Genomic DNA, 57,671 nt, shown 5'->3' on the forward strand with positions numbered 1-57,671 from the left:
CACTATCAGCTGCATAAAACGTACAGCAATCTGGCGGGCAAAATTGCGATTCACCTTAACGACACGCACCCGGTGCTGTCGATCCCCGAGCTGATGCGCCTGCTTATCGACGAACACAAATTCACGTGGGATGAAGCGTTCGAAATGACCTGTCAGGTCTTCTCTTACACCAACCACACGCTGATGAGTGAAGCGCTGGAAACCTGGCCTGTGGATATGCTGGGCAAAATTCTGCCGCGCCATCTGCAGATCATCTTCGAAATTAACGACTACTTCCTGAAAACATTGCAGGAACAATATCCGAACGACACCGGCTTGCTGAGCCGCACTTCAATCATCGACGAATCCGATGGTCGCCGCGTGCGCATGGCGTGGCTGGCGGTGGTTATCAGCCACAAGGTCAATGGTGTGTCGGAGTTGCACTCCAACCTGATGGTGCAGTCGCTGTTTGCTGATTTCGCCAGCATTTTCCCGATGCGCTTTACCAACGTTACCAACGGCGTCACGCCGCGGCGCTGGCTGGCGCTGGCGAACCCGCCGCTATCCGAAGTGCTGGATGCAAACATTGGGCGAACCTGGCGCACCGATCTCAGTCAGCTCAGTGAGCTGGAACAGCATCTGGATTATCCGCTGGTGAATCAGGCTGTGCATCACGCCAAGCTTGAGAACAAAAAGCGGTTGGCGGAAGTTATCGCTCAGCAGCTGAACGTGGTGGTCAATCCTAAGGCATTGTTTGACGTACAGATTAAACGTATTCACGAGTACAAGCGCCAGCTGATGAACGTGATGCATGTGATAACCCGCTACAACCGTATCAAGGCCGATCCGAGCGCAGAGTGGGTGCCTCGCGTGAATATCTTCGCAGGGAAGGCCGCTTCGGCGTATTACATGGCGAAGCACATCATTCATCTCATCAACGATGTGGCGAAGGTGATTAACAACGATCCGCAGATTGGCGACAAACTGAAAATCGTGTTTATCCCGAACTACAGCGTTAGCCTGGCGCAGGTGATCATCCCGGCGGCCGATCTTTCTGAACAGATTTCACTGGCCGGAACCGAGGCTTCGGGCACCAGTAACATGAAGTTTGCTCTCAACGGCGCACTGACTATCGGCACGCTGGACGGGGCCAACGTCGAAATGCTGGAGCACGTGGGTGCAGAGAATATCTTCATCTTCGGCAATACCGCCGAAGAAGTCGAAGCGTTGCGCGCTAAAGGCTATAAGCCACGTGATTACTATGACAAAGACGAAGAGCTACATCAGGTGCTGACGCAAATCGCCACTGGATTGTTCAGCCCTGAAGAACCGGGGCGCTACCGTGACCTGGTGGATTCGCTTATTAACTTTGGTGATCACTATCAGGTGCTGGCGGATTACCGCAGCTACGTTGACTGTCAGGACAGCGTGGATGAGCTGTATCGCAAGCCGGAAGAGTGGACCAACAAAGCGATGCGTAACATCGCCAACATGGGCTACTTCTCCTCCGACAGAACGATTAAGGAGTATGCGGAACACATCTGGCACATCGATCCGGTGCGCTTGTAACGCTCACTCTCACCCTCACCCTCTCCCTTAGGGAAAGGGTGAGGGTGAGGGGAAATGTCAGAACGAAGGGAGTCGTTACCTACGACGCTAACGACAGTTCAGGCTTTCCCGCGTGTTGTACCAACCACTGTGCGACGCGAGATTGTTCTTCAGCATTGAGCCACATGCCCTGTTTGGTGCGGCGCCAGATGGCGTCGTCCAGACGGCGGACCCACTCGTGTTCCACCAGATAGCGCAGTTCAGCTTCGTAAAACTCATGCCCGAAATGCTCGCCTAAATCGGTAATCTCCTTTGCCTCGCCGAGGATCCACTCGCTGTTGCTGCCATAGGTGCGCGCGAAATGACGCGCCATCCCTTCACTGATAAACGGATAACGACGGCGAAGCTTCGCAGCGTAATCGTCCCGGTCATCGCCAATCTCACCCCCTGGCAGAGTGGTGCCTTTGGTCCACGCCGGGCCGATGCCTTTGTAGTACGGCGTCAGTTTTTCCAGCGCGTGCTCTGCCAGCTTACGATAGGTGGTCAGTTTTCCGCCGAACACGGACAGCAGCGGAGCCTGGCCATTCACATCATGAATATCGAGCGTGTAATCACGGGTGATTGCCTGCGGAGAATCTGACTCATCATCGCAAAGCGGGCGCACGCCGGAATAGGTCCAGGCGATATCGTCCCGGCTGAGCTGCTTCTTAAAGTGCGCGTTGTACGCTTTCAGTAGATAGCTGATTTCGCTCTCTTCGATTTCAACGTTTTTCGGATCGCCTTTGTACTCCACGTCGGTGGTGCCGATGATGGAAAACTCGTCCATCCACGGGATCACAAACACGATGCGCTTATCTTCGTTTTGCAGAATGTAGGCCTGCTTTTGGGTATGCACGCGCGGTACCACGATGTGGCTGCCTTTAATCAGGCGAATGCCGTACGGCGACGGGAGATGCATTCCGTCATCAAAGAACTGTTTCACCCACGGGCCGGTGGCGTTCACCAGGCCGCGCGCGCGCCAGCTGAACGTCTCGCCGGTATCGATATCTTCCGCTTCGACAATCCACAGACCGTTTTCACGGCGCGCAGACGTGGCGCGGGTGCGGGTCAGCACTTCGCCGCCTTTCTTCACCACCATCTGGGCGTTAGCGAGTACCAGCCGCGCATCGTCGACCCAGCAGTCGGAATATTCGAAACCGCGCACGATTTCTGGCTTTAACACCGATTCTGCGCCAAAACGCAATCCGGTGGAGCTCGGCAGACTAGTGCGTTTACCGAGATGATCGTACATGAACAGGCCGATACGGATCATCCACGCCGGACGCAGGTGCGGACGGTGCGGTAAACGAAAACGCATTGGGAAGGCGATGTGTGGGGCCATTTTCAGCAGCACTTCACGTTCGGCCAGCGCTTCGCTCACCAGGCGGAATTCGTAGTGTTCCAGGTAGCGTAGCCCGCCATGGATCAATTTGGAGCTGGCGCTCGAGGTGGCACAGGCTAAATCCTGCGCTTCCAGCATCAGCACGGACAAACCTCGCCCTGCGGCGTCTGCCGCGATACCGGCACCGTTGATGCCACCGCCTATCACAATCAGATCTTTGGTTTCCATGCTGCGCCCTCGTGCACTTTCGTTAAAGTTCATTAATGTTCGTTATCGCTCATAATAGCAAACAAACGCGCACTTGGTAACATCAAAAAAACATTTCAGAGTGATGCATGTAACAAATTAGCGTTTCCCTGCCGTCACAAAGTACACTTGACGGTAAACTTCTCCTCCCGGAATGAATGAAAGAGAGCACCATGGATCAATTTGAATGTATTAACGTAGAAGAAGCCCATCAGAAGCTGCATCAGGGACTGGCTGTGATGGTTGATATTCGCGATCCGCAGAGCTACGCGATGGGCCATACCCCGGGCGCGTTTCATCTGACCAACGACACGCTCGGCGCGTTTATGCAGAATAACGATTTCGAAACATCGGTGATGGTGATGTGCTATCACGGCAACAGCAGCAAAGGTGCGGCGCAATATCTGCTGCAACAGGGCTTTGATCAGGTCTACAGCGTAGATGGCGGCTTTGATGCCTGGCACCGCCATTTTCCAGCGGAAGTGGCACACGGTAACTGAGCAGGTATACTGTCCTCTTTTGTGTGGAATAAGCGACGCCCCGTATGTTGATGATCACCTCCTTTACTAACCCGCGCGTCGCCCAGGCGTTTGTGGACTACATGGCCACCCAGGGCGTTGTGCTGACGATTCAACAGCACACCCAAACCGACGTCTGGCTGGCTGACGAAAGCCAGGCGGCGCGGGTACAAAACGAACTGGCTCGTTTTCTGGAAAACCCAGCTGACCCTCGTTATCTGGCGGCAAGCTGGGAATCCGGGCATACCAACAGCGGGCTGCATTACAATCGCTTTCCTTTTATCGCTACCCTGAAAAGCAATGCCGGGCCGTTGACCTGGCTCATTATGTGCGCCTGCATTCTGGTGTTTATTGTGATGAATGTGGTGGGCGACCAGGCCGTCATGCTCTGGTTGGCGTGGCCGTACGATCCCTCACAGCAGTTCGAACTGTGGCGCTATTTTACCCACGCGTTTATGCACTTCTCGGTGATGCATATCCTCTTCAACCTGTTATGGTGGTGGTATCTCGGCGGGATGGTGGAAAAGCGCATCGGCAGTGGAAAACTGCTGGTGATAACGGTAATCAGCGCCCTGTTAAGCGGCTTTATTCAGCATAAATTCAGCGGCCCGTGGTTCGGCGGCTTATCCGGCGTGGTGTATGCGCTGATGGGTTATGCCTGGCTGCGCGGTGAGCGCGATCCAGAAAGCGGGATTTACCTTCAGCGCGGGCTTATTATCTTTTCGGTTCTGTGGCTGGTCGTGGGTTGGTTGGATCTTTTCGGTATGTCGATTGCCAATGGCGCGCACGTAACGGGCCTGGCAGTAGGGCTGGCAATGGCGTTTGCCGATACGCAGAATGTGCGAAAACGAACATAATAATTCCTGGGATCTAGCATGAAACAAACACAACGTCATGATGCGATTATCGAGCTGGTAAAGAAACAGGGTTATGTCAGCACGGAAGAATTGGTAGAGCAGTTTGCCGTCAGCCCGCAGACAATTCGTCGTGATCTCAACGATCTGGCGGAGCAGAAGATGATCCTGCGCCACCACGGAGGGGCGGCCTTGCCGTCCAGCGCGGTGAACACCTCATGGCAGGACCGACGCGCCACGCAGGCGACGGAAAAAGAGCGTATTGCCCGCAAAGTGGCGAGCCAAATCCCTAACGGCGCGGCGCTGTTTATTGATATCGGCACGACGCCAGAAGCGGTGGCCCATGCGCTGATGGAACATTCCGATCTGCGCATCGTGACTAACAACCTTAACGTCGCGAACACGTTGATGGTGAAAGAGGATTTCCGCGTGATCCTGGCCGGCGGTGAATTACGCAGCCGTGACGGCGGTATTATCGGCGAGGCGACCCTCGATTTCATCTCCCAGTTCCGCCTGGATTACGGCATTCTCGGCATCAGTGGGATCGACAGCGACGGTTCACTGCTGGAGTTTGATTATCATGAAGTGCGCACCAAGCGCGCGATTATTGAGAACTCTCGTCATGTCATGCTGGTGGTGGATCACTCGAAGTTCGGTCGTAATGCGATGGTGAATATGGGCAGCATCAGTCTGGTCGATGCGGTCTACACCGACGTAATGCCGCCAGCGGGTGTGATGCAAGTGATTGTTGAGAATAATATTCAGCTGGAGTTGTGCTGATTCTCCTCACCCTAACCCTCTCCTCAAAGAGGAGAGGGGATAAAAGATAAATCCCCGCGCCATTGGTGAGAGGGTCCGGGTGAGGGGGGAAGCGCATCACGCCGCAGAAATATAACCCATCATCTTCAATAACTTCTGCGCATGCTGCACCGCATCCTGGCGATGCGCTACGCCGAGTTTCTGATACAAATTACGAATATGCGTCTTAATCGTCGTCGCCGCCACGTCAAGCTCACCGGCTATCTGGTCATTACTGTAACCTGAATAAATCAGCCCTAACACCTGCCATTCGCGCTGGGTCAACGGGCTGGTTCGGATAAGCTCCGGGACTTCCGGGTGAGTCAGCAAACGTTCCACGAAGTTCTCATCAAAATGCGCAAACTTGTGGCGATGGTGCTGATTAATTTCACGCAAAATACGCTGAGCGCGATGCTGTTCAAGCTCTGGCAGCATATTGAGTTGCAGCAGCTGACGCAGCTGTTGCGCCATCGCTTCACCTTCAATCACGAAATGACTGATAAACCCGGTGCGGTTGGACAGCGTCAGTGCTTCCATCAACACGCGCTGAGCGTCATTCTTCTTATTCGACTGCCAGTAAAGCTGGTTGAGCAACAGCAGGTTGCGGTTGAGATCGCTCATCAGACGTAGGGTCCGCGCGTTCTCGTTGAGTTCTTCCAGTACCATTTCCGCCGAGTCGAATTCACCAAGCAGGATTTGCGCCCGGGCGATGTTGCGCCATTGGCTCTGCAAGAAATGGTTATTGGCAAAGGCTGGTTTCGGTGTATGGCGCAGCCAGTTGGCCGCCGATTTTGTATCGCCAATCATCTGCCAGTAAATCACCCGTACTTTATCGGCGTTCGATACCCAGTCGCTATGGTACTGCCCGTTGCCGAGCAGGTTTTCAAGGCGATTCAGGTGATTGCGGGCATTGTCCAAATCGCCGCGCGCCAGCGAACTTTGCACCAGCAGCGCGAGGCACTGTAATTGTTGTTGTGGCTGATAGGTCGCCAGCACTTCCATTCCGTGACGAGCGCTCTGCTCGGCTTCATCGAGACGCGCCCAGGCCCACAGCAGTTGCGCGCGAATGCGCAACAGGAATTCGTGCATCGGTAGCTGCTCCAGATGCTGTTCGCGGATCAGCTGGAATGCTTTTTCCTGAGTTTCCCAGGCAGCTTGTAAAAAGCCCTGCGCAAACAGAATCTCACTTTGCTGGATCAGGCTCCACAGCGCGTAATGCCAGACTTCGTGGCGACGCGCCATTTGTTCGGTTTGCTGCATCACTGCCAGCGATTTGCTGAGTTTGCCCTGACAGTGCAGCACTTCCCCGTGAACGGAGGTCGCCACGATACGGCTGTAGAAGCTCGCCAGCGGCAATTCGTCGAGCGCCACCATTGCCAGGCGTTCGGCTTCGTCCGGGTCACCGTCGTTGATCGCTACTTGCGCACGCAGCGCGTTGAAATCTGCGTGCAGCGTGGCGTCCATTTCGGCGCTCATCTCTTCTTCAGCCCGGGCGAGCAGGGTGTTCACTTCGCTGTAGCGATGCTGACTCTGCATCAGCCACGCCTGCAACAGCACCAGGCGCGGATTTTCCAACAGGCTGTCCCACGGCAGAGCGGCCAGGGATTCTTCCAGCAGCGCCAGTTCACTGTGATGGAACAGGCCCCACGCATGATTAAGCAGAATATCGCGCAGCATATTGGCATCACCCGCCGACAACGCGTGGTGAATGGCTTCGCTTGGGAAGCCTTGCGCCATCCAGCTCTCTGCTGCACTGCGGTGAATATCAGGCAATTCGGTCGCGAGCTCCCACTGGCAGCGCTGACGCAGGAAACTGCCGAACAGCGGGTGGAAGCTAAACCATTCGCCGGTATTGTCCATGCGTTGCAGGAACAAGCCCTGGCGCTCAATTTCTTCCAGCCGCATCTGGCCGTTTTCTTCGCCGGTCACGCGTACGATCAGCGCATCGTTCATTGAACGCAGCAGCGAGCTTTTCAGCAGAAAATGTCGGGTGGAGAGGTCGACGTTATCCAGCACTTCATCTACCAGATAATCGGATAAATGGCTGGCGTTAATTCCGGCCAGACGGCGCGCGGAATGGTGCGCGGCGCTGTTATTCTGTCGTGCAGAGAGGGCGATAAGCTGCAACGCCGTGGCCCAACCGGCAACGTCGTCGCACATACGGCTGCTTTCGGTGGCTTCAATCGGCGAGGTCAGGCGACAGTCGAAAAACTGCTTCGCTTCCTGATGATTGAACGCCAGTTGCTGGCTGCCAATCTCCAGCAGCTGATCGCGCACGCGCAGATTGGCAATGCCGAGCTGCGGTAAATTACGCGACAGCACCACCAGAGTCATGTTTTCCGGCTGATGGCGCAGGAAAAATCGCATCGCATCGTGGATAACCGGATTGCTTATCAGATGATAATCATCAATGACCAGCAGCAGCGGGCGTTGCCAGGCGTTGAGTTCTATAAACAGCTGGGCGAACAGCGAGGTCAGACTGGCATATTGCCGCTTCTGCACCATGGTTTCGCTGGCCGTGCAATGACCGCCTGTCGCCTGCTGAATGGCGGCAATCAGATAGCTTGCAAAACGTTCCTGCTGGTTATCTCCGTCATCCAGAGAAAACCATCCCAGATCGCTTTTCCCTGCTGCCCACTGTGAAATGAGGGTGGTTTTCCCGTAACCAGCTGGGCTTGTTACCAGCGCAAGACGGTAATTGTTCGCGCCGGAAAGTTTCGCCAGTAGCCGGTCGCGAACCACGGTGTGTTCAAGACGGACGGGACGACTTAATTTTGACGGAATCAACATAGGTATATCACTTCACTGTGAGAGTAAGAGTTTGTTTTTTTTCGCGCTTCGTAATTAATGTCTATTAAATTCGGACATATGCTTAATTATTGCAAGTTATGTCCGTTTTTAATGCTTGTGATTTTGCACTGTGTCACAAATCTTAATGAAGAATAATTATATCGACTGAAACCGGTGCCAGTGCGCGTGGCGACTGGGTTCCGCAGTTTGTTAAAAAGAGGCTAAAACATATTTGTGTGAATGCGTTTTTCCTCATCCAGATAAATTTAAAGTTACGTTCAATCGTTAAATTTGCATTTCGAATGAAGGAGCTTTGCGCAGTTATTATTACACGTAAGTAATCATTTCCACCCTTACATATAATTTGCAAAACGTCTTTTCACTTTCCTGGTCCCAACGGTGTAAAACTGAGCAGAACCGCCGTAAACGGCTACCGTTATAGTGGCGAAGATCACACTTTTCGCTCATCCCTGCTACTCCTCCCCGGCTAATGCCCGCCGGGATGAGGACGTTAAACAGGTAGCCAGGCACACTAGCGCCAACGTTTTAGCTAACAGGATTGGATCCTTATGTCACAGCCGACTTTCGATAAAGCACAGTTTCAGGCTGCACTGACACGTCAGTGGCAGCGATACGGTTTGCAGGCCGCAAACGAAATGACTCAGCATCAGTGGTGGCAAGCGGTGAGCGGCGCGCTGGCAGAACTGCTGGCGGCTCAGCCTGCGGCGAAACCAGAAAAAAAACAGCGTCACGTCAACTATATCTCGATGGAGTTTCTGATCGGTCGCCTGACCGGCAACAACCTCCTGAACCTCGGCTGGTATCAGGACGTGAGTGCCGTGCTCAAAGATCACGACATCACGCTGACGGATCTGCTGGAGGAAGAGACGGACCCGGCGCTGGGTAACGGTGGTCTGGGGCGTCTTGCGGCCTGTTTCCTCGATTCCATGGCGACCGTCGGTCAGTCGGCAACAGGTTACGGCCTGAACTATCAATACGGTCTGTTCCGTCAGTCGTTTGCCGACGGCCAGCAGATGGAAGCCCCGGATGACTGGCATCGCAACAGCTATCCGTGGTTCCGCCACAATACTGCGCTGGATGTGCAGGTTGGCATTGGCGGTAAAGTGGTGAAAGGCGACTGGCAGCCAGCCTTCACGCTGGTCGGCCAGGCGTGGGATCTGCCGGTGCTCGGTTACCGGAACGGCGTGGCACAACCGCTGCGTTTATGGCAGGCGACCCACGCGCACCCGTTCAACCTGACCAAATTCAACGACGGCGATTTCTTGCGTGCAGAGCAGCAGGGCATCGACGCTGAAAAACTGACTAAAGTGCTGTACCCGAACGACAACCATCTGGCAGGCAAAAAGCTGCGCCTGATGCAGCAGTATTTCCAGTGCGCCTGTTCGGTGGCGGATATTCTGCGTCGTCATCATCTGGCGGGCCGTAAAATTGCTGACCTGCCGAAGTTTGAGGTGATTCAGCTCAACGACACGCACCCGACAATTGCCATTCCTGAACTGCTGCGCGTGCTTCTCGACGAACATCAGATGAGCTGGGACGATGCCTGGGCTATCACCAGCAAAACCTTCGCCTACACCAACCACACGTTGATGCCAGAAGCGCTCGAGTGCTGGGATGAGAAACTGGTGAAAGCGCTGCTGCCGCGTCACATGCAAATCATCAATGAGATCAACACCCGTTTCAAAACGCTGGTCGACAGTACCTGGCCGGGTGACGCAGCGGTGTGGGCCAAACTCGCGGTGGTGCACGACAAGCAGGTGCGCATGGCCAACATGTGCGTGGTGAGCGGCTTTGCGGTCAACGGTGTCGCGGCGCTGCACTCTGATTTGGTGGTGAAGGACCTGTTCCCGGAATATCACCAGTTGTGGCCAAACAAATTCCACAACGTCACCAACGGCATTACGCCACGTCGCTGGATCAAGCAGTGCAACCCGGCGCTGGCGGCGCTGTTCGATAAGCATCTGAAGAAAGAGTGGGCCAACGATCTCGACCAGCTGATCAACTTGGAAAAATACGCCGACGACGCGAAGTTCCGCAAAACCTGGCGTGATATCAAGCTCGCCAACAAACAGCGTCTGGCGGAGTTTGTGAAGCACCGTACCGGGATTGACATCAATCCGGCGGCAATCTTCGATATTCAGATTAAGCGTCTGCATGAATACAAACGTCAGCACCTGAACCTGCTGCACATTTTAGCGCTGTACAAAGAAATCCGTGAAAATCCGCAGGCAGACCGCGTCCCGCGCGTGTTCCTGTTCGGGGCGAAAGCAGCACCGGGTTACTATCTGGCGAAGAACATCATTTTTGCTATCAACAAAGTGGCCGAAGTGGTGAACAACGACCCGAAAGTCGGCGATAAGCTGAAAGTGGTATTCCTGCCGGACTACTGCGTATCGGCAGCAGAAGTGATGATCCCGGCGGCGGACGTGTCTGAACAAATTTCTACCGCAGGCAAAGAGGCTTCCGGCACCGGTAACATGAAGCTGGCGCTGAACGGCGCGCTGACCGTCGGCACTCTCGATGGCGCGAACGTCGAAATTGCCGAGCAGGTTGGCGATGAAAACATCTTCATTTTCGGCCACACCGTCGAGCAAGTGAAAGCGCTAAAGGCCAAAGGTTATGACCCGCTGAAATGGCGTAAGAAAGACAAAGTGCTGGATGCGGTGCTGAAAGAGTTAGAAAGCGGTAAATATAGCGACGGCGACAAGCACGCGTTTGATCAGATGCTGCACAGCATGGGCAAACAGGGTGGCGACCCGTATCTGGTGATGGCTGATTTTGCGGCGTACGTTGACGCGCAGAAACAGGTGGATGTGCTGTACCGTGACCAGGAAGCCTGGACGCGCGCGGCTATTCTCAACTCTGCACGCTGCGGGATGTTCAGTTCCGACCGTTCAATCCGTGATTATCAGAGCCGCATCTGGCAGGCAAAACGTTAAGGGAACGCAATGGAGAGCAAACGTCTGGACAATGCCGCACAGGCGGCGGGCATCAGCCCAAGTTACATCAATGCCCACGGCAAACCGCAGTCAATTGGTGCAGAAACCAAGCGACGTTTGCTCGACGCAATGCATCACGGTGCCGCAGCCACGAAAGTGGCGGTGACACCGGTCCCCAACGTGTTGGTGTTTACCCACGGTAAGAAAATGTCGCTGCCGGTGGAAGGCAGCGGCGAGTACCACTGGATGCTGACCACCGAAGAGGGGGAGCAGCATCAGGGCAAAGCGACGGCGGCGAAAGCGCTGAACTTGCCGACGCGTTTGCCGGAGGGGTATCACACCCTGACGCTCACCCAGAGTGACCATCGCTGGCACTGCCGGGTGATTGTCGCCCCAGAGCGTTGCTATGAGCCGCAGGCGCTAAAGCAGGGCAAAAAGTTGTGGGGCAGCTGCGTGCAGCTCTATACCCTGCGTTCTGAGCGTAACTGGGGTATCGGTGATTTTGGCGATTTAAAAGTGATGCTGCCGGAAATCGCCCGTCGTGGCGGGTCGTTTATCGGCCTGAACCCGATTCACGCGCTTTACCCGGCGAACCCGGAAAGCGCCAGCCCGTATAGTCCTTCTTCGCGCCGCTGGCTGAACGTCATTTATATCGACGTGAATGCGGTCGACGATTTCAGTGAAAGCAAAGAGGCGCAGGCGTGGTGGACATTGCCGACCACGCAGCAGGCGCTGCAATCTGCACGGGATGCCGAATGGGTCGATTATTCTACCGTCACCGCGCTAAAAATTACCGCGTTGCGTATGGCGTGGAAACGCTTCTCAGTGCGTAGCGATGATCAAATGGCGGCGTTCCGCCAGTTTGCCCTGAACGAAGGCGAAAGCCTTTACTGGCAGGCGGCTTTCGACGCGCTGCATGCGTATCAGGTTAAAGAAGATGAACTGCGCTGGGGCTGGCCTGCCTGGCCTGCCGCGTATCAGGACATCGACAGCCCGGAAGTGAAGACGTTTTGTACCCAACACGCTGATGAAGTTGATTTCTTCCTCTGGCTGCAATGGCTGGCGTACTGCCAGTTCGCCGCCTGCTGGAATGAATGCCAGGTATATGACATGCCGATTGGCTTGTATCGCGACCTTGCTGTGGGCGTGGCGGAGGGTGGGTCGGAAACCTGGTGTGACCGCGAGCTATACTGCCTGAAAGCCTCTGTGGGCGCGCCGCCGGATATTCTCGGGCCGCTCGGGCAAAACTGGGGCCTGCCGCCGATGGACCCGCATATCATTGCCGCGCGGGCCTATGAACCGTTTATCGATTTGCTGCGTGCGAATATGCAAAACTGTGGCGCACTGCGCATCGACCACGTGATGTCGGTCCTGCGCTTGTGGTGGATCCCATACGGTGAAACGGCGGATCACGGCGCTTACGTGCATTACCCGGTGGACGATCTACTGTCGATTTTGGCGCTGGAAAGTAAACGACATCAGTGCATGGTCATTGGCGAAGATCTTGGCACTGTACCGGTGGAAATCGTCGGAAAACTGCGTAAAAGCGGCGTGTATTCCTACAAAGTGCTCTATTTCGAAAGCGACCACGAAAAGACCTACCGCTCGCCGAAAGCCTACCCGGAGCAGTCTATGGCGGTGGCGACCACTCATGATTTGCCGACGCTGCGTGGCTACTGGGAAAGCGGTGATTTGACGCTCGGAAAAACGCTGGGGTTATATCCGGATGAAGTCATTTTACGCGGGCTGTATCAGGATCGTGAACGGGCGAAGCAGGGTCTGCTAGACGCGTTACATAAGTACGGCTGTCTGCCGAAACGCGCTGGGCATAAGGCGTCGCTGATGAACATGACCACCACCCTGAATCGCGGAATGCAGCGTTATATCGCCGACAGTAATAGCGCGTTGCTGGGGCTTCAGCCGGAAGACTGGCTGGATATGGCGGGGCCGGTGAATATTCCGGGCACCAGCTACCAGTACAAAAACTGGCGTCGCAAGCTGTCCACCACCATTGAAGCGATGTTTGCTGATGAGACGGTGAATAAGCTGATTAAGGATTTGGATAAGCGCAGGAAAGCGGTGGGTAAGTAGTTGATTTGCGGGCCACGACGCTTTCGTAAGCCCGAGCAAGTGAAGCGTCGTCGGGCAAGCCTGCCTGATGGCGCTGCGCTTATCAGGCCTGCGAGGTTATGAGCCTGAACGGAAATCAGAACGCGTAAGCCCGGTAAGCGCAGCGCCACCGGGCATTAAACATCAATAGTAAGAATGCTCTCCGCGCTGGTGTTCGGTCAAATCACGAACGCCTTTCAGCTCTGGGAATTCGTTCAGCAGCTGCTTCTCGATCCCTTCTTTCAGGGTCACATCGACCATCGAACAACCGTTACAACCGCCGCCAAACTGCAGAATGGCGAAACCTTCGTCGGTGATTTCCATCAGCGACACGCGACCGCCGTGACCGGCGAGCTGCGGGTTAACCTGCGACTGAATCATGTACTCTACGCGCTCCATCAGCGGCGCATCGTCAGACACTTTACGCATTTTGGCATTCGGCGCTTTCAGCGTCAGCTGGGAACCTAACTGGTCGGTCACGAAGTCGATGTCCGCATCGTCCAGATATGGCGCGCTCAGCTCATCGACATACGCCGTCAGCAGGTCAAATTTGAGGGCAGTGTCACTGGCTTCCACCGCATCCGGCGGGCAATAAGAAACACCACATTCAGCATTCGGGGTGCCTGGGTTAATCACAAATACGCGGATTTGTGTCCCTTCTTCCTGATTTGCCAGCAGTTTGGCAAAGTGCGCTTGTGCAGTATCGGAAATACGGATCATAGCTTTGGCCTAATAGTTGACTACTTTAGTCGGTTATAATACGCCCATCACAAAGGGTCTACAAGGTGCGACACAGGCACCATACCTGAACTGACGCGGCGCCGTTTTGCAAAAGCAGGCGGGAAAGTTCGGCCACGGTGCTGCCGGTCGTGACGACATCGTCTACAAGGGCGATATGGAGTCCCTGCACCGGGAATTCAATACGAAACGCGTTTTTCAGGTTCTGTTTACGCAATCGCGCCGAAAGTTGATGCTGCGTGGCCGTTGGCATGACTCGACGAATCGCCTCGGGCTGATAGCTAATCCCCAGCCAGTGGGCGAGCGGACGACAGAGTAAATCCGCCTGATTGTATCCGCGTTGCCAATGACGGCGTTGCCAGAGCGGAACCGCGAGCAGCCGGTCCGGTTTTTGCCTCCCGGTGTACTGCCGTAGGCGGAGCAGAAGCAGTCGCCCCAGCGTGCGGGCCAGCTCCGGCCTGGCGCTGAACTTCCACGTTTTCACCAGCGTTGATAGCGGCGGCCCGTAGTCATTCACCGCGACCAGGCTTTGCCACGGCGGCGCTCTTTGCAAGCAGCGGCCGCAGTCGGTCTGCCCGCCAGCGGCAGGCAAGCCACAGCGTGGACAGACGGGCAGACGAGAGCTCACGGCGCGGGCGCAGCGCGAGCATACGCCCCAGTGGGCCAACGCCAGCGGCATTTGGCATAGCCAGCACAAGCCGTGGGCTGTTAGCATTATTCCCCTCCCAATACGAAGAATGAGAACAATAACTGATGAACGACATCTGGTGGCAAACCACAGGCGAAGGAAATTGTCATCTTGTGCTGCTGCACGGATGGGGACTGAACGCGGGAGTCTGGGATTGCATTACGCCGGAACTGAGTTCGCAATTCACTCTTCATTTGGTGGACCTACCGGGCTTCGGGCGCAGTGCGGGTTTTGGTGCACTTTCGCTGCCAGAAATGACCCGTCTGGTACTGATGAAAGCGCCGGAAAAAGCGATTTGGCTCGGCTGGAGTCTGGGCGGGCTGGTCGCAAGCCTGGCGGCGCTGACCGCTCCGGAACGTGTGCAGGCGCTGGTAACCGTCGCGTCTTCGCCGTGTTTTTCCGCCCAGGCCGACTGGCCGGGCATCAAACCTGAGGTATTGTCCGGTTTTCAGCAGCAGCTGAGCGATGATTTTCAGCGCACGGTAGAGCGTTTCCTCGCACTCCAGACGCTCGGCACAGAGAGCGCACGCCAGGATGCACGTCGACTGAAAAGCACGGTGCTGGCGTTGCCGATGCCGACGACCGACGTGCTTAACGGCGGGCTGGAAATTCTCAAAACTGCGGATTTGCGCGAGCCGCTTGCTTCGCTTGAGATGCCATTCTTGCGGCTTTATGGCCGCCTCGACGGGCTGGTACCGCGTAAGGTGGTCCCGCTTCTGGATGTGCAGTGGCCGAACAGCCAGTCACATGTTTTCAGCCAAGCGGCACATGCCCCATTTATCTCTCATCCGATGGAATTTTGTCAGCAGTTGGTGGCACTTAGGCAGTTGATAGTCTGATTTTTAAGACAAACTGGCGAAATTTATATCAGCGACAATACTTATAAGGTCGCTGCGTCAGCGCATTGCCTTTACGCGCGCAGTGCCCACATAAAATGGTCCTAAGGAGAGTACGGCTATGAAATATGTTACGGGTATGGTTACGGCACTGATACTGGGTTCTCTGTCTTTCGGCGCGTTTGCGGCCAAAGAAATTCAGAAAGAGGACGTGGCAAAAATGAACCTCACCAAGATTGGCACGGTGACCACCTCGCGCACTACATCGCCAATGGATGCTAAACACGATCTGTCGAAAAAAGCCGATGAAAAAGGCGCCACTTACTTCGTAGTGATTGCAGGCCAGAAGAACGAGAAAACCGTTCACGCCAACGCCGATATCTACAAATAAGTAAAAAGCGGGCCAGTGGCCCGCTTCTTCGTTTGATACATCAATGAGTCGTTACTGTAAAATCCACCATTCACGCAAACAGGCTTTCCCTTCCGGGCAGCTCTTACAGCTTCCACTCAGACAATCCGCCGGTTCCTCTGCAATGCGCTTCGCTTTACCCATCGCTTCCATTCGCATCAGCATCGCGTCAACCATCGGCTGTGGCGTATGCAGCGCGCGGCTCAACTGCTGAGCCTCCATTCGGCCCTGCAATGCCAGCATGTTCCGCAGTTCAATCATCGATGCCATGATTTCGTCCTTAGTGACAGTCGCCCGCCGGGCTGCTGCAACAGTTGTCGACGGTTTTGCTGGTCGCCAGCAGGTTCACGTTGACCCGGCTGCGAGCACGGCGTAACAGGCCCAGCACCACCACGTTAAACAGGACCACGGACAGAATGCAGGTCAGGCTGTAGCGCGGATGCTGGCTGTAGCTGGCAACCTGATAGAACAGCGTTGACAGCGAGTAGGCGATGTTCAGCCCCCACAGTACCGAGAAACCCATCCAGCCGCGGCTGGATTCGCGGGCGATGGCGCCCATCACCGAGATGCATGGAATGTAGAGCAGGACGAATATCAGGTAGCTGTATGCGGCGGCCGCGCTGCCGAATTTACTGCTCATTACGCCCATCGCGCCGGTTGCCATTTCACCGTCGCCTTTGCTGGCTTCGATAGGGTTGGCCAGCACGCTCAGGCTGAAGGTGTCTTGTAGGCTCTGCCAGGTTTCCCCGGCGGCCGCGCCCAGCTCATCCAGCAGATTGAACTCAGCCGGGTTGAACGCTTCCTGCTGAATATTTTCTGCGGTGTAGAGGGTGTTTAGCGTACCAACCACCACTTCTTTTGCCATCGCACCGGTGAACAGCCCAACGGTGGCCTGCCAGTTGTCTTCGTGCACGCCAATTGGTTTGAACAGCGGGGTGATTACGCGGCTGACGGAAGCCAGTGCCGAATCGTTGATATTGTCCGCCGCCTGACCGCTCAGTGTGAAGCTGTTCAGTGCGCTGAGGAAAATACTGACAATAACAATCACTTTACCGGCACGCAGGACGAAGCCTTTCAGGCGCTGCCAGGTCTGGATAATCAAACTTTTCAGGTGCGGCACATGATACACCGGCAGTTCCATCACGAACGGCGACGCTTCGCCACGCATGATAGTGTGTTTGAGCATCAGGCCGGTGAGGATAGCCATCACGATGCCGAGCACGTACAGCGAGAACACCGCCAGCGCGCCTTCCTGACCGAAGAATGCTGCGGCAAAGACCGCGAAAATCGCCAGTCGCGCACCGCAGGACATAAACGGTGCCATCATGATGGTCATCAGGCGTTCACGCGGGGCGTCCAGCGTACGCGCGCCCATTACCGACGGCACGTTGCAACCGAAGCCGACAATCAGCGGCACGAACGATTTGCCCGGCAGCCCGAGGGATTGCATCAGACGGTCCATCACAAATGCCGCGCGGGCCATGTAACCGGAGTCTTCGAGGAACGACAGGAACAGGTACATCATGCCAATCTGCGGTACTAATGGCAGCACGGTATTGATCCCACCGCCAATCCCTTGCGCGAGGAAAATAGTCAGCCATTCAGGGAAGTGCAGGGTGGCACCAACCCACTGAATGCCATGAATAAAGATAGCCACTGAACCCGCATCGAAAATCGGCTGCAGTGCGCCGCCGATGTTAATCGCCAGTAGGAACATCAAGTACATCACGAACAGGAATACCGGCAGGCCGAGGAAACGGTTGAGGATAATTCGGTCCACCGCGGCGGTGAAACGGCTCGGTTCGGCGGTCAGGGTGTTACTCACCACATCACACACGGCGGCAATGGACTGGTAACGCGCATCGGCGATGTGCAGGGCCGGGTCATCCATTTCAGTTTGCAGGCGTTGTAAGGTGGAATCGAGCTGTTGTTGGGCGCGTTCACCGGCAAAGCCGAGGCTGTAAATATCGCCTTCAAGCATTTGCAGGCCCAGCCAGCGACGCTGTTTGAGCGGCATCGCTTGCGGCATCACCTGTGCCAGCGAATCGGCTTCACGCAACAACGGCTGCGCGTAATGCACCAGCTCTAAATCGTCATTGGCCTGATGGCGGTCGATGGACATTTTCAGCGCTTCGATTCCGCGTCCACGCGTAGAGACCAGCGGGATGACCGGGCAGCCGAGGCGTTTTGCCAGCGCGTCGACTTCGATGCGAATTTGCTGCTTCTCCGCGATATCCAGCATGTTCAGCGCCACCACGCATGGAATGCCGAGCTCCAGTAATTGCAGCGTCAGATACAGGTTGCGCTCAAGGTTAGAGGCATCGACCACGTTGATCAGCAGGTCGGCATCGCCGCTCAGAATATAGTGGCAGGCGATCTGCTCATCAAGCGACGTTTGCGAGGAGATAGTGGTCAGCGAATAGGTGCCTGGCAGGTCAACCAGCGTCACCTGATTATCGGTGGTGGTGAACTGGCCTTCTTTTCGTTCAACCGTTACGCCGGACCAGTTGCCCACGCGCTGACGCGCTCCGGTCAACTGATTAAATAACGTCGTCTTCCCGGAATTAGGGTTGCCAATTAAGCCAATGGTTAATTTATTCATTTTACTGGACTCGCTGTGTCTGGCGGGAATTAACGGATAAGCGCTTCGATTTCAATTAACGCCAGGTCTTTTTTGCGTAATACCAGGCTGACGCGACGGGTTTCAATATGAACCGGATCGCCAAGTGGTGCGACGCGTACGACATGAAAAGAAGAGCCAGGCAACATGCCAAGCGAAAGTAATTTCTGCCGATAAGCCGGGCTAATTTCACGTGAGAACCCGGTTATCTTCCACGTACTGTCAGGAGTGAATTGCATAAGACCTGCTTGAGTCGCTAATTGAAAATCCCTTCATACGCGTGCAAGGGCGTACGAAACCAAAGATGGTGCCAACAGGAAAAGGATAAAATATCAACAGTGACGATGATAATGAGAATGGTTTCCGTCTTCAATCAATAAAATGTGAACGGATGTTCATTTACCAAATAATTGGCGCGAATTTGATGTGGCTCAATATTTATTGCGGGAAAGGATGTTTGCGAAAAAGCAGAGTTGTTATCAGGGTGAAAAAAATAATGAGAATAATTAACGAGAGGTAAAAAGGCGTGTCTGAATAATGACGTGAACTGTCAGCCCCGCGGGTAAATAAACGGGGCTGACGGAGAGTGACTTATTTTTTCTTCATTGCTGCGGCCAGTGCATCCATCATAGCGCTATTTCCGGCTGGCGTGGCTTCACGTCCACGCGGTTTTGCCGCTTTGGCTGCCGGTCGCGCATTCTGCTCACGACCGCCCCCGCGACGGCTGTTGGTGTCGCCAGGCTGCTCGTCCAGACGCATGGTCAGTGCGATACGCTTACGCTGCATATCCACTTCCAGCACTTTGACCTTCACGATGTCGCCTGCTTTTACCACTGTGTGTGGGTCTTCGACGAATTTATCGGCAAGGGACGAGATGTGAACCAGGCCATCCTGATGCACGCCGATATCCACGAATGCGCCGAAGTTGGTGACGTTGGTCACCGCGCCTTCCAGCACCATGCCTGGTAGCAGGTCATTCATGGTTTCCACGCCGTCGGCAAATTTCGCGGTTTTGAACTCAGGACGCGGGTCCCGGCCCGGTTTTTCAAGCTCTTTGATAATGTCAGTCACGGTCGGCAGACCAAAACGGTCGTCGGTAAAATCGACCGCTTTCACGTTACGCAGTTCACCGCTGTTGCCCATCAGCTCTTTCAGCGCCTGCTGGGTCACCGCCAGAATGCGTTCCACAACCGGGTACGCTTCCGGGTGTACGGTCGAGGCATCAAGCGGGTTGTCGCCGTGGTTGATTCGCAGGAAGCCCGCGCATTGTTCAAAGGCTTTCGGTCCCAGACGACTCACTTTAAGCAGCTGTTGGCGGTTCTGGAACTGACCGTTTTCATCACGCCAGGTCACGATGTTCTGCGCCATCATGCGCGTCAGGCCCGCGACGCGGGTCAGCAGCGGAACGGAGGCGGTATTGAGGTCAACGCCGACGGCGTTCACACAGTCTTCAACCACCGCGTCCAGTTTGCGCGCCAGCTGGCTCTGGCTAACATCGTGCTGGTATTGGCCGACACCGATAGATTTCGGGTCGATTTTCACCAGCTCCGCCAGCGGATCCTGCAAGCGACGGGCGATAGACACCGCGCCACGAATAGACACGTCGAGATCCGGGAATTCGAGTGCTGCGAGTTCGGAGGCGGAATACACCGACGCTCCGGCCTCGCTGACGATCACTTTTTCAGCCGTTACTTTCGGGAACTGCTGCTGCACGTCGAGGTAGAAACGCTCGGTTTCGCGCGAGGCGGTACCGTTGCCAATCGCCACCAGTTCGACGTTGTACTTTTCGCACAGCGCTGCCACAGCAACCGCCGATTTCGCAGCCTGGCCGGTATGAGGGTAAATGGTGTCAGTGGCGACCAGCTTGCCGGTGCCATCAACCACCGCCACTTTCACGCCAGTACGCAGACCGGGATCGAGACCCATGGTCGCACGCAGGCCTGCCGGAGCAGCCATCAGCAAATCGTGCAGGTTGCGGGCGAAGACGTTAATCGCTTCGTCTTCCGCACGTTCGCGCACGGTGCCCATCAGTTCAGTTTCGAGGTGCATCAGCACTTTGATGCGCCACGTCCAGCTCACGACGCCTTTACGCCAGCTGTCTGCCGGGGCGTTATTCAGACGCAGATTGAGATGGTCGATGATGATGTGTTCGCAGTGGCTCTCTTTTGGCGGCTCATCGAACTGCGGATCGGCGTTCAGAGAGAGCTGCAAAATACCTTCGTTGCGGCCACGGAACATCGCCAGCGCGCGGTGAGATGGCGCGGTAGCAATCGGCTCGTGGTGAGCGAAGTAATCACGGAATTTCGCGCCTTCTTCCTCTTTGCCGCTGACCACAACGGCGACGAGATGGGCATTTTTCCACAGATAGTTACGCACTTTCGCCAGCAGTTGGGCGTCTTCGGCGAAGCGTTCCATCAGGATATAGCGGGCGCCATCGAGGGCCGCTTTAGTGTCGGCCACGCCGTTATCAGCGTTGATGTATTTCGCGGCTTCGTCTTCCGGTACGTGCGACGGTTCGTTCCACAGCAAATCGGCCAGCGGCTCGAGGCCTGCTTCAATCGCGATTTGCCCGCGGGTACGGCGCTTTGGTTTATACGGAAGGTACAAATCTTCGAGCTCGGTTTTGCTCAGCGTGCCGTTGATGGCTTTTGCCAGTTCGTCGCTCAGTTTGCCCTGATCGTCGATAGTCTTGAGAATCGACTGACGACGGTCTTCCAGCTCGCGCAAATAGCCAAGACGGGTTTCCAGGTTACGCAGCTGGGTGTCGTCCAGACCGCCGGTGACTTCCTTACGATAACGTGCAATAAACGGCACGGTGTTCCCTTCATCAAGCAGACGAACGGCAGCAGTAACCTGTTCGTTTCTGGCCTGAAGTTCACCCGCAATAATGCGGCAGAGCGAATCATTCATCATGGCTTTATTTCATCTGTAGGATCAAAAATAGGGGATAGTTATACGGATTGGCCAGCCAAAATACCAGCCGGACCTATCCGTAATCAGAGTGTTCCAGGAGCGTTATTTCACATACTCGATTTCATTGACATACCAACTGGCATCGCCCGCTGGAGTCTGCACAACGGCGAGGTCGCCGACCTCTTTTTTCAGTAGCGCGCGGGCCATCGGTGAATCGATGGAGATGTAATCTTTGCGCCCGAAAATTTCGTCATAGCCGACAATACGAAAGCGTTTGGTGTCGCCATCGTCATTTTCGATTTCCACCCAGGCACCGAAGAAGACTTTGCCTTCCTGCTGCGGGGAGTAATCGACGATTTTTAAATTTTCCAGGCATTTGGTCAGATAGCGAACTCGGCGATCAATTTCACGCAGACGCTTTTTGTTGTACTGATAATCAGCGTTTTCGCTGCGATCACCGAGGCTTGCGGCCCAGGTGACTTTTTTCGTCACCTCTGGGCGGTCTTCGCGCCAAAGATAATCCAGCTCTTTCTTCAACTTCTCATACCCTTCACGGGTGATTAGCGGCGTTTTCATTGTGGTGCTACCTTGTGACTACTTGTGCTTGCGCACATTTTGCCTCACAGATTACGGCAATTGGTTAAAAAATAGTTTTCTGTGATGAATTGTACAGATAAGCTGCTGTAAAATATGCTTTGTAACAATTTCGGCTAGAATTTATACCAGATTTAGCTGGAGCCTAGCGTACGCTTTTTTGAGAATACGTACTCATAATTGTTATGAACCTTCTGGGAGTAAAAACAATGCAAGAGAATTATAAGATTCTTGTTGTGGATGACGACATGCGCCTGCGTGCGCTTCTTGAGCGTTATCTGACGGAGCAAGGCTTCCAGGTTCGAAGCGTCGCCAACGCCGAACAGATGGATCGCCTGCTGACCCGTGAATCCTTCCACCTGATGGTGCTGGATTTAATGCTGCCTGGCGAAGACGGTCTCTCCATTTGTCGTCGTCTGCGCAGCCAAAGTAACCCGATGCCAATCATCATGGTTACGGCGAAAGGCGAAGAAGTTGACCGTATCGTGGGCCTGGAAATTGGTGCTGACGACTACATTCCGAAACCGTTCAACCCGCGTGAGCTGCTGGCCCGTATCCGTGCCGTGCTGCGTCGTCAGGCGAACGAACTGCCAGGCGCACCGTCGCAGGAAGAAGCCGTTATCGCATTCGGTAAGTTCAAGCTGAATCTGGGTACGCGCGAAATGTTCCGCGAAGACGAGCCTATGCCACTGACCAGCGGTGAATTTGCGGTACTCAAAGCGCTGGTGAGCCATCCGCGTGAGCCTCTGTCCCGTGATAAACTGATGAACCTGGCGCGTGGCCGTGAATATTCTGCGATGGAACGCTCCATCGACGTGCAGATTTCCCGTCTGCGCCGCATGGTGGAAGAAGATCCGGCGCATCCGCGCTACATTCAGACCGTGTGGGGCCTGGGCTACGTCTTTGTGCCGGACGGTTCTAAAGCATGAGGCGAATGCGCTTCTCACCACGAAGTTCATTTGCCCGCACGCTGCTTCTCATCGTCACCTTGCTGTTCGTCAGCCTGGTGACGACCTATCTTGTGGTCCTGAACTTTGCGATTTTGCCGAGTCTTCAGCAGTTCAATAAGGTACTGGCTTACGAAGTCCGTATGCTAATGACCGATAAACTGCAGCTTGAGGATGGCACCCAACTGGTGGTGCCTCCGGCATTTCGACGTGAGATTTACCGCGAGCTTGGCATTTCGCTCTATTCCGATGAAGCAGCGGAAGATGCCGGACTACGCTGGGCGCAGCATTATGAATTCTTAAGTCAGCAGATGGCGCAGCAACTGGGTGGCCCGACGGAAGTTCGCGTTGAGGTCAACAAAAGCTCGCCGGTTGTGTGGCTGAAAACCTGGCTGTCGCCCAACATTTGGGTGCGCGTGCCGCTGACTGAAATCCATCAGGGCGACTTCTCGCCGCTGTTCCGCTATACCCTTGCAATAATGTTGCTGGCGATAGGCGGCGCATGGCTGTTTATTCGTATTCAGAACCGACCCTTGGTCGATCTTGAGCACGCGGCTTTGCAAGTCGGTAAAGGGATAATTCCGCCGCCGCTGCGTGAGTATGGCGCATCGGAAGTGCGATCGGTGACTCGAGCCTTCAACCATATGGCGGCAGGCGTTAAGCAGCTCGCTGACGACCGTACGCTGTTGATGGCAGGTGTGAGTCACGATTTACGTACGCCGCTGACGCGCATCCGTCTGGCGACCGAGATGATGGGCGAAGAAGACGGTTACCTTGCCGAATCCATCAACAAGGATATTGAAGAGTGTAACGCCATCATTGAGCAGTTCATCGACTACCTACGTACAGGCCAGGAAATGCCGATGGAACTTGGCGACCTGAATTCAGTACTCGGCGAAGTTGTGGCGGCAGAAAGCGGCTATGAGCGTGAGATTGAAACGGACATGCAGGACGGGGAAATCCCAGTACGGATGCACCCGCTGTCGATCAAGCGTGCGCTGGCCAATATGGTGGTGAACGCCGCTCGCTACGGAAATGGCTGGATCAAAGTCAGCAGTGGCAGCGAGCCAAACCGCGTCTGGTTCCAGGTGGAAGATGATGGCCCAGGCATTAAGCCTGAACAGCGTAAACACCTGTTCCAGCCATTTGTGCGTGGTGATAGCGCACGCAGTACCAGCGGCACCGGACTGGGTCTGGCTATCGTGCAGCGCATCATCGATAACCATAACGGCTTGCTGGAGATTGATACCAGTGAGAAGGGCGGATTGTTGATTCGGGCGTGGCTGCCGGTGCCGGTCGTGCGAACTTCCAGTACCAAAGAAAGCTAAAAAAAGGCCCGACACGATGATGTGTTGGGCCTTTTACTTTGGCAGACGGGCAGCGTAGGGCTACCCGCAGTCTCTTTACAGTTTCGGACCTGCCTCAACCAGCGCCGCACCCGCAGGGGTATCGGTGTACTTCTCGAAGTTTTCCACGAATAGGTTTGCCAGCGCTTTGGCTTTCTCCTGCCACTGTTCAGGTGATGCGTAAGTATTACGCGGGTCCAGAATACGCGTATCCACACCTGGCAGTTCAGTTGGGATCTGCAGGCTGAACATCGGCAGTGTGAAGGTTTCAGTGTTATCCAGCGTGCCGTCGAGAATAGCGTCGATAATGGCGCGCGTATCTTTAATCGAGATACGTTTACCCGTGCCGTTCCAGCCGGTATTGACCAGATATGCCTGCGCGCCGGAGGCCTGCATACGTTTCACCAGCACTTCTGCGTACTGCGTCGGGTGCAGTGACAGGAATGCTGCGCCAAAGCAGGCGGAGAAGGTTGGCGTTGGTTCGGTTACGCCACGCTCGGTACCCGCCAGTTTGGCGGTAAAACCAGACAGGAAGTGGTACTGCGTCTGGTTAGCCGTCAGGCGAGAAACCGGCGGCAGCACGCCGAAAGCGTCAGCGGTCAGGAAGATAACTTTGTTTGCATGGCCCGCTTTCGATACCGGTTTCACGATATTGTCGATGTGGTAAATCGGGTAGGAAACGCGGGTGTTTTCGGTTTTCGACGCATCGTTGAAATCGATGGTGCCGTCGGCCAGCACGCTGACATTTTCCAGCAGAGCGTCGCGGCGAATGGCGTGATAGATATCCGGCTCGGCTTCTTCTGACAGGCGAATGGTTTTCGCGTAGCAGCCGCCTTCAAAGTTAAACACGCCGTCGTCGTCCCAGCCGTGCTCGTCATCGCCAATCAGGCGGCGTTTCGGATCGGTGGAGAGAGTGGTTTTTCCGGTGCCAGACAGGCCAAAGAACACCGCCACATCGCCTTTTTCGCCGACGTTCGCTGAACAGTGCATCGAAGCGATGCCCTTCAGCGGCAGCAGGTAGTTCATGATCGAGAACATCCCTTTCTTCATTTCGCCGCCGTACCAGGTGCCGCCAATCAGCTGCACGCGTTCGGTCAGGTTGAAGGCTACGAAGTTTTCGGAGTTCAAACCTTGCTCTTGCCAGTTCGGGTTAGTGCATTTCGCGCCGTTCATCACCACGAAGTCAGGCTTAAAGGTCGCCAGCTCGTCGTCCGTTGGGCGGATAAACATGTTTTTTACGAAGTGTGCCTGCCAGGCAACTTCGGTAATAAAGCGCACGCACAGTCGAGTGTCGGCGTTAGCGCCACAGTACGCATCGATGATAAACAGGCGCTTACCTGAAAGTTGTTGGGTGACAAGTCCTTTGAGTTGCAGCCAGGTTTCTGGGGAGAGCGGTTTGTTGTCGTTCTTGCCTTTGCCTTTATCTGCCCACCACACGGTATCGCGGGTGGTGTCATCACGGACAATGTATTTATCTTTCGGCGAACGACCGGTAAATATACCGGTGTCGACGGCGATAGCACCGAGATTCGTCAGAACGCCACGCTCGTACCCTTCCAGATTGGGGTTGAGCTCTTCCTCAAATAACGTGTCGTAATCAGGGTTGTAGACGATATCCTGGACGTCGTTGATTCCATAAGCCTTGAGATCCTGCGGGGTTATACCTTTAACACGCATGTCACTGCTCCTTAGCCAATATGTACTGCCAATGATTGTAGGGTTGTTTGAGGGTTATTGACCGCGACCAGGCTCATAGATTTGCGTATCCGGACTCTCGTCAAACTAACGGAAAACACGGTGACTCCTGTCACGAGGCGAGACAGATTATGGCAGGAAACGTTTTTTAGTGGGGGGAAATGTTCCTAAACCGTTAACAAATGGTTTAATGAGCTGAGGGAATGTGAATGTAATCGCATTCCTGAAAATAAGTTACGGAAGGGTTACAGAAAAAATCGATTCACTTCTCGGCCACATATCTGAAAACCGGCGAAAAGATGTGCGTACTCATCTGCTCTGTATGAAAATGCAGCTTTTATTAACAGGGTTGTTGCGATGAAAAATGAAAGCGGATATTCCCCAGGAGGCCGGACGGCGGTCTTGCTGGTAGGCGCTGTGCTAGGGGGCCTATGCTACCTGTTGGGACGCCATTATCAGTTGAGGGTACAGACGGATGACAATCTGTGGTCGCTGGGCATCATCATGATGGCGGTCCCTGCCACCGTCATGGTGACCTCAACATTGACTTCATCCCGACTCTCTCTACACCTGAGGCTTATCACCTTGGTCGTGATCTGGGGATTACTGGCGCTGTTGGGTATCGCTGCCGCTCGACAGGATGCGTTTTCCGGCCTGGAGATGTGGGAGCGTCGGGAGTGGTTTCTGGCGTTCAGCGTGCAACTGATGTTCATCGGCCTGTTATTACTCCCCTGGCTGCAATGGCGCTTTGAACCGTCCGAAGGGCAGACGTTTTACACCGCATTTTATCGCCGATACGGTAATAACGTACTGACGTTGCTGGTCGTGATGATGGCAAGCGGCCTCTTGTGGTTGATTTTGCTTTTGTGGGCAAAATTGTTCGTGATGATTAATATCACTATGTTTTACAAGGTATTTTTTGATTCCGGATGGTTCTTTTCACTGGTGACGGGGGCGGTCTCTGCCCTGGTGGTGGTATTGACTCAGCGCCTGACAAAGCGGTTCGAGGCGATACAAAATCTGTTGACGCTTATTGCCAGTTGGCTGTTGCCGTTGGTGTCTCTGCTCACCCTATCGTTCATTATGGTTCTGCCGTTTGTGGGGCTCGAGGCGCTTTCACATCAGCTTTCAGCCGCCGGGTTACTGAACTGTTTGGCGCTGATTTCTCTGGTGCTGGTCACCGTCGTTTTCGGTCCAGAGCGCAATGTACAGCGCTACTCTTCAGGACTGCGCTATCTGATTTATGCTTCTGTGCTGGCGTTGCCGCTATATGCGCTTCTGGCATCATGGGCGCTTTGGCTGCGCATCCATCAATACGGGTGGACGCCCGATCGCCTTTATGCGGTGCTGGTCACCAGCATCACGGTTATCTGGGCATGTGGCTACTGTGCCAGCCTGCTGTTTAGCCGACGCGATCCCCTCAAATTACAGGATATCGTGGTGCCTGCCGTCTTCCTGCTGATGTTGATTCTCCTCATTCTGTTGCGCACTCCGCTCCTGGATGTGTGGAAAATTAGCGTGAATGACCAGATGTCCCGTTATCAGTCAGGAAAAATAACGGCGGAGCAGATTAGCCTCAACATGTTGAGCCAGGCGGGTCATCGGGGGCAGCAGGCCTTACGCACGTTACAGCAGAACGAGAAATTTATGGCAGACCCTCAGCGCAGGCGAGAGCTGACCCTGCTGTTGACGCCGCGAGAAAAACTCGACGCGCCAGTGACGCAAGCGAGGCTGAAGGAAAGCATTACGGTCGTGCCCGCGGATTTACAGCCGGAGGCGCAGCTGTGGGGCGCTATCGGTAACGAGCGGTATCTGGCTACGTCCTGCCTGGGGAATAAGGAGGATTGCCTGCTTGTCAGCCAGGACCTCAATCATGATGGGCAGCCTGAATGGGTCATCTATCAATTTTCTGAGGGAAGGGCGATTGTTTATGGGCGTAAGGATCAGGGATGGGTCATGGCGGGACAATCCCGGCGTTTTCCTCAGGGGTTAACCCGGGAGGAACTGCTTCAAGCGCTGGCTCAGAAGAAAGTGATAACGGTGCAAAAGGAGTGGGATGATATCGCCATCTTTGGCGAGCGGGTTAAGATTGATTATTACGACACGGTCGGGCATTAGTGTTTAAAAGCTCCCCAGAAGGGAGCTTTTGCTATCAATGAACCTGCGGATCTGCCGGGGAGGCGTTGTTGCGGATCTCAGCAATGTCCATCGAATTGAACACGTAATGGCTGCCGCAGTAGTCGCAGTTCATATCGATTTCACCGTCATCAGCCAGAATGCTGTCAACTTCTTCATCTGGCAGCGTTCTCAGCGCATCGGCGCAGCGCTCACGGGAACAGGTGCACTTGAATTCGACGGTTTGTGGGTCGTAAACCGTCACTTCTTCTTCGTGATACAGACGCCACAGCACGTCGTTCGCTGGCAGGCCAAACAGCTCTTCCGCCTTGATGGTGTCGGTCAGTGTCGCCAGGTGCTCAAAATCGGAGGTCTGTGCGTTTTGCGCTGGCATCACCTGCAGCAGAATCCCGCCCGCCGCCATTTTGCCATCGTGCTCACCGGTACGAATGATAAGACGCGTCGGCAGCTGTTCGGAGCGCAGGAAGTAGTCTTCCAGACACGCCGCCAGTGTATCGCCTTCCAGACCCACCACGCCCTGATAGCGCTCGCCTTCTTCCGGCGCAATGGTGATAACCAGATAACCGTTACCGACCAGCGTTTTCAGATCCGCGTTTTCCGGGATATCACCCTGAACACGCGCCACACCGCGCAGCTGTTGATTGTTGTTGCCGTTAATTACCGCCAGCGACATGGGACCATCACCCTGCAACTGCACGGTGATGTCACCGGCAAACTTCAGCGTCGCGGTCAGCAGACTGGTTGCCACCAGCAACTCGGCCAGCACGTTTTTTACCGGCTGTGGATAGCTGTGGTTAGCAAGAACCTGCTCCAGCGTTTCGGAGACGGTGACCAGTTCGCCGCGTACGGCCACGTTTTCAAACAGATAGCGATGTAATTGATCGTGTTGAATCATCATTTTCTCTCTTAAGGGAACGGCTACTCACTGTTCCCATGTTTAAATCTCATCAGGTCGCGGCGCTCTTTTTTATCAGGGCGACGGTCGGGGTGCGGCATGGTCAACGCGTTGAGCTTGCGGGCCACGGCCATTTTTTCCCGTTTTTCGATACTTTCGGCTGTTTCTTCGTACAGCAGCGTGGCTTCGGTGGCCGGGCGTCGCTGCTCGGTGATGCCTTTAATCATCACCGTCCGTTCGTCGTTGCCCTGACGCAGCGTCAGCATGGCGTTCATCTCCACCACTTTGCTGGGTTTGCTGCGCTGTCCGTTGTAATGCACTTTACCGCCTTCTACCATTTCGCGCGCAACCGCGCGGGTTTTGTAGAAGCGGGCCGCCCAGAGCCACTTATCCAGCCGGACGGCGGCTTCGGTGGGTTTCTCTTTCATGGCTTCTCCTTCACCGGATCCCGGGGATCAGGCGACGATAATCATTCAATGCCGGGTGACGCTGATACTGTTTTTCCGCAATGCCGGAGTCAGGATTGGTGACGCCCAGGCAGTAGCGAATACCGAATAACGCGGCGGCATCGAGGATTGGCTCGCTGTCGTCAATGAATAGCGTCTTATGCGCATCCAGTGTGGTTTCTTCGGCTACAGCCTGCCACAAACGCTGATCTTCTTTCGGATAACCAAATGTGTGGGTGGAAAGTAATAAATCAAGGTGTGACGCCAGACCGGTATGTTCCAGCTTCACCGCCAGGTTATGCGGATGCGCGTTGGTCAGCAATATGCGGCGCTTGCCGCTGGCTTTCAGAGCATCAAGGAACGGCACGGTGTCTTCTCGCATCACGGCGTGCGGACCTTGCGCGGTTGTCATGGCGCAGATATCCAGCCCCAGGCGCTCGCTCCAGAAGTCCAGACAGTACCAGTTTAGCGTATGCTGCACGGCGTGATATTCCTGGCTGATACGTTCCCGAGCTTCCTGCGGGCTGATGCCGTTTTGCGCGCCGTAGGTTTCCGGGACCAGCTGCTGCCAGAAATAATTGTCGAATGCGAGATCGAGAAGCGTACCGTCCATATCCAGCAGAACGGTGTCGACCTCATTCCAGTCGATGTCAAAATGCATGTTGCGTCTCCAGCCGGAAGAATGCGCGACAGGTTATCACACCGGTCGCGCGAGCGGGAGCAGGACGGTTTAGCTGTCTGTGGGATCCTGGTGCAGCAGGTCAGGCGAGGTCAGCAGCACGGGGTTAAGGCTGCTTTCGTAATATTTATGAATTTCCGCCATGCGCATGCCGTGACGATGGTAGCGGCGAATGGCCTGAACCCCGTTCCAGACAAAGCACCCCAGCATCGCCAGCATCAGCAGCGTAATGCTGACGTAGCGCCACAGGCCAGAGCTGTCAGGCATACGGTGCAGATTGATGTGTTTGGTGCCATTGGCGTCGGTGTAGAGATTGGTGACAATCCCTTCGGCGTTGAACGGCGTGTGCATCAGCATACCGGCGAGGCGCTGGAATTCAGTCCACTGTTCGTGTGCCGGGTAGTCGTACAGGCTGACCGAAGGCCATGGCTGCGACACCAGATCGCTGCCTTCGTCGCTGGTAATCAGGAAACCACCAGGCGCCGGGCTGTTTAAGGCCTGCGCCGCGCGCGAGGTTTCACGCATCACAAACGGTGCGGTTGAAGTTGTAACCAGATTATCCAGTGATTCCGCGCTGACCGGGCGCAATAGCACGTTTATACCATCCAGTTTTCCGGCGCTGGCCCGCTTAGTCAGGGTTTCCCAGTCGCGGGTGTTACCGAGGTTGACCAGTGCATTCTTCAGACGCGCACAGTCGTCTTCAGCAGAGCACAAATCTTGTGTTTTCAGCACGATATCGGCGAAGTCATCTAATAACACCATCCCGGATTTTTGAATGGCTGAGCGCAGCGCCGGACTGACGCGAGAACTGTCATCCGGGCTGGGATGTAGCTGGCGATTCACCGCCTGTATCAGCGCTGTGGCTTTAGTGACGATATCGGATTCCGGCAGCGGAAGCGGCGGGGCGTCATTCCAGATAATTTGCGAGCAGTCAAAAGGCATAAACGGCGAGTTATCCTGCGCGGTCCATGTTCCCTGCGAATGGATATTGCACATGCCGGTGCCGGAAATATGCAGCGTATCGCCGACACGTACGCCAGCCAGATCGAGCTGGTTAACGGTGGTGGCCTCAATAGTTTGCGCACCTTTCAACCACGATATCGTAAACTTAAACGGCATCCCGAGCGGAACGCTCATCCACAGCATCACCACAATCAGCAGCGCGCCACCGGCAATAATGGCGCTGCGAAGCCAGTGCTGGAGCGGGAAGTGCTTCACTTCATTATGCAGTGACAAAAAACGGCCCTGACGCACGACGTGACGGTCGAGGTAAATGTCGATATCGGTTTGCTGGCCGAGATCCTGCGCGATAAACGGCTGCCAATGGCGCGGATAAATCAGGTCGATAATGCCGAGCGAAATGTTGTTGATGTGTTCCTGGTCGTTTTCACCGAACAGGCCCCAGCGTTTCGGCGTGCCTCGCAGGCAGTGAATTTCGCGCAGCGCGGTTTTCGACGGCGGAGCAAACAGGCCCCACAGGCCAAATGCCAGCAGCAAAATCGCCCCCCCGGTGACCCACGGGACAAACACTTCCGGTACCATCAGGGCGCAGAAAAACAGCAGGAATGAGCCGACAATCAGCAGCGCTTCACGCAGGCCGTCCGGGCGACTCAGGGCATATTCTTCGTGGCTTTCCTGGCGAATATTCAGCAGTTCAATCTGCTCGCTTTCTTCCCCGCGAATGGATGCCTGGGTCGAGGGTACTTGCTCCAGCGCGTAGCCTCGCGCTTCCTGCTTATGGTCGCGCAGCGTATGGCCGTTGAGGGAAATGACCAGCGGCAGGGAATCAGTGTGGATCAGTTCAACTTCGTTCTCGTCATTGATGTACTGCTCCCAAAAAGGCGGCAGATGGATTTCAATGGAGTCGAGGAAGTAGCGCCACTTGTTCGGATCTTCCGTGGTGATACCGTAGCGGGTGATCGACTGAGTGACGATATAGACGGTGTTGCTCTGGGCATTAAGCGTCAGCAAGGACGGTGCCACTGTGGCACCGGATGCAGGAACTTCCAGCGTGCGGCTCAGGCCTTCGACATAACTTTCGACGGCACTGTGTTCTTCGCTGGACATCTTACGCGTAGTTGCGCCAATAAACGCATGCAGCCGGGGAATACGCCGGTGCTGTGAGCGCTGTCGATAGAACCACCCTGCAAGCAATGCGCAGGCCAGCATAGCAGCGAAAAGAATCAAAAAGGTGCCCATGCTTTTCCCATCATACTTATTCTTACAGGTTTCGTCGGTTGCCCATTAACACAGAACGTGAGCCCGTAGTTAGCTATCGGCACGTATCACCCAGAACTTGAACGATTTATTACGTTCTGACGCAACTTTTGAGCATATCAGAGGTCAACGCAAGCGAATATCAGCAAATTCTCAAACTCATTGCAAGGTCTTGACTTTTTGTTTAAAAAAGTGACTCATGCTGAAAGTTACACAAATGTAAATATGTGAAGTCGGGAATTGCCTAAACTGTGCGGCATGTCGCACAATTACCCTGTCATCACAGCAAACACAGGTCACCATGGATAAACCCTTAACAAAACCCACCATCCATAAAATCGAAACGGTAGCGCGTTCTCGACTGTTTAGTGTGGAGAGCGTGGACCTGGAATTCAGCAACGGCGAGCGCCGCGTGTATGAACGGATGCGTCCTTCCACGCGTGAAGCGGTGATGATAGTCCCCATTGTTGACGACCATCTTATTCTGATCCGCGAATACGCCGTGGGAACGGAATCGTATGAGCTCGGGTTTTCGAAAGGCCTCATCGATGCGGGTGAAAGTGTGTTTGAAGCCGCCAATCGCGAGCTGAAAGAGGAAGTGGGATTCGGTGCCAATAACCTGACGTTTCTGAAGAAACTCGGGATGGCACCGTCGTACTTCTCCAGCAAAATGAATATCGTAGTCGCGGAAGATCTTTATCCGGAATCATTGCCGGGTGATGAACCTGAACCGCTGCCGCAGGTGCGCTGGCCACTGGCTCAAATGCTGGCGTTGCTGGAAGACCCCGATTTTAACGAAGCCCGTAACGTGAGCGCGCTGTTCCTGGTGCGTGAATGGCTGAAAGCGCAGGGCCGTTTGAGCGAGTAGGCCCGGTAAGCGTAGCGCCTTCAGGCAAAAAGTCTCAGGCGCTTTATTGAAATCAGCAAAAAGGCGCCAGAGGCGCCTTTTTTGTCAGAACAGTTCGTGAGTTTCGCCGTTATCCATTAGCGTGGTGCCCACTTCGCGCACCGCCTGTTGGGTCGGTTGCGTGCCCTCTATAAAGAACTCTTCGCGACTGCTGCCCCCGCTTGCCAGCTGCCCGGTGCTACGGTCGATATTGACTGTCACCACGCCCGATGGCGGCGTAAATGGCTGCTCAGGCACGCCTTCCAGCGCCGCTTTCATGTACAGGTCCCAGGCTGGCTGGGCGCTCTTCGCGCCGCCTTCGTAACCGGAAATCTGATCTTTAATCGCGCCGGAAGCGGTAGTGCGGCCAAGGTCACGGCGATGATCGTCAAAGCCAATCCACACCGATGTCACCACCCCCGGACCGTAACCTGAGAACCACGCATCTTTCGAGCTGTTGGTGGTCCCGGTTTTACCGCCGATATCATGGCGCTTCAGGTCACGACCGGCACGCCAGCCTGTACCCTGCCAGCCTGGTTCGCCAAATATATTGGTATTTAGCGCGCTCTTAATCAGGAAGGAGAGTGGCGTGCTGATCACGTGCGGAGCATATTCCTGGCCACCACTGCGGGCAACCAGCGCCTGGTTCGCTTGTTCAAGGCTAGGCATCGGTACCGTAGAGTTTTTCGGTTCGAGGGACGTGGCCACGTCTTCAACGTCTTTATTTTCCAGCACGTTAGACTTCGGCGTATCACCGTAAATCACCGGAATATCGCAATCGGCACAGGAAATCTTCGGTTTGGCTTCGAAAAGCGTCCCGGCCGCGTCGTTTTCAATTTTACTGATGAAGTACGGGTCAATCAGGAAGCCGCCGTTGGCCATCACCGAGTAACCGCGCGCCACCTGAAGCGGCGTAAAGGAGGCGGAGCCGAGCGCTAACGATTCTGTCCGCACAATGTTATTGGCCGGGAAACCAAAGCGCTGCAGGTATTCTGCGGCGTAGTCCACGCCCATCGCACGCATCGCGCGTACCATCACCACGTTTTTCGACTGGCCGAGACCCTGGCGCAGACGAATCGGACCGGCGTACTGCGGCGGTGAGTTTTTTGGACTCCAGTCGGAACCTGCCCCAGCATCCCAACGGGAAATTGGCACGTCGTTCAGGATGCTCGCCAGTGTCAGACCTTTGTCCATCGCCGCGGTATAAAGGAACGGTTTGATGTTAGAACCGACCTGACGCAGCGCCTGGGTGGCACGGTTGAATTTGCTCTGGTTGAAATCAAAGCCGCCAACCAGCGCAATAATGGCGCCGTTTTGCGGATTGATGGACACCAGCGCGGAGTTCACGTCCGGAACCTGCGCCAGCCACCAACTTTCATTCACCTGGCGAACCCAAATTTGCTGGCCGGTCTGGACAACGTCGGTGACTTTTCGCGGCGTAGAACCCTGCTGGGTGTCGGAGCGGTACGGACGCGCCCAGCGCATTCCGTCCATGTTCAGCTGAACCGATGTGCCGTCGGCGGTCATCGCCATGGCTTGCTGAGGATCTGCCGATGTGACCACTGCAGGCTCAAGTGGTCCGTAGGTTGGCAAGCTCTTCAGCGTATCGGTAATTTTCTCGCTGTCCCACGGTGTTTCGCCTACTTTCCACAGCACGTTGGCCGGGCCGCGATAGCCGTGACGCATATCGTAATCCATCACGTTGGTGCGCAATGCATTTTGCGCCGCCAGCTGATCTTTACGACCGATAGTGGTGTAAACGCGATAACCGTCTTCGTAGGCCTGATCGCCGTAACGGCTGACCATTTCCTGGCGCACCATTTCTGTCAGATACGGCGCGGAGAAAGCAATTTCAGGCGCATGGTAGCGGGCATCAATCGGTTCGCGGACGGCTGAATCGAACTGCGCTTGGGTGATGTAGTTTTCACTCAGCATACGCGACAGCACCACGTTACGGCGGGCGGTCGCTCTGTTCATCGAATACAGCGGGTTAAAGGTTGACGGCGCCTTCGGCAGGCCAGCAATTACCGCCATTTCGCTCAGCGTCAGCTGATCAATCGACTTGCCAAAATAGACCTGTGCGGCAGCACCGACGCCGTAAGCGCGATAGCCGAGGTAAATCTTGTTCAGGTACAGCTCGAGAATTTCATCTTTGCTGAGTAGCTGCTCAATGCGGATCGCCAGGAACGCTTCTTTAATTTTACGCGTCAGCGTTTTTTCCGGGCTGAGGAAGAAGTTACGCGCCAGCTGCTGAGTAATGGTACTCGCACCCTGAGAGGCGTGGCCGGAGAACAGCGCCACGCTTGCCGCACGGAAAATCCCCACAGGGTCAATCCCGTGATGCTCGTAGAAACGGCTGTCTTCTGTCGCAATAAAGGCTTTCGTCAGCTCTGGCGGCATTTGGCTCAGGGTGACCGGAATACGACGTTTTTCACCGTACTGGGCAATAAGCTCGCCATCGGCGCTAAAGACTTGCATTGGGATCTGCAGGCGCACATCCCTGAGCGTGGCTACGTCGGGTAGCTGGGGCTCAATAAATTTGTAGAGGCCATATATCGAGCCTGCTCCCAGCAGAATGCAACAGACTGCAAGGATGAATAAATACTTTACGAACTTCACCGGAGATTTCCCATTTAGAGGTAATTGGGCAGTTTATAAACAAACGCGCGGTAGTATAAAGGCAAGCCTGAAGCATTGATATACCCGTCATATTTCAAACTGTATGGGCGTTGGCTGCATTCGTTCACCCCAGCGACTTACTCAAGTAAGTTCCTGGGGACTCATTTACTTGCCGCCTTCCTACAGTTCGAACTATTTAGGGAATCGCTCGAATGGGTTGATGGATAAGGAGATCGGAAGAATGGCTTACAGGCAATGGCAGGCTGGATTGCACTTTCAGCAGGATAGTATCGTCTGCGTCGCGCTACAGAAAACACGTTTAGGGCGAGCATTACGTCGCTGGTGGCAACTGCCGCTGGAGGATGAAAATTGCGATAAAAGTAAGGCGGCGGCGCTGCGCCGAATTCAGCGTGAAATGCCGCGCTTTCATCGTGTTGCGGTCGCACTTCCCGTCTCAGATACGTTACAAATTCAGCTGCCACCTCCACAGATGACGCTGCGTGAAAGCGAGCTTGCGCAGTGGGTAGCCAGCACGGTGGCAAAACAGCTCGAGATGCCGGCCGAAAGTCTCATCTTCGACTACCAAAACGCTGACACGAATAGTTACAGCGTGACCGCCGCCAGAAAGCACGATATTGAACAGTTGCAGCAGCGCTTGCGCGTGGCGGGCCTGAATCTCTGCTCGGTCACTCCGGATGCCAGCGCTTTACAACACTTTCTGCCGTGGATGGACAGCGACATCCCGGGGATCTGCTGGCGCGACAAAGACCAGTGGCTGTGGGCAACGCGCACCGCCTGGGGCAGCAACGCAGAACTGCCCGACGGATTGATGCATTGCACGACGCAGCCCGCTGGCGGGCAATGTTTTAATCCGTGGTTTTCCTTAAGCCAGCTCCAGCCTCCGCTGCCGGAATGCGGTGACGCGTTCGCTATTGCCCTCGCGCTCGCGCTGGGAGTGAACTGAGATGCGCCGACAGGTGAACTTACTGTGCTGGCGCGAACAGCGCCGACGTGCGTGTTTGCGGTTATGGGGCGCGATGTTTATCGGTATTTTTTTGATAACACTGGCGCTGATTATCGCCGGTCGAGTCCGGCAGTCGCAGCAGTATACCTGGCTGGCTTTGCGACAGGAGAGCGACCAGGCAGTGCGCCAGATGCTGACTCAACAGGAGCGGCGGCTTCATGTGGAGCAAGCGCGTGCGCAGGTCGTCAAACGGCGTGAGCGGCAGCGGATGTTGACGCTTCGCTGGCAAACAACGCTGTTGACACTGGCGGAAAAAATGCCCGCACAGGCGTGGCTCACCGCGCTGGAGTGGCAGGACGATGCATTGCGCTTCGCGGGTCTGGCAAACCGCTTCCCTACATTGGCTCAGATTGATCTCGTGGCACGAAGTCTGCCGGGCTTTGGCACAGTCACACCGGGCGCAACGCGTCGCGATGAAAGAGGGCGCTGGCAGTTTAGCTATCAACTGCAGACGGAGGCCATTGATGTTGAGATTCGCTGACCGCTGGTGTGATTTTTCACCGCGGGTGCGGCTCGGAATCTGGTTAATGATGCTGGGCGGGCTGGCGGTTGCCGGGCGTTTTTGCAGCCCTGAACCGTTAATTGAGCCAGACCTGTCTCCCCTCAACGCGCAGTGGCAGAAAATTATGCCGCTGCTGCCTGTCGCTCCTCGCGAATCGCCCGCGCTGACGAAACCTTTTTCGGCACTCGATATGGATAGTCCTGGCAGCCGTGTTGTTAGTTGGCAACCGGCAGGCAGCGGGGGAGAACTCACGCTGGAGGCGAACTGGGCGGGCATTCCGCCTCTTTTTAATCAATTGGCTGAGCGGGGTCGCGCCGTTCGGGAGTTTAGTATCCAGCCGGAACAGCAGCATTTGCGGCTGACGCTGCTGATTGAGGCTAATGGTGATGACTGACTGGCGGGTGCTATTCATGCTTTCGCTGCCGTACCTGCTCGGCATGCGTGACCCGTTCCAGCAGGTAGAAGATCCATGTGCCACATCTGAGCAGACGCGCTGGCATTACCACGGCTCGGTAAGCAACGGCACGCTGCGAACGGGTATCGTGCAGGTACCCGGCGGCAAATGGCGACGCCTGAATCAAGGGCAGCGTTTGGAAAATGGCTGGACGGTCGCAGACGTTCAGCCTGGCTACATGGACATCACTACCGGCATGGATTGCGAACCTTCGCAGTGGCGCTGGATGAAAGAGGGAACGAAACATGATTCGAAGGATGCTTCTGGGCTTATTGCTGATGATCTTCGCGGTATCGGGCAAGGAAAAGGCGGTCTCCCTGACGGTGGATGAGGTGCCCGTTGCGCAGGTCTTACAGGCCATTGCCGGGTTGGGCGAGCGGAATATCGTTATCGCTCCCGATGTCAGCGGGCAAATTTCGCTCCAGTTCAATAATCTGTCGTGGATGCAGGCTCTGCAGACGGTGGTGCGCAGTGCGGGTCTGACGCTGGAAAGGCAGGGCAGCGTGCTGTTCGTGCATACCAAAGCATGGTTGGCCGAAAAGCAGGCCCAACGCGAAGCTGAGACCCAGCGGCGATTATCGACAGTACCGTTGAAAGGCCAAAGCGTATCTCTGCAATATGCGGATGCCGCAGAGCTTGCCAAAGCCGGGGAGAAACTACTGAGCAGTCGCGGGGCAATGACGGTCGATAAGCGTTCAAATCGCCTGCTTATTCGCGATGACACCCAGCACATTACCGAGTTGCTCGCCTGGGTTAACGAGATGGATTTGCCGATTGGCCAGATTGAATTAACTGCTCATATCGTAACAATTAATGAGAAGAGCCTGCGCGAACTGGGCGTGAAATGGAGTCTGGCCGATGCCGACGGCAGCGTAGGCCTGGGCAAGATAACTACTTTGGGCAGTGACCTTTCGGTGGCAAATGCGACCACCCATGCCGGGTTTAACATTGGCAAAATCAGCGGAAGGCTGCTGGAACTGGAGCTCTCAGCGCTGGAACAAAAACAGCAGCTGGAGATTATCGCCAGCCCGCATCTGCTGGCGTCGCACTTGCAACCGGCAAGTATCAAACAGGGTACGGAAATCCCGTATCAGGTCTCCAGCGGAGAAAGCGGTGCGACGTCGGTGGAATTTAAAGAAGCAGTTCTCGGCATGGAAGTGACGCCAACGGTGCTGCAAAATAACCGCGTGCGGCTCAAACTGAAAATCACCGAAGACATGCCTGGGCAAGTTTTACAGCAAGCGGAAGGGGAAGTTCTGGCGATAGATAAGCAGGAGATCGAGACGCAAGTTGAGGTGAAAAGTGGCGAAACGCTGGCGCTAGGTGGGATTTTTTCGCAAAAAAATAAGTCAGCGCGAGACAGTATACCGGTGCTGGGCGACATCCCCTGGCTGGGTCAGTTGTTCCGTCATGATGGAAAAGACAGCGAACGACGAGAGCTGGTTGTGTTCATCACACCGCGTATTATTTCTGTGCAATAAAGGATTTACTGACATTCTTTTCGTACTGAACACGTTTCAGGTGTTTGACGTGAGACCGGATTTAGCATACAAGGAGTACCGATTTGAGAGTCGGTGCCCTGCAAAATCTGGTAATTATTAGAGTTGCCAAACCTGCCGGTATATTGAGATAATTTTCGGTCTGACTCTCGCACTATCGCATATGAGGTTTCAGTTCATGCCTGGCGTCGCCGTTGTGGTTCGCGTCGCGGGTTTATTATTAACGAAATAGTCTTAGTAGTACCGAAAAAATGGCAGAGAAACGCAATATCTTTCTGGTTGGGCCTATGGGTGCCGGCAAAAGCACTATTGGGCGCCAGTTAGCTCAACAGCTCAATATGGAATTTTACGATTCTGATCAAGAGATTGAGAAACGCACTGGCGCTGACGTGGGCTGGGTCTTTGATGTCGAAGGCGAAGACGGTTTCCGTGACCGCGAAGAAAAAATCATCAACGAATTGACGGAAAAGCAGGGAATTGTGCTGGCAACTGGCGGCGGCTCTGTGAAATCCCGTGAAACGCGCAATCGTCTCTCCGCTCGCGGCGTTGTGGTGTACCTCGAAACCACAATTGAGAAGCAATTGGCGCGTACGCAACGTGATAAAAAGCGTCCGCTGCTGCAGGTTGAAACGCCACCGCGTGAAGTCCTGGAAGCGTTAGCAGGCGAGCGTAATCCTTTATACGAAGAAATTGCCGATGTCACTATCCGCACTGACGATCAGAGCGCGAAAGTGGTGGCAAACCAGATTATTAATATGCTGGAAAGTAACTGATTCTGGTCAACGCTATACGAAATCGTTCAAGCTGCATCATGGCGGCAACGGCGTGAACTCTTGCTGACATCTGTCAGCAATCGGGGAGCGAAAGTAACCGACCAGCGAGCAGCCTGAAGGATTACGTGTAGATAGCCAGTAAATGCTAGTAACCAAGGTGGACGTCGCGTTATGGAGAGGATCACAGTAACTCTCGGGGAACGTAGTTACCCGATTACCATCGCGGCTGGTTTGTTTAACGATCCAGCTTCTTTCCTGCCACTGAAGTCGGGCGATCAGGCAATGCTGGTCACCAACGAAACTTTGGCACCTGTCTATCTGGACAAGGTACGTTCAGTGCTTGAACAGGCTGGCGTGAAAGTTGACAACGTTATCATTCCTGACGGCGAGAAGTACAAGACGCTGGCAGTGATGGAAACGGTTTTCACCGCGTTACTGCAAAAACCTCATGGTCGTGATACCACACTGATTGCCCTCGGTGGCGGTGTGGTAGGCGATCTCACCGGATTTGCGGCCGCAAGCTATCAGCGCGGCGTGCGTTTTATCCAAGTGCCGACCACGTTATTGTCACAGGTCGATTCCTCTGTTGGCGGAAAAACTGCCGTTAACCATCCCCTCGGTAAAAACATGATTGGCGCCTTCTGGCAGCCGATGAATGTCGTTATCGATCTTGATTGCCTGAAAACGCTCCCTGAGCGCGAACTTTCCTCCGGCCTGGCCGAGGTTATTAAGTACGGCATCATTCTGGATGCAGAATTCTTCTCCTGGCTCGAAAACAACATCGATGCAGTGATGGCCCTTGATGAAAAAGCAATGGCCTACTGTATTCGTCGCTGTTGTGAGCTGAAAGCCGAAGTTGTTGCCGCAGACGAGCGCGAAACCGGCTTACGTGCTTTACTCAATCTGGGGCACACCTTTGGTCACGCTATCGAAGCCGAAATGGGTTACGGTAACTGGCTTCACGGTGAGGCGGTCGCGGCCGGAATGGTCATGGCGGCACACGCTTCGGAGCGCCTCGGTCAGTTCGAGGCAAAAGATACACAGCGGATTATTGCCCTGCTCGAACGGGCGAAGTTGCCGGTTTCCGGCCCGCGTGAAATGTCTCCCGACGCGTACTTGCCGCATATGATGCGGGATAAAAAAGTACTCGCCGGTGAGATGCGTTTGGTTTTGCCGCTTTCGATTGGCAAAAGTGAGGTGCGTGGCGGTGTTGCGCACGATGTAGTTCTTGGCGCCATTGCTGATTGTCAGCAGGCGTAACTAATAAGAAAGGTCATGCCGCAATAGCGGCGTTTAACTTCAGGTGATGTGCAAGTGTCGTTGGCATAAGCCTTTTAGTGGGGTGTTAAATGGATGAATTCAAACCAGAAGACGATCTGAAGCCCGATCCCAGCGATCGTCGTGCTGGTCGTTCCCGTCAATCTTCCGATCGTGAAAACGATCAGCAGATTAACTTCGATGAGGTCGATCTCGACGCCGACGAACGCCGCCCGGCGCGTACCCGTAAGGTACGTGAAGAGCGCGAGGAACAAGATGAAGAAGCGTATTACGACGAGTCTGAAGAAGACCTCGAAGCGGAAGAGCCTGTAGAGCAACGCCCGCGTAAACGCAAAAAAAAGCCAGCCAGTAAACCGGCTTCCCGACAGTACATCATGATGGGTGTGGGTATTCTGGTTCTGCTGCTACTGATTGTTGGGATTGGCTCTGCGCTGAAAGCGCCGTCATCTTCCAGTGAGCAGGCTTCTACTGATGCGAAGAGCATCGATCTGGCCGCGAACAACGGAGCACCAGCCGATCAGGCTAATGGCGCCCAGCCTGCCCCTGGCACTGCGCCAGTGGATCCGAATGCCGCGAATTCTCAGCAGGACGTTTCCCTGCCGCCAATCTCTTCTACCCCAACTCAGGGTCAGAATACTGCTGCGCCGCAAGGACAACAGCGTGTCGAAGTGCAGGGTGACCTGAACAACGCGCTGACTCAACAGCAGGGTCAGATTGACGGTGCCGTTGCAAACTCCACGCTGCCGACAGAACCTGCAACTGTTGCACCAGTGCGTAATGGTAGTGCTTCACGTCAGCCAACCAACACCGCAGAAAGTGCACCTGCTGCTACGACCCGCCCAGAGCGTAAACACGCTGTGATAGAGCCGAAGCCGCAGAGCAAACCACAGGCGACAGCGAAAGCCGTAGAACCTAAGCCGGTTACGCAGCCTAAGCACACTGAAACTGCGGCGACCAGCACGCCAGCCAAATCTACCGCACCAGCGGCAGAGCCAGCGAAGCCTGCTGCAACCAGCACCGCAAAACCGGCAGCAACGACTGCAGCGCCAGCCGCAGCAGCGACTGCAACGGCAGCGACGGCGACCGCAGCGGGTAAAGAAACCGGTGATGTTGGCTCGCTCAAAACCGCTCCGGGTTCGCAGTACACTCTGCAGCTCAGCAGCTCGTCAAACTATGACAACCTGAACAACTGGGCGAAGAAAGAGAATATCCAGAAGTACGTGGTCTACCAGACTACCCGTAACGGTCAGCCTTGGTATGTACTGGTCAGTGGTAAGTATGCGACAAAAGACGATGCGAAACGTGCCGTTGCTGCGCTGCCTGCCAATGTCCAGGCGAAAAACCCATGGGCGAAACCATTGCATCAGGTTCAGTCTGACCTGAAACAATAGCAGTACATGACACAGCGCCTTCAGTCTGCATTTGCGGGCTGAAGGCGAATGTGTTTTTAAGCGCAGGATGCTGCAGGAGCTTTTCTCCTCAGCCGGAGAAAGTGTAAGTAGCCAGACAGCATGAAAAAAAATCGCGCTTTTTTGAAATGGGCAGGGGGAAAATATCCTCTGCTGAATGATATTGAAAAACATCTGCCACAAGGCGAATGTTTGATCGAGCCCTTCGTCGGGGCCGGTTCCGTATTCCTGAACACCCGTTATTCCCGCTATATCCTTGCTGATATCAACAGCGATCTGATTGATCTCTATAACATTGTCAAAACGCGGACCGCTGAGTACATTGTTGCCGCGCAGGCGATGTTTGTCCCAGCCAATAACAATTCTGAAATCTATTACCAGCTGCGGACTGAGTTCAATCAATGCCGGGAGCCGCTGCGTCGTGCGGTGCTGTTTTTGTATTTGAACCGTCATGGCTACAACGGCCTATGCCGCTATAACATGAAGGGCGAGTTCAACGTGCCGTTTGGGCGTTATAAAAAGCCGTACTTCCCGGAAACCGAGTTAAACCATTTTGCGCACAAGGCGCAGAACGCAGAATTCTATTGCATGTCCTACGAGGATTGCATGGCGATGGCGAACCAAGGCTCCGTGGTGTACTGCGATCCGCCATACGCACCGCTATCCGCGACCGCCAATTTTACCGCCTACCACACCAACAGCTTTAGCCCGGCGCAGCAAGCGCACCTGGCAGAAATGGCGGAAAAACTGGTCAGCAACCAAATACCGGTGTTAATTTCGAACCATGACACGCCCGATACGCGTGAGTGGTACAAAGCAGCAAAACAATTTCAGGTTAAAGTCCGGCGCAGCATCAGCAGCAACGGTGGCACGCGCAAAAAGGTGGATGAACTGCTGGCGCTGTATCGCCCGGCAAAACCATAATCGTTTTCAAGGAGATAGGGATGAAACAGTATTTGATTGCCCCTTCGATTCTGTCGGCTGACTTTGCCCGTTTGGGCGAAGATACCGCGAAGGCTCTGGCGGCAGGTGGCGATGTTGTTCACTTCGACGTGATGGACAACCATTACGTACCCAATCTGACGATGGGCCCGATGGTGCTCAAAGCCCTGCGCAAATACGGCATCACTGCTCCGATTGACGTGCACCTGATGGTCAAACCCGTCGACCGCATCATTCCTGATTTCGCTGCTGCAGGTGCCAGTATTATCACTTTCCATCCAGAAGCTTCTGAACACGTCGATCGTTCTTTGCAGCTGATTAAAGAGCACGGCTGCAAAGCGGGCCTGGTGCTCAACCCGGCGACGCCGCTGAGCTACCTCGACCACGTGATGGACAAGCTCGATGTTATCCTTCTGATGTCCGTTAACCCGGGTTTCGGCGGTCAGTCCTTTATTCCGCACACGCTTGAGAAGCTGCGTGAAGTACGTCGTCGGATTGACGTCTCCGGCTTCGACATTCGCCTGGAAGTCGACGGTGGCGTGAAAGCCAATAACATTGGTGAGATTGCTGCGGCAGGTGCCGATATGTTTGTCGCCGGTTCGGCTATTTTCGACCAGCCGGACTACAAAAAAGTAATTGATGAAATGCGCAGTGAACTGGCAAAGGTAAGTCATGAGTAAATTAGAAACCATTCAGGGCGTCGCGTTTGATCTCGACGGCACGTTAGTGGATAGCGCGCCAGGCTTAACGGCAGCGGTAGACAACGCGCTGTATGCGCTGGAATTACCGACTGCTGGCGAAGAGCGCGTGATAACCTGGATTGGTAATGGCGCCGATGTGCTGATGGAACGTGCGCTGACCTGGGCGCGCCAGGAGCGTGCCAGCCTGCGTAAAACGCAGGGCAAACCGTCGGTTGACCACAGCGATATTCCGCAAGAAGAGCAGCTACGCGTGCTGCGCAAACTCTTCGATCGTTACTACGCAGAATTCGCCGAAGAGGGCAGCTATCTGTTCCCGGCGGTGGCGGAAACGTTAAGCGCGCTGCATGGCAAAGGTCTCCCGCTGGGGCTGGTGACCAACAAGCCTTCGCCGTTCGTCGCACCGATCCTTGAGGCGTTAGATATCGCCAAATATTTCTCCGTCGTGATCGGTGGGGATGACGTGGAAAACAAAAAACCGCACCCCGATCCGCTGCTGCTGGTGGCGAAGAAACTGGGTGTGGCCCCGGAAGCGCTGCTGTTTGTTGGTGATTCCCGCAATGATATTCTCGCAGCTCAAGCCGCTGGTTGCTGTTCCATTGGCCTGACCTATGGCTACAACTATGGCGAAGCCATTGCCGACAGCAATCCCGATTTTGTTTTTGACAGCTTTAACGATTTGTTGCCCGCGCTCGGGCTCCCGCACAGTGAAATTCAGGAAGTGAAAAATGACTAAGCCCATCGTATTTAGTGGCGCACAGCCCTCAGGTGAACTGACCATTGGCAACTATATGGGTGCGCTGCGTCAGTGGGTGAACATGCAGGACGATTATCATTGCATCTACTGCATTGTTGACCTGCACGCCATTACTGCCCGCCAGGACCCTGAGAAACTGCGTAAAGCCACCCTCGACACCCTGGCGCTTTACCTCGCTTGTGGTATCGATCCCGAGAAAAGCACCATCTTCGTGCAGTCTCACGTGCCAGAACATGCCCAGCTCGGTTGGGCGTTGAACTGCTACACCTATTTTGGCGAACTGAGCCGCATGACCCAGTTTAAAGACAAGTCAGCGCGCTACGCTGAGAACATCAATGCCGGCCTGTTCGATTATCCGGTGTTGATGGCGGCAGACATTCTGCTGTATCAGACTAATCAGGTACCGGTGGGTGAGGACCAGAAACAGCATCTGGAACTGAGCCGCGATATTGCCCAGCGCTTTAACGCGATTTACGGTGATGTGTTCAAAGTGCCTGAGCCGTTCATTCCGAAATCCGGTGCGCGTGTAATGTCGCTACTTGAGCCGACCAAGAAGATGTCCAAGTCTGACGATAACCGCAACAACGTTATCGGCCTGCTGGAAGATCCGAAATCGGTTGTGAAGAAAATCAAACGTGCGATGACCGACTCCGAAGAGCCGCCGGTCATCCGCTATGACGTGCAGAACAAAGCGGGCGTTTCCAACCTGCTGGATATCCTCTCCGGCGTGACAGGTCAAAGCGTCCAGGAGCTGGAACAGCACTTCGAAGGCAAAATGTATGGTCACCTGAAAGGCGAAGTCGCCGAGGCGGTGTCTGGTATGTTGACCGACCTGCAGGAGCGTTATAACCGCTTCCGTAACGACGATGAGCTGTTGCAGAAGATTATGCGCGAAGGTGCGCAGAAGGCGAGCGCTCAGGCGGCTGAAACATTAAAAGCGGTGTATGAAGCCATTGGATTTGTTGCCAGGCCGTAAGCGTATTAGAAAATAAATAAAAACCGGGATAAATGTTCCCGGTTTTTATTTTACAGACAGTATTTACGATTAATATTCCGCCGGGCCACAGCCGCCAATAATGCGTGAAATAGAAATGGCAGGATGCAGAAGATAATCATATCCACAGCTTTTATTTTTGTTTTCAACGTGCCCGGAACAGGCGGTCAGTGTGCCGACTACAGCCAGTAAGGCTACAATTTTTATCATTCTTTTCATGAATTAATCCCTTAACTATACAGAGTGAGTTGCAGCGTGATGATGCTTAAACGAGGCGCGTCTATTATCATCGGCAGCGAGTGAATTTAAGGAATTATGCGGGTGGCGACAACGATTATTGTTATTTTGATGGGTCTGTATCTGGACATAATATTACTGTGAATATCATGGGCGGGAAGTATCATTTTAATAAAGGTATTCAGGATGCCGAATAATTTTTTTGTGTTTAAAATATTCGGCATCCGGCAGGCTATTTAATGATTTGAGTACCAGTTTAATTTTTCACGCAGTTCCACAACCCGGCCGACGATGATCAGCGCCGGGCTCGCGACCTGCTGTGCCAGCGCGCTTAACTGCGCCAGGTCACCGCTGACCACTCGCTGGTTTACGGCGGTACCGTTTTCTACCAGCGCGACAGGCATATTGAGCGGCATTCCGTGTTCAGTGAGTTTCGCTTGAATGGTCGCCGCCTGGTTTAGCCCCATATAAAACACCAGCGTTTGCTTCTCCGCCGCCAGATTATGCCAATCGAGTTCGCTTCCGGTTTTGAGATGGCCCGTTACCAGGCGCACGCTTTGAGCGTAATCACGATGGGTCAGCGGAATGCCCGCGTAGGCAGAGCAACCTGAGGCTGCAGTAATACCGGGAACCACAGAGAACGGGATCCCGGCGTTGCACAGGGTTTCTAGCTCTTCGCCACCTCGACCAAAAATAAACGGGTCGCCACCTTTCAGCCGCACCACGCGTTTGCCCTTTTGCGCTTCACGCAGCAAAATTTGATTAATTTCTTCCTGCGGCACGCAGTGAAATCCCGCGCGTTTGCCGACGAAAACGCGATCGGCATCGCGGCGCACCAGATTCATGATGTCGTCCGATACCAGGCGGTCATAGACCACGATGTCAGCCTGCTGAATCTGTTGCAGGCCTTTCAGCGTCAGCAGCCCGGCATCACCCGGCCCGGCACCGACCAGTACCACTTCACCGCGATTATCCAGCGGCTCACTGAGCAGGCGTTCGGTGGTTTCTGCGACCGCTTTTTCATCCTGATTCGCCAGTGACTGCGCCAGACGGTCGTTTACAAACAGCTTTTCCCAGAAGCGGCGACGCTCGCCGATACTGGCAAACTGCTTTTTCACCCGCCCGCGAAGCTGGCCCGCAAACCGGGCAACCTGGCCGAGATGTTGCGGTAGCAGAGATTCCAGCTTTTCACGCAGCAGGCGCGCCAGCACTGGTGACGTTCCTCCGGAAGAGACGGCGACCATCAGCGGTGAGCGATCGATTATCGAGGGCATGATAAAGCTGGCCTGTTTCGGTGCATCGACCACGTTACAGAAAATACGGCGTTGCTCTGCTTCTGTACTGACGCGCGCATTAACCGCGTCGTCATCGGTGGCGGCAATCGCCAGCCAACTGGTGTCGAGCAGCGTTGAATCAAATTCACCTTCTACCAGCGTCAGCATGCCGGCTTCGGCCCACACGTGGAACTGTGGTTCGAAGTCGAGGGCGTTAACGGTCAGGCGTGCGCCCGCATCGAGCAGCAGGCGGGCTTTACGCTCGGCTACGTCGCCGCCGCCGACTAACAGACAGTCACGGCCACGCAACTGGCAGAAAATGGGTAAGTGATCCATGGGCGTCTCGCAGAGTACAGGGGAAACAAATCCGGCGGCAGAACGCCGCCGGAAGGGTCATCAGGCTTTCAATTGTACCTGACCGTCTTTCACACGCACCTCAAAATGTGCAATGGAGTGACTTTCATCTTCCATGCACAGACCGTCACTGAGACGAAAGCGCTGTTTTTTCAGTGGGCTGGCGACCCACAGCTCACCGTTGTGCTCCGCAATAAGACCGCGAGACAGGACGCTTGAACCGAAAAACGGGTCGATGTTGCTGATAGCGAACACCTGCTGGTCATGATGCGGACGGAAAATTGCGACCTGCTCCTGGCCTAATAAGGCGCAAACGCCGGTGGCAGGCAGGATGGCGTCGATGTTGCAGATATTTACCCACTGGCTCATACATTTTCCTCCACCAGAGTTACCGGGATGCGCTCGTACGGTGTGGCCGGACGATGCTGTTCACGTTCAGGGACAATCTGCACATTCGGATCGCGCTGCTTGCTGTTGACGAAGTGCTTGAATCGCCCTTGTGCTGCCGGGTCGTTTACGGTCTCGGTCCATTCGCAGGCGAACATTGCACGCAGGCGGCTCATCTCCTCTTCCAGATGAGCGTTCAGACCGAGTTTATCGTCGATGATCACCGCTTTCAGGTAGTCGATACCCCCTTCGAGGTTATCCAGCCATGGCGCGGTACGGGTCAGTTTGTCTGCGGTGCGGATGTAGAACATCATGAAACGGTCGAGGTATTTCACCAGCGTTTCAGCATCGAGATCGGCCGCCAGCAGATCGGCGTGGCGTGGTTTCATCCCGCCGTTACCACAGACGTACAGGTTCCAGCCTTTTTCGGTGGCGATGATGCCGACGTCTTTACCCTGGGCTTCCGCACATTCACGGGTACAGCCGGAAACGCCAAATTTCATTTTGTGCGGGGTGCGGATGCCTTTGTAACGGTTTTCCAGCTGAACGCCGAAGCCAACGCTGTCGCCCACGCCATAGCGGCACCAGGTGCTGCCGACGCAAGTTTTCGCCATACGCAGCGCCTTCGCATAGGCGTGACCGGTTTCAAAGCCCGCATCAATCAGCTGACGCCAGATTTCCGGCAGGTCATCTTTCTGCGCACCGAAAAGGCCGATACGCTGGGAGCCGGTGATTTTAGTGTAGAGATTAAATTCCTGCGCGATACGACCGACCGCCATCAGCCCGTCCGGGGTGATTTCGCCGCCAGCAGAACGTGGGATCACCGAGTAGGTACCGTCTTTCTGGATGTTGGCGAGGAAGTTGTCGTTGGTGTCCTGCAACGGCGTGTGCTGCGGCTTGAGGATGTACTCATTCCAGCAGGAAGCCAGCAGGGAGCCGACGGTTGGCTTACACACTTCGCAGCCGTAGCCTTTACCGTATTTTTTCAGCAGTTCGTCGAAGGATTTAATGCCTTCCACGCGGATCAGGTGGTACAGCTCCTGACGGGAGAACGCGAAGTGTTCGCAGAGGTTGTTGTTCACCTCGATGCCTTGTTTCGCCAGTTCAGCGTTCAGGACTTGGGTCACCAGCGGAATACAGCCGCCGCAGCCGGTTCCGGCTTTGGTTTCTGCCTTCAGGGCGGCAACGGTGTGGCAGCCTTTATTGATGGCGCTGACCAGATCACCTTTGGTGACGTCGAAGCAGGAACAAATCTGTGCGCTGTCCGGAAGTTTGTCGACGCCGATTGCCGGTTTGCCGTTCGCCGAGTGGGCAGGCAGGATCAGCGCGTCCGGGTTTTCCGGCAGTTCGATGGCGTTCAGTACCAGCTGCAGCAGGTTGCCGAAGTCGCTGGTATCACCGACCAGTACCGCACCGAGCAAGGTTTTATTGTCAGGGCTGACGATCAGGCGTTTGTAGACTTCTTTGCTTTCGTCGAGATAAACATAGCTACGTGCGCCCGGCGTACGGCCGTGTGCGTCACCGATCCCGCCGACGTCTACGCCGAGCAGTTTCAGCTTGGCGCTGAGGTCCGCGCCTACAAAGACATTTTCTTTGCCCAGGATGTGATCGACGGTGACTTGAGCCATTTTGTAGCCCGGTGCAACCAGACCATAAACACGGTTGTTCCAGCTGGCGCATTCGCCGATAGCGTAGATATCCGGGTCGGAAGTCTGGCAGGTGTCATTCACCATGATCCCGCCGCGCTGGCCGGTTGCCAGTCCGCATTGAGTTGCCAGTTTGTCGCGTGGACGAATACCGGTGGAGAAGACAATGAAATCGATTTCGAGCTCGCTACCGTCGGCGAAGCGCATGGTCTTACGCCCTTCGGTGCCTTCCTGCACGATCTCTTTGGTATTTTTGCTGGTGTGAACTTTAACGCCGAGACTTTCGATTTTGCGCTTCAGCTGGTCGCCACCCATTGGGTCAAGCTGTTCCGCCATCAGCATCGGGGCAAATTCGATAACGTGGGTTTCGACGCCGAGATTTTTCAGCGCGCCAGCGGCTTCCAGGCCAAGCAGGCCGCCGCCGACCACTGCGCCACGTTTGCTGCGACGGGCGCAGGCTTCAATGGCATTGAGGTCTTCGATGGTGCGGTAAACAAAGCAATCCTGCGTTTCAGAGCCTTTGATCGGCGGGATCCACGGGTAAGAACCCGTCGCCATGATCAGTTTGTCGTAAAACACCGAACGACCCGCACTTGAGTGAATCACCTTTTCCTGACGGTTTATGGTGATAGCGCGTTCGCCAAGCAGAACGTTAACGCCATGTTTCTCATAATATCCTTCTCGTACCAGCGAAAGTTCTTCCGCAGTATGGTGAGAGAAGTAAGATGAAAGATGGACGCGGTCGTAGGCGATACGGGGTTCTTCACAGAAGACGGTAATCTCAAACTGGTCTGCCGGGGCTTTATCGAGAAGATCCTCAATAAAGCGGTGGCCGACCATGCCGTTACCGATAATAGCGAGTCTGACTTTGCTCATTTTTGCCTCGATTTCTTTTCTATTACCACCTACCTTAACGATTCAGCATGGTTACTTATTGATGTGAATCAAATACGCCTTTACCTACCACTTAATGGGTAGTCGATTGATTTGTCAGGATTTTTATAAGTAACGGAAATGACAGAGTTTTCTTGGTTGCTGAAATAATGTACAAAAAGTGCGGGTTTTAACCTAAAAATGAATCAGGGCGTTCATCGCGCCGATTCGGGAGAATGAAGATGGGCACGACACCGTTATGGCTGATTGAGAACGTGCGTTTACCAGAGCGCGAAGGATTGTGGCAACTGAGTATCGAAGATGGACGTTTCCAGGCGATTACTCCGATGGGTGAATCCCGTCACGACAGCATCGAAGTCCTTAATGCGCGCGGTGGCTTGGCCCTCCCGCCGTTTATCGAACCGCATATTCATCTGGATACGACCCAAACTGCCGGAGAGCCAAGCTGGAACCAGTCCGGCACGCTGTTTGAAGGCATTGAGCGCTGGGCCGAACGCAAGGCGATGCTCACGCACGAAGACGTAAAAACCCGGGCGTGGAAGACGCTGAAATGGCAAATCGCCAACGGGATCCAGTTCGTGCGAACTCATGTAGATGTCTCCGACCCGACGTTGACCGCGCTGAAAGCGATGCTGGAAGTGAAGAAAGAAGTCGCACCATGGGTTGAGCTGCAGATTGTCGCGTTTCCGCAGGAAGGGATTTTGTCCTACCCCGACGGCGCGGCGCTGCTGGAGAAAGCCTTGCAGCTTGGAGCGGATGTGGTTGGCGCCATCCCGCATTTTGAATTTACCCGCGAATACGGTGTAGAGTCACTGCACATCGCCTTCGCGCTGGCGAAGAAATACGATCGACCGCTGGATATTCACTGTGATGAAATCGACGACGAACAGTCCCGCTTTGTCGAGACCGTCGCGGCGCTGGCGCTGAGAGAGGGTGTCGGCCCACGGGTTACCGCCAGTCATACCACGGCGATGCATTCGTATAACGGGGCGTATACCTCCCGGCTGTTCCGTTTACTGAAGATGTCAGGCATTAACTTTGTGGCTAACCCGCTGGTGAACATTCATCTGCAAGGCCGTTTCGACGACTATCCGAAACGTCGCGGCATCACGCGAGTGAAAGAACTGCTCGGGGCGGGCATTAACGTCTGCTTTGGCCATGATGATGTGTTTGACCCGTGGTATCCGCTCGGCACCGGCAACATGCTGCAGGTGCTGCATATGGGCCTGCATGTGTGTCAGATGATGGGCTATCAGCAGATTAACGACGGGCTGAATTTGATTACTCATAATAGCGCCCGCACTTTCGGTGTGGCGGATTACGGTATCGAAGTGGGCAAGGTGGCGAATTTGATTATTCTGCCTGCCGAGAACGGCTTTGAGGCGGTGCGTTGTCAGGTTCCGGTGCGCTGGTCCATTCGTCAGGGCAGAGTCATCGCGACGACGCAGTTGGCGCAAACCTGGGTACAGACCGATATCGGCGGTGAGGAGTTGTCTTTTACGAAAAACAGCCCCTTCGCTGGGCGCAAAGGGGCGTAATGACAGAGCTTATTGGCTAGCTGCCGCCGTGTTGTGCTGACGGTGGCGGCTGACAAAGCCCAGTACCACACACATCACGAACACCACTGCATACAGGCCATTTGCGGTATGCAGCGCAGCCAGAGGGCCGCTGTGTGCCACAATCGGGCCGGTGACCACGAAGGTCAGCATGGTGCCGATTGTGCCGCAGGTCAGGACGAAGTTCACCAGCTTCGGTGACACCACTTTGGTTTGCTGCGAGCCGAGGGTAATAATTGAGGTGTAAATGGCGCTGGAGAAGAAGCCCAGAGTCAGAATGAACCATGGCATGTGTTCCGGCGAACCGTTGATGAACAGATACATCAGCACGGTTGCCATGCCAGCCAGCACCATCAGAATGCGTTGCAGGTCAAAGAAACGCAGGATGAAGCTAAACGCCCACATGCCGAACATGTAAGACATCCAGAAATCACTCACCAGCTGGCCCGCTTCACTCAGGCTCATGCCCAGGCTTTTCGCGTATTCCGGCACCCATGAGATAAAACCCAGCTGGCCGAGGATGTAGCACAGCGCCGCCACGGACAGGAACAGAACGCCAATACCCCATTTTTCTTTAGCGACCGGCTGCGCGCTCTGCTCGGCTTTTTTGCCCAGAACCGGGAAGTCACAGCCGAAAGTCAGGACGAAAATCGCGACGTACACCAGACCGATGCAGGCGTACACCCAATACCATTCAATGCTACGTGCTAGCAGCCACGCGGCAACCATCGGAAAAATCATCCCCGCCATGCTGAAGAAGGAGTCGGTAAACAGCAGGCGTGCGCCACGCTGACGGCCTTCGTACATGTGAGTGATGAGGAATGTCCCGATAGACATCGTAATCCCGCTGACCAGCCCCAGAACGAACATCGAGGCAGAGAACAATGCGAGGCTATGGCTGGTCATCAGACCGACGACGGCAAGCACCATTAGGATGAAGCCGAAACGCAGCTGCGTTTTCAGCGGTACGATTTCCATCAGCCAGGCGTTCAGGAAGATAGAAATCAAGATCCCGGCGTTCAGGAAGGTGAAGGTGTTGCTCATGCTGGAAACTGGCAGGTGGAAATAATCGGCGATATTTCCCATCACCATTCCGGTGACGATCACCAACGCGCCGGTAAGAGCGTAGGAGAAAAAGCTGATCCATGTGAGCTTGATGCGATTGCTGTTAGTCATGACTGGCCTGTGAATAGAACTGTAAAACGCATTGACAATGCGTGGGGTGGACAGATTTTATGCATTAGAGTGACCGAGGCAAATGTTTATTCTGAAAACTATGAAATAATTAATAATACAAAGTGATTTTTGTCACATTTTTGCAGTTCCTCTTACACTCCCCTCCAGGTTACAACTGTTTCTATTGCGTAAACTTTAGTAAAAGGCTGGTCTGCGAGTCGAGAGCCTTTTAGAATCAAGCGATTCGCAGGCTCTCTCGTTCCCGTTTAAGGAATTCACATGCTCAAATCTACTCTGGCTGCCGTCGCGGCTGTACTTGCAATTTCGGCAATCTCACCTGCTGCCATGGCGGCAAAAGCAGATCCGCACGTATTGCTGACCACTTCCGCCGGTAATATTGAGCTGGAGTTGAACAGCCAGAAAGCCCCGATTTCCGTTGAGAACTTCGTGAGCTACGTGAACAGTGGTTTCTATAACAACACGACGTTCCACCGTGTGATCCCGGGCTTTATGATCCAGGGCGGCGGTTTCACCGAACAGATGCAGCAGAAACAGCCTAATCCGCCTATCAAAAATGAAGGCGACAACGGCCTGCGTAACACCCGCGGCACCGTTTCCATGGCGCGTACAGCCGACAAAGACAGCGCAACCAGCCAGTTCTTCATCAACGTCGCAGACAACGCGTTCCTCGACCACGGCCAGCGTGATTTTGGATACGCGGTGTTTGGTAAAGTTGTGAAAGGTATGGACGTTGCCGACAAAATTTCCCAGGTGGCTTCCCATGACGTCGGTCCTTACCAGAATGTGCCGACAAAACCGGTAGTTATCCTCTCTGCGAAAGTCCTGCCGTAATCCTTCCAGACGCGGGCTGCTCAGCCCGCGTTATACTGGCCTTCCTGCGTAACCCGAAATTGCCGCTTATACTCGTCATATTTCACGCTGCATGTGCGTTGGCTACACCTGCTCGCCCCAGTCACTTACTTGAGTAAGTTCCTGGGGATTCGCCGGTTTGCCGCCTTCCTGCAATTTGAATTATTTAGAGTACATACTTGTGGCAAATCGGAACCGTCAGGGAGGTCCAGATGAAAAAGCTCACCGATAAGCAAAAAATCCGTCTGTGGGAACAACGGCGTGGTCGCTCGTTTGAGGCCAGCTGTCGGCTGGACGTGCCCGAACCCCACGCGCAGGACGCGCTATTTGCACAGCGAGTCGCCACGCTTGAGCTTGGCCCGCTGCATCGCGGTTTGCCGTGGTTATGCGCCATTCACCAGCAGCTTTTCCAGGATGCCTGGGATTGGGCAGGTGAACTGCGTGAGGTTGATATTTCCAAGGGCGATACCCGTTTCTGCCATTTCGAGTACATCGAAAACGAAGGCAATGACCTGATGCAGGCTCTGGAAGATGAGCATTACCTCGTCGGACTTGCCAAAGATGAGTTCATTAAGCGTCTGGCGCACTATTACTGTGAAATTAATGTGCTGCATCCATTCTTCGTCGGCAGTGGCCGGGCGCAGCGCGTGTTCTTCGAGCAGCTGTCGATCCACGCGGGCTACGTGCTGGACTGGAACGTAGTCGACCCGCAAACGTGGAGTCAGGCGAACCAGAGCGGGACGATGGGGGATTTAGAGCCGCTGATAGCGCAGTTCACTAAAGTGGTGAGTGAAGCGCAGGAAACTGAGTAGAATAGCGCGGTTTGCTGTCACCGGAGCCGCTATGATCCTGCTTATAGATAACTACGATTCGTTCACCTGGAACCTTTACCAGTACTTTTGCGAACTGGGTGCCGAGGTGCAGGTCAGGCGCAACGATGACATCACGCTGGATGAAGTTGCCCGGTTGTCTCCTGCTAAAATCGTGATTTCCCCAGGTCCCTGCACGCCGGATGAGTCAGGGATTTCACTCGATGTGATTCGCCTTTACGCGGGCAAAATCCCTATCCTCGGTGTTTGCCTCGGCCATCAGGCCATTGCGCAGGTTTTTGGCGCCACTATCGTGCGGGCAGCAAAAGTCATGCATGGAAAAACCTCCCCGGTGACGCACACCGGTGCTGGCGTATTCGCCGGACTGAATAATCCTCTCACCGTTACTCGCTATCACTCGCTGGTCATTGACCCGCCCACGCTGCCTGCGGAATTTGACATCACCGCGCTGAGCGAGACGGGCGAAATTATGGGGATTCGCCATTGTGAATGGGACCTGGAGGGAGTGCAGTTTCACCCAGAAAGTATCCTTAGCGAGCAGGGTCATCAGCTGTTGGAAAACTTCCTCAAGCGATAATTCATCTTGCCATGATGTGATTTATTATGCATATTTAGTGATTATATTTTCATTAATCATTGCTGCGTAAGAGGATTGTCATGGCGACTGAACAGGCTGCAATTACCCGTGCCACATTTGATGAAGTGATCCTGCCCATTTATGCCCCGGCGGAATTTATTCCGGTAAAGGGGAAGGGCAGCCGAGTGTGGGATCAGCAGGGCAACGAGTACGTTGATTTCGCCGGGGGAATTGCGGTTACCGCGCTGGGGCACTGTCACCCGGCACTGGTCGACGCGCTGAAAAGCCAGGGCGAAACCCTGTGGCACACCAGCAATGTGTTTACCAACGAACCGGCGCTGAAGCTGGGTCGTAAGCTGGTGGCCTCGACATTTGCCGAGCGCGTGGTGTTCATGAACTCCGGTACTGAAGCCAACGAAACCGCGTTCAAACTGGCGCGTTATTACGCTTCCACGCGCCACAGTCCATACAAAACCAAAATCATCGCCTTCAATAATGCGTTCCACGGCCGCTCATTCTTCACGGTTTCTGTGGGAGGACAGGCAAAATATTCCGACGGCTTTGGGCCAAAACCGGCGGATATCATCCACGTCCCGTTTAACGACCTGCATGCAGTGAAAGCCGTGATGGACGATCACACCTGCGCGGTAGTGGTTGAGCCCATTCAGGGTGAAGGCGGCGTGCTGGCGGCGACCCCGGAATTCCTCAAAGGTCTGCGTGAACTGTGTGATGAACATCAGGCGCTGCTGGTTTTTGACGAAGTGCAGAGCGGCATGGGGCGCACTGGTTCGCTGTTCGCCTACCAGTATTTCGGCGTGACGCCGGATATCCTGACCAGTGCCAAAGCGCTGGGCGGTGGTTTCCCGGTGAGCGTGGTACTGACTACTGAAGAGATTGCCAGCGCGTTTCACGTCGGTTCTCACGGCTCTACTTACGGCGGAAATCCGCTGGCGTGCGCAGTGGCCGGTGCGGCGTTTGATATCATCAATACGCCTGAAGTTCTGGGTGGCGTGAGCACCAGACGCGAACGTTTTGTTAAGCATTTGAAGAATATTGACGCTGAATTCGATGTGTTCAGTGATGTTCGCGGCATGGGGCTGCTGATTGGTGCTGAACTGAAACCGCAGTACAAGGGCCGCGCTCGTGATTTCCTGCATGCTGCTGCTCATGAGGGCGTAATGGTGCTTAACGCCGGGCCTGACGTAGTACGCTTTGCGCCGTCGCTGGTGGTGGAATCTGCGGATATCGATGAAGGGATGGCGCGCTTTGCGGCAGCCGTGAAGAAGATTGTCGGCTGACGGTTTATGCTCGACGTTTAAGCCAGCTGCCGTGATGTGGGCGCTGGCGCCAGGCCACTGACGAGATGGTATGCATCGAATTCAGATGGCCCAGAATGCGTTGTAAATGCTGTTCCATGGTGCTTAACGGCCCGTGGGAGAGCGCCTCCGTTGATTCCATGATATTCGCATCGCCGCTTCCCCCCGGTCCGTCATATTCCAGTCGCTGTTGGCAGCGCTGCAGAGCAATCTCGCAGGACTGCAAATAACGTTCGGCCAAATCTTCAGTCAGCATGTTGTGTTCGCGCGCCAGCGTCGTCATCGCGTTGATGTGTTCGACGATAAACTGGCTGTGCGTAACCCACAGCTTCATGTCTGCCAGATAATGCGAGTTAAAGCCGGGCTCTTGCATCGCC

Annotated in this window: 50 protein-coding genes (2 of these 50 only partly in view); 29 read left to right on the plus strand and 21 right to left on the minus strand. The window is 54.7% G+C overall.

Annotated features, from left to right (window positions below):
- Positions 1-1,548, plus strand: the 3' portion of a protein-coding gene (gene glgP / locus MUU46_RS12550; RefSeq protein ID WP_159757557.1) for a glycogen phosphorylase. It extends 900 nt beyond the left edge of the window; 1,548 of the gene's 2,448 nt are visible here — the last part of the coding sequence; its start codon lies beyond the left edge, outside the window; it ends in the stop codon at positions 1,546-1,548.
- Between the two features lie 79 nt (positions 1,549-1,627).
- Here glgP and glpD read toward each other — a convergent pair whose 3' ends face one another.
- The gene (gene glpD, locus MUU46_RS12555; protein ID WP_258965685.1) at positions 1,628-3,136 is read right to left on the minus strand and encodes a glycerol-3-phosphate dehydrogenase; all 1,509 of its coding nucleotides are present in this window, start codon (positions 3,134-3,136) and stop codon (positions 1,628-1,630) included.
- Positions 3,137-3,327: 191 nt separating this feature from the next.
- Here glpD and glpE point away from each other — a divergent pair, with 191 nt between their 5' ends.
- From glpE to MUU46_RS12570, 3 genes are read left to right on the plus strand one after another with little or no spacing between them, the layout of a single operon-like run.
- A complete protein-coding gene (glpE, locus tag MUU46_RS12560) occupies positions 3,328-3,654 on the plus strand; it encodes a thiosulfate sulfurtransferase GlpE (protein ID WP_159757563.1) in 327 nt (108 codons plus the stop codon).
- A gap of 44 nt (positions 3,655-3,698) precedes the next feature.
- Entirely contained in the window at positions 3,699-4,529 is an 831-nt protein-coding gene (gene glpG / locus MUU46_RS12565; protein ID WP_159757566.1) for a rhomboid family intramembrane serine protease GlpG, read from the plus strand.
- 18 nt (positions 4,530-4,547) lie between these two features.
- Positions 4,548-5,306: a DeoR/GlpR family transcriptional regulator gene (locus MUU46_RS12570; protein ID WP_159757570.1), complete on the plus strand. Its 759-nt coding sequence runs from the start codon at positions 4,548-4,550 to the stop codon at positions 5,304-5,306.
- Between the two features lie 96 nt (positions 5,307-5,402).
- Here MUU46_RS12570 and malT read toward each other — a convergent pair whose 3' ends face one another.
- Positions 5,403-8,114: an HTH-type transcriptional regulator MalT gene (gene malT / locus MUU46_RS12575; RefSeq protein WP_258965686.1), complete on the minus strand. Its 2,712-nt coding sequence runs from the start codon at positions 8,112-8,114 to the stop codon at positions 5,403-5,405.
- 569 nt (positions 8,115-8,683) lie between these two features.
- Between malT and malP the strand changes: the two genes are divergently transcribed.
- Together malP and malQ are read left to right on the plus strand one after the other, a co-directional pair.
- Positions 8,684-11,074 carry a maltodextrin phosphorylase gene (malP, locus tag MUU46_RS12580; protein ID WP_258965687.1) on the plus strand — a complete coding sequence of 797 codons (2,391 nt, stop codon included), beginning with the start codon at positions 8,684-8,686 and terminating at the stop codon, positions 11,072-11,074.
- 9 nt (positions 11,075-11,083) lie between these two features.
- Positions 11,084-13,165 carry a 4-alpha-glucanotransferase gene (malQ, locus tag MUU46_RS12585; RefSeq protein WP_258965688.1) on the plus strand — a complete coding sequence of 694 codons (2,082 nt, stop codon included), beginning with the start codon at positions 11,084-11,086 and terminating at the stop codon, positions 13,163-13,165.
- 162 nt (positions 13,166-13,327) lie between these two features.
- Here the strand turns inward: malQ and nfuA are convergent, their stop codons facing one another.
- A complete protein-coding gene (gene nfuA / locus MUU46_RS12590; RefSeq protein ID WP_110511805.1) occupies positions 13,328-13,903 on the minus strand; it encodes a Fe-S biogenesis protein NfuA in 576 nt (191 codons plus the stop codon).
- 58 nt (positions 13,904-13,961) lie between these two features.
- The gene (gene gntX / locus MUU46_RS12595) at positions 13,962-14,636 is read right to left on the minus strand and encodes a DNA utilization protein GntX (RefSeq protein WP_258965689.1); all 675 of its coding nucleotides are present in this window, start codon (positions 14,634-14,636) and stop codon (positions 13,962-13,964) included.
- Between the two features lie 38 nt (positions 14,637-14,674).
- On the opposite strand from gntX, the gene bioH reads away from it, so the two are divergent.
- Positions 14,675-15,448, plus strand: coding sequence for a pimeloyl-ACP methyl ester esterase BioH (gene bioH / locus MUU46_RS12600; RefSeq protein ID WP_258965690.1), 774 nt, complete (start codon positions 14,675-14,677; stop codon positions 15,446-15,448).
- A 118-nt stretch (positions 15,449-15,566) separates the two neighbouring features.
- Positions 15,567-15,836 (plus strand): YdgH/BhsA/McbA-like domain containing protein, encoded by a 270-nt coding sequence (locus MUU46_RS12605; protein ID WP_258965691.1) that lies wholly within the window; start codon positions 15,567-15,569, stop codon positions 15,834-15,836.
- Positions 15,837-15,887: 51 nt separating this feature from the next.
- Here MUU46_RS12605 and feoC read toward each other — a convergent pair whose 3' ends face one another.
- The 5 genes from feoC to greB form a co-directional block, all read right to left on the minus strand.
- On the minus strand, positions 15,888-16,124 hold the full coding sequence (gene feoC, locus MUU46_RS12610) for a [Fe-S]-dependent transcriptional repressor FeoC (RefSeq protein WP_159757588.1): 237 nt from the start codon (positions 16,122-16,124) through the stop codon (positions 15,888-15,890).
- A gap of 10 nt (positions 16,125-16,134) precedes the next feature.
- Positions 16,135-18,456 carry a Fe(2+) transporter permease subunit FeoB gene (gene feoB / locus MUU46_RS12615; RefSeq protein ID WP_258965692.1) on the minus strand — a complete coding sequence of 774 codons (2,322 nt, stop codon included), beginning with the start codon at positions 18,454-18,456 and terminating at the stop codon, positions 16,135-16,137.
- A gap of 29 nt (positions 18,457-18,485) precedes the next feature.
- Positions 18,486-18,713 (minus strand): ferrous iron transporter A, encoded by a 228-nt coding sequence (feoA, locus tag MUU46_RS12620; RefSeq protein WP_159757594.1) that lies wholly within the window; start codon positions 18,711-18,713, stop codon positions 18,486-18,488.
- A 352-nt stretch (positions 18,714-19,065) separates the two neighbouring features.
- Entirely contained in the window at positions 19,066-21,387 is a 2,322-nt protein-coding gene (locus MUU46_RS12625) for a Tex family protein (protein WP_258965693.1), read from the minus strand.
- A 102-nt stretch (positions 21,388-21,489) separates the two neighbouring features.
- The gene (gene greB, locus MUU46_RS12630) at positions 21,490-21,963 is read right to left on the minus strand and encodes a transcription elongation factor GreB (RefSeq protein WP_110511798.1); all 474 of its coding nucleotides are present in this window, start codon (positions 21,961-21,963) and stop codon (positions 21,490-21,492) included.
- A gap of 227 nt (positions 21,964-22,190) precedes the next feature.
- Between greB and ompR the strand changes: the two genes are divergently transcribed.
- Positions 22,191-22,910 (plus strand): osmolarity response regulator transcription factor OmpR, encoded by a 720-nt coding sequence (ompR, locus tag MUU46_RS12635; protein WP_001157751.1) that lies wholly within the window; start codon positions 22,191-22,193, stop codon positions 22,908-22,910.
- On the plus strand, positions 22,907-24,256 hold the full coding sequence (envZ, locus tag MUU46_RS12640) for a two-component system sensor histidine kinase EnvZ (RefSeq protein ID WP_159757600.1): 1,350 nt from the start codon (positions 22,907-22,909) through the stop codon (positions 24,254-24,256). Before ompR ends, envZ begins: the two co-directional genes overlap by 4 nt.
- Positions 24,257-24,331: 75 nt before the next feature.
- Here the strand turns inward: envZ and pckA are convergent, their stop codons facing one another.
- Entirely contained in the window at positions 24,332-25,951 is a 1,620-nt protein-coding gene (pckA, locus tag MUU46_RS12645; RefSeq protein WP_159757603.1) for a phosphoenolpyruvate carboxykinase (ATP), read from the minus strand.
- A 375-nt stretch (positions 25,952-26,326) separates the two neighbouring features.
- Between pckA and MUU46_RS12650 the strand changes: the two genes are divergently transcribed.
- Complete coding sequence (locus MUU46_RS12650) at positions 26,327-28,087, plus strand: DUF4153 domain-containing protein (protein WP_258965694.1); 1,761 nt, start codon at positions 26,327-26,329, stop codon at positions 28,085-28,087.
- Positions 28,088-28,121: 34 nt separating this feature from the next.
- On the opposite strand, the gene hslO is transcribed toward MUU46_RS12650, so the two are convergent.
- The 4 genes from hslO to MUU46_RS12670 form a co-directional block, all read right to left on the minus strand.
- Positions 28,122-29,000 (minus strand): Hsp33 family molecular chaperone HslO, encoded by an 879-nt coding sequence (gene hslO / locus MUU46_RS12655; protein WP_258965736.1) that lies wholly within the window; start codon positions 28,998-29,000, stop codon positions 28,122-28,124.
- 23 nt (positions 29,001-29,023) lie between these two features.
- Positions 29,024-29,428, minus strand: coding sequence for a ribosome-associated heat shock protein Hsp15 (gene hslR / locus MUU46_RS12660; protein ID WP_110511794.1), 405 nt, complete (start codon positions 29,426-29,428; stop codon positions 29,024-29,026).
- Positions 29,429-29,438: 10 nt separating this feature from the next.
- Positions 29,439-30,107 (minus strand): GMP/IMP nucleotidase, encoded by a 669-nt coding sequence (yrfG, locus tag MUU46_RS12665; RefSeq protein WP_258965695.1) that lies wholly within the window; start codon positions 30,105-30,107, stop codon positions 29,439-29,441.
- Positions 30,108-30,176: 69 nt separating this feature from the next.
- Positions 30,177-32,324, minus strand: coding sequence for an intracellular growth attenuator family protein (locus tag MUU46_RS12670; protein WP_258965696.1), 2,148 nt, complete (start codon positions 32,322-32,324; stop codon positions 30,177-30,179).
- 319 nt (positions 32,325-32,643) lie between these two features.
- On the opposite strand from MUU46_RS12670, the gene nudE reads away from it, so the two are divergent.
- Positions 32,644-33,210, plus strand: coding sequence for an ADP compounds hydrolase NudE (gene nudE / locus MUU46_RS12675; RefSeq protein WP_258965697.1), 567 nt, complete (start codon positions 32,644-32,646; stop codon positions 33,208-33,210).
- An 84-nt stretch (positions 33,211-33,294) separates the two neighbouring features.
- Here the strand turns inward: nudE and mrcA are convergent, their stop codons facing one another.
- The gene (mrcA, locus tag MUU46_RS12680) at positions 33,295-35,847 is read right to left on the minus strand and encodes a peptidoglycan glycosyltransferase/peptidoglycan DD-transpeptidase MrcA (RefSeq protein WP_159757618.1); all 2,553 of its coding nucleotides are present in this window, start codon (positions 35,845-35,847) and stop codon (positions 33,295-33,297) included.
- A gap of 241 nt (positions 35,848-36,088) precedes the next feature.
- Between mrcA and MUU46_RS12685 the strand changes: the two genes are divergently transcribed.
- The 12 genes from MUU46_RS12685 to trpS all read left to right on the plus strand — a co-directional run bounded on the left by MUU46_RS12685 (position 36,089) and on the right by trpS (position 46,159).
- Positions 36,089-36,811, plus strand: a complete 723-nt coding sequence (locus tag MUU46_RS12685; RefSeq protein WP_258965698.1) for a type IV pilus biogenesis protein PilM — start codon at positions 36,089-36,091, stop codon at positions 36,809-36,811.
- A 1-nt stretch (position 36,812) separates the two neighbouring features.
- Positions 36,813-37,352 (plus strand): PilN domain-containing protein, encoded by a 540-nt coding sequence (locus tag MUU46_RS12690; RefSeq protein WP_258965699.1) that lies wholly within the window; start codon positions 36,813-36,815, stop codon positions 37,350-37,352.
- The gene (locus MUU46_RS12695; protein ID WP_258965700.1) at positions 37,336-37,767 is read left to right on the plus strand and encodes a HofO family protein; all 432 of its coding nucleotides are present in this window, start codon (positions 37,336-37,338) and stop codon (positions 37,765-37,767) included. The genes MUU46_RS12690 and MUU46_RS12695 overlap by 17 nt, the downstream gene beginning before the upstream one ends.
- Positions 37,760-38,158: a HofP DNA utilization family protein gene (locus MUU46_RS12700; protein WP_159757629.1), complete on the plus strand. Its 399-nt coding sequence runs from the start codon at positions 37,760-37,762 to the stop codon at positions 38,156-38,158. The genes MUU46_RS12695 and MUU46_RS12700 overlap by 8 nt, the downstream gene beginning before the upstream one ends.
- On the plus strand, positions 38,076-39,308 hold the full coding sequence (gene hofQ / locus MUU46_RS12705; RefSeq protein WP_258965737.1) for a DNA uptake porin HofQ: 1,233 nt from the start codon (positions 38,076-38,078) through the stop codon (positions 39,306-39,308). Before MUU46_RS12700 ends, hofQ begins: the two co-directional genes overlap by 83 nt.
- A 269-nt stretch (positions 39,309-39,577) precedes the next feature.
- Positions 39,578-40,099: a shikimate kinase AroK gene (aroK, locus tag MUU46_RS12710; RefSeq protein ID WP_110511784.1), complete on the plus strand. Its 522-nt coding sequence runs from the start codon at positions 39,578-39,580 to the stop codon at positions 40,097-40,099.
- Between the two features lie 171 nt (positions 40,100-40,270).
- Complete coding sequence (gene aroB / locus MUU46_RS12715) at positions 40,271-41,359, plus strand: 3-dehydroquinate synthase (protein WP_258965701.1); 1,089 nt, start codon at positions 40,271-40,273, stop codon at positions 41,357-41,359.
- A gap of 89 nt (positions 41,360-41,448) precedes the next feature.
- A complete protein-coding gene (damX, locus tag MUU46_RS12720) occupies positions 41,449-42,768 on the plus strand; it encodes a cell division protein DamX (protein WP_258965702.1) in 1,320 nt (439 codons plus the stop codon).
- A 120-nt stretch (positions 42,769-42,888) separates the two neighbouring features.
- Positions 42,889-43,710, plus strand: coding sequence for an adenine-specific DNA-methyltransferase (gene dam / locus MUU46_RS12725; RefSeq protein ID WP_159757642.1), 822 nt, complete (start codon positions 42,889-42,891; stop codon positions 43,708-43,710).
- A gap of 20 nt (positions 43,711-43,730) precedes the next feature.
- Entirely contained in the window at positions 43,731-44,408 is a 678-nt protein-coding gene (gene rpe, locus MUU46_RS12730; RefSeq protein WP_159464878.1) for a ribulose-phosphate 3-epimerase, read from the plus strand.
- Complete coding sequence (gene gph, locus MUU46_RS12735) at positions 44,401-45,162, plus strand: phosphoglycolate phosphatase (protein WP_258965703.1); 762 nt, start codon at positions 44,401-44,403, stop codon at positions 45,160-45,162. Before rpe ends, gph begins: the two co-directional genes overlap by 8 nt.
- Entirely contained in the window at positions 45,155-46,159 is a 1,005-nt protein-coding gene (trpS, locus tag MUU46_RS12740) for a tryptophan--tRNA ligase (protein WP_159757648.1), read from the plus strand. The genes gph and trpS overlap by 8 nt, the downstream gene beginning before the upstream one ends.
- Before the next feature lie 69 nt (positions 46,160-46,228).
- Here trpS and MUU46_RS12745 read toward each other — a convergent pair whose 3' ends face one another.
- From MUU46_RS12745 to nirB, 4 genes are all read right to left on the minus strand, one after another.
- Positions 46,229-46,396 (minus strand): YhfL family protein, encoded by a 168-nt coding sequence (locus MUU46_RS12745; RefSeq protein ID WP_159757651.1) that lies wholly within the window; start codon positions 46,394-46,396, stop codon positions 46,229-46,231.
- A 254-nt stretch (positions 46,397-46,650) separates the two neighbouring features.
- Positions 46,651-48,024, minus strand: a complete 1,374-nt coding sequence (gene cysG / locus MUU46_RS12750) for a siroheme synthase CysG (RefSeq protein WP_159757654.1) — start codon at positions 48,022-48,024, stop codon at positions 46,651-46,653.
- A 60-nt stretch (positions 48,025-48,084) separates the two neighbouring features.
- A complete protein-coding gene (gene nirD / locus MUU46_RS12755; protein WP_159757657.1) occupies positions 48,085-48,411 on the minus strand; it encodes a nitrite reductase small subunit NirD in 327 nt (108 codons plus the stop codon).
- Positions 48,408-50,951 carry a nitrite reductase large subunit NirB gene (gene nirB / locus MUU46_RS12760; RefSeq protein ID WP_159757660.1) on the minus strand — a complete coding sequence of 848 codons (2,544 nt, stop codon included), beginning with the start codon at positions 50,949-50,951 and terminating at the stop codon, positions 48,408-48,410. The genes nirD and nirB overlap by 4 nt, the downstream gene beginning before the upstream one ends.
- A 239-nt stretch (positions 50,952-51,190) precedes the next feature.
- Here nirB and MUU46_RS12765 point away from each other — a divergent pair, with 239 nt between their 5' ends.
- Positions 51,191-52,507, plus strand: a complete 1,317-nt coding sequence (locus tag MUU46_RS12765) for a cytosine deaminase (RefSeq protein WP_159757663.1) — start codon at positions 51,191-51,193, stop codon at positions 52,505-52,507.
- 9 nt (positions 52,508-52,516) lie between these two features.
- On the opposite strand, the gene tsgA is transcribed toward MUU46_RS12765, so the two are convergent.
- Positions 52,517-53,701 carry an MFS transporter TsgA gene (gene tsgA / locus MUU46_RS12770; RefSeq protein WP_258965704.1) on the minus strand — a complete coding sequence of 395 codons (1,185 nt, stop codon included), beginning with the start codon at positions 53,699-53,701 and terminating at the stop codon, positions 52,517-52,519.
- A 279-nt stretch (positions 53,702-53,980) separates the two neighbouring features.
- On the opposite strand from tsgA, the gene ppiA reads away from it, so the two are divergent.
- The 4 genes from ppiA (at position 53,981) to argD (ending at position 57,276) form a co-directional block, all read left to right on the plus strand.
- Complete coding sequence (ppiA, locus tag MUU46_RS12775) at positions 53,981-54,553, plus strand: peptidylprolyl isomerase A (protein ID WP_110511771.1); 573 nt, start codon at positions 53,981-53,983, stop codon at positions 54,551-54,553.
- A 230-nt stretch (positions 54,554-54,783) separates the two neighbouring features.
- Positions 54,784-55,383 carry a putative adenosine monophosphate-protein transferase Fic gene (locus tag MUU46_RS12780; RefSeq protein WP_258965705.1) on the plus strand — a complete coding sequence of 200 codons (600 nt, stop codon included), beginning with the start codon at positions 54,784-54,786 and terminating at the stop codon, positions 55,381-55,383.
- Positions 55,384-55,414: 31 nt separating this feature from the next.
- A complete protein-coding gene (gene pabA / locus MUU46_RS12785) occupies positions 55,415-55,978 on the plus strand; it encodes an aminodeoxychorismate synthase component 2 (protein ID WP_258965706.1) in 564 nt (187 codons plus the stop codon).
- Between the two features lie 80 nt (positions 55,979-56,058).
- Positions 56,059-57,276, plus strand: a complete 1,218-nt coding sequence (gene argD, locus MUU46_RS12790) for a bifunctional acetylornithine/succinyldiaminopimelate transaminase (protein WP_159757678.1) — start codon at positions 56,059-56,061, stop codon at positions 57,274-57,276.
- A 4-nt stretch (positions 57,277-57,280) separates the two neighbouring features.
- Here argD and MUU46_RS12795 read toward each other — a convergent pair whose 3' ends face one another.
- Positions 57,281-57,671, minus strand: the final stretch of a protein-coding gene (locus MUU46_RS12795) for a YccS/YhfK family putative transporter (protein WP_258965738.1). The gene runs 1,682 nt beyond the window's last position; the window shows 391 of its 2,073 coding nt (coding positions 1,683-2,073); its start codon lies beyond the right edge, outside the window; the stop codon is at positions 57,281-57,283.

The sequence above is a fragment of the Scandinavium tedordense genome (genome assembly GCF_024764965.1).
In the GTDB taxonomy this organism is placed as follows: Bacteria; Pseudomonadota; Gammaproteobacteria; order Enterobacterales; family Enterobacteriaceae; genus Scandinavium; species Scandinavium tedordense.

Excerpts from the sequence above, each read along its gene's own strand:
- glpD (WP_258965685.1), bottom strand. The coding sequence starts at position 3,136 with ATGGAAACCAAAGATCTGATTGTGATAGGCGGTGGCATCAACGGTGCC.
- cysG (WP_159757654.1), bottom strand. The coding sequence starts at position 48,024 with ATGGATCACTTACCCATTTTCTGCCAGTTGCGTGGCCGTGACTGTCTG.
- glpE (WP_159757563.1), top strand. The coding sequence starts at position 3,328 with ATGGATCAATTTGAATGTATTAACGTAGAAGAAGCCCATCAGAAGCTG.
- yrfG (WP_258965695.1), bottom strand. The coding sequence starts at position 30,107 with ATGCATTTTGACATCGACTGGAATGAGGTCGACACCGTTCTGCTGGAT.
- pckA (WP_159757603.1), bottom strand. The coding sequence starts at position 25,951 with ATGCGTGTTAAAGGTATAACCCCGCAGGATCTCAAGGCTTATGGAATC.
- malQ (WP_258965688.1), top strand. The coding sequence starts at position 11,084 with ATGGAGAGCAAACGTCTGGACAATGCCGCACAGGCGGCGGGCATCAGC.
- ompR (WP_001157751.1), top strand. The coding sequence starts at position 22,191 with ATGCAAGAGAATTATAAGATTCTTGTTGTGGATGACGACATGCGCCTG.
- gph (WP_258965703.1), top strand. The coding sequence starts at position 44,401 with ATGAGTAAATTAGAAACCATTCAGGGCGTCGCGTTTGATCTCGACGGC.
- ppiA (WP_110511771.1), top strand. The coding sequence starts at position 53,981 with ATGCTCAAATCTACTCTGGCTGCCGTCGCGGCTGTACTTGCAATTTCG.
- argD (WP_159757678.1), top strand. The coding sequence starts at position 56,059 with ATGGCGACTGAACAGGCTGCAATTACCCGTGCCACATTTGATGAAGTG.
- MUU46_RS12700 (WP_159757629.1), top strand. The coding sequence starts at position 37,760 with ATGACTGACTGGCGGGTGCTATTCATGCTTTCGCTGCCGTACCTGCTC.
- MUU46_RS12570 (WP_159757570.1), top strand. The coding sequence starts at position 4,548 with ATGAAACAAACACAACGTCATGATGCGATTATCGAGCTGGTAAAGAAA.
- nirB (WP_159757660.1), bottom strand. The coding sequence starts at position 50,951 with ATGAGCAAAGTCAGACTCGCTATTATCGGTAACGGCATGGTCGGCCAC.
- bioH (WP_258965690.1), top strand. The coding sequence starts at position 14,675 with ATGAACGACATCTGGTGGCAAACCACAGGCGAAGGAAATTGTCATCTT.
- envZ (WP_159757600.1), top strand. The coding sequence starts at position 22,907 with ATGAGGCGAATGCGCTTCTCACCACGAAGTTCATTTGCCCGCACGCTG.
- feoB (WP_258965692.1), bottom strand. The coding sequence starts at position 18,456 with ATGAATAAATTAACCATTGGCTTAATTGGCAACCCTAATTCCGGGAAG.
- dam (WP_159757642.1), top strand. The coding sequence starts at position 42,889 with ATGAAAAAAAATCGCGCTTTTTTGAAATGGGCAGGGGGAAAATATCCT.
- glpG (WP_159757566.1), top strand. The coding sequence starts at position 3,699 with ATGTTGATGATCACCTCCTTTACTAACCCGCGCGTCGCCCAGGCGTTT.
- tsgA (WP_258965704.1), bottom strand. The coding sequence starts at position 53,701 with ATGACTAACAGCAATCGCATCAAGCTCACATGGATCAGCTTTTTCTCC.
- MUU46_RS12780 (WP_258965705.1), top strand. The coding sequence starts at position 54,784 with ATGAAAAAGCTCACCGATAAGCAAAAAATCCGTCTGTGGGAACAACGG.
- pabA (WP_258965706.1), top strand. The coding sequence starts at position 55,415 with ATGATCCTGCTTATAGATAACTACGATTCGTTCACCTGGAACCTTTAC.
- gntX (WP_258965689.1), bottom strand. The coding sequence starts at position 14,636 with ATGCTAACAGCCCACGGCTTGTGCTGGCTATGCCAAATGCCGCTGGCG.
- MUU46_RS12765 (WP_159757663.1), top strand. The coding sequence starts at position 51,191 with ATGGGCACGACACCGTTATGGCTGATTGAGAACGTGCGTTTACCAGAG.
- greB (WP_110511798.1), bottom strand. The coding sequence starts at position 21,963 with ATGAAAACGCCGCTAATCACCCGTGAAGGGTATGAGAAGTTGAAGAAA.
- hslO (WP_258965736.1), bottom strand. The coding sequence starts at position 29,000 with ATGATTCAACACGATCAATTACATCGCTATCTGTTTGAAAACGTGGCC.
- MUU46_RS12695 (WP_258965700.1), top strand. The coding sequence starts at position 37,336 with ATGTTGAGATTCGCTGACCGCTGGTGTGATTTTTCACCGCGGGTGCGG.
- MUU46_RS12745 (WP_159757651.1), bottom strand. The coding sequence starts at position 46,396 with ATGAAAAGAATGATAAAAATTGTAGCCTTACTGGCTGTAGTCGGCACA.
- aroK (WP_110511784.1), top strand. The coding sequence starts at position 39,578 with ATGGCAGAGAAACGCAATATCTTTCTGGTTGGGCCTATGGGTGCCGGC.
- feoA (WP_159757594.1), bottom strand. The coding sequence starts at position 18,713 with ATGCAATTCACTCCTGACAGTACGTGGAAGATAACCGGGTTCTCACGT.
- MUU46_RS12670 (WP_258965696.1), bottom strand. The coding sequence starts at position 32,324 with ATGGGCACCTTTTTGATTCTTTTCGCTGCTATGCTGGCCTGCGCATTG.
- MUU46_RS12685 (WP_258965698.1), top strand. The coding sequence starts at position 36,089 with ATGGCTTACAGGCAATGGCAGGCTGGATTGCACTTTCAGCAGGATAGT.
- nfuA (WP_110511805.1), bottom strand. The coding sequence starts at position 13,903 with ATGATCCGTATTTCCGATACTGCACAAGCGCACTTTGCCAAACTGCTG.
- nirD (WP_159757657.1), bottom strand. The coding sequence starts at position 48,411 with ATGAGCCAGTGGGTAAATATCTGCAACATCGACGCCATCCTGCCTGCC.
- hslR (WP_110511794.1), bottom strand. The coding sequence starts at position 29,428 with ATGAAAGAGAAACCCACCGAAGCCGCCGTCCGGCTGGATAAGTGGCTC.
- trpS (WP_159757648.1), top strand. The coding sequence starts at position 45,155 with ATGACTAAGCCCATCGTATTTAGTGGCGCACAGCCCTCAGGTGAACTG.
- nudE (WP_258965697.1), top strand. The coding sequence starts at position 32,644 with ATGGATAAACCCTTAACAAAACCCACCATCCATAAAATCGAAACGGTA.
- rpe (WP_159464878.1), top strand. The coding sequence starts at position 43,731 with ATGAAACAGTATTTGATTGCCCCTTCGATTCTGTCGGCTGACTTTGCC.
- malP (WP_258965687.1), top strand. The coding sequence starts at position 8,684 with ATGTCACAGCCGACTTTCGATAAAGCACAGTTTCAGGCTGCACTGACA.
- malT (WP_258965686.1), bottom strand. The coding sequence starts at position 8,114 with ATGTTGATTCCGTCAAAATTAAGTCGTCCCGTCCGTCTTGAACACACC.
- MUU46_RS12690 (WP_258965699.1), top strand. The coding sequence starts at position 36,813 with ATGCGCCGACAGGTGAACTTACTGTGCTGGCGCGAACAGCGCCGACGT.
- MUU46_RS12650 (WP_258965694.1), top strand. The coding sequence starts at position 26,327 with ATGAAAAATGAAAGCGGATATTCCCCAGGAGGCCGGACGGCGGTCTTG.
- feoC (WP_159757588.1), bottom strand. The coding sequence starts at position 16,124 with ATGGCATCGATGATTGAACTGCGGAACATGCTGGCATTGCAGGGCCGA.
- MUU46_RS12605 (WP_258965691.1), top strand. The coding sequence starts at position 15,567 with ATGAAATATGTTACGGGTATGGTTACGGCACTGATACTGGGTTCTCTG.
- MUU46_RS12625 (WP_258965693.1), bottom strand. The coding sequence starts at position 21,387 with ATGATGAATGATTCGCTCTGCCGCATTATTGCGGGTGAACTTCAGGCC.
- damX (WP_258965702.1), top strand. The coding sequence starts at position 41,449 with ATGGATGAATTCAAACCAGAAGACGATCTGAAGCCCGATCCCAGCGAT.
- aroB (WP_258965701.1), top strand. The coding sequence starts at position 40,271 with ATGGAGAGGATCACAGTAACTCTCGGGGAACGTAGTTACCCGATTACC.